This window comes from Legionella gratiana (assembly GCF_001467695.1).
Taxonomy (GTDB): domain Bacteria; phylum Pseudomonadota; class Gammaproteobacteria; order Legionellales; family Legionellaceae; genus Legionella; species Legionella gratiana.
This window is the reverse complement of record NZ_LNYE01000003.1, coordinates 1-57,671: the sequence shown is the minus strand read 5'-3', so window position 1 is coordinate 57,671 and position 57,671 is coordinate 1. Positions and strand designations below refer to the sequence as shown.

The following is a 57,671-nucleotide window of genomic DNA, read 5'->3' as shown; positions in this document are numbered from 1 at the left end:
TACCAGCGCTCTACAGTCGATTTACCCAGCTTTAAATCACGAGCCAAATCCTTTTGACTCACTCCTTTGCTATGGTAGTGAAACACCTGTTTACGCAAACTCTCGCTGGCTCTTTGATATTTACCTATCCCCGGAAATCGTTGATTAAAATAGCGACCGCACGCAGGACAATAATACTTATGAGCCTTGATACACAAGTAACTGCGACGCAATCCAATCGACTCATGGCGGATTCGCCTTATGAAACTGTCTTTTTTACGTAACTTCTTATTACCACAATGAACGCATCGAACAATACAACGATAAGTGACTTCGATATAAACCGGGTTCTCTCCACTCACCTTTTTAATAGAATATCCCGGCAAATTTAGGATACAATCTTTCTTAGGCATTTTAATCCTCCTTTTGACCGTCAAATCAAAGGGTTAGTCTAGACTAACTTGATTAAAATGCCCCCTTTGTTGGGGTAGAGCCGTTTAATGATCGACAGACACCTGAATGTTTGATAAAATTTTCCTGTACAAGAGGCGCATAACCCAGTGGTAGAGTGCTGTTCTTACTTTACAGAAGCCGCTCGGTTCGATTCCAGCTGCGCCCACCATAAACAAGCTTAGTTATTATCTACTAAAGTTATCTTGCTCTTCCCTGACATTGTAGAAAAATGAACCGCAATCGAACTAGTAGATAAAATAATAAGTATTATGGATACATCTAAGAGACTATCATTTCTTATTAATGTACCCAGATAACTACCCGCGGCAAAAAAACCTATCATTAGCAAGCTTCGGATTGAAGAGGCAGCACCTCTCTGCTCTTCATAGCATTGTAACGCTCTTGATGAGCTTGCTCCCCATAATAAAGCCGCACAAAAAAGATAAAATCCAAATGCCAATGAGGTAAGAATCGGGTTATAAATGCCCGTAAAATGAAATCCTAGTAATATTGCTCCACTAAAGGTTGATAATTTAGTGCCAATACTAAGAAGTCTATCAATTCCCAATTTATTCAGCAGACGAGACGCTAATGTTGTGCCCATAATGAAAAAAGATGCGCTTAACGCCATTAAAAAACCAACTTTATCAGCAGATAAATGCATTGTATTTTCATATAAAAATGGAGCCATAGTTAAGAAACACCATTGGCCGCATGCTAATAGAGCAAATAAAGAAACATAACTTACAAATAATTTATTCGTTAAAATCTTTGAATATTGTTTTATAGCATGTTTCGTTGAACCCATTTTTTTTGTCGTTAAGCGGCTCTGTGGTAGCGCGGATAGCCCTATCAAGATAATGCCAGTAATGAACGCAATAAAATAAAAATCGCCCTTCCAGTGAAAGTAATTTGTGATTTGTCCACCTAGTGCTGGAGCAATCATTGGTCCTAGAGCAATAATACTTCCTATCCAGGACATAATTCCGGCACTTTTATCTTTAGGGTACATGTCTTGAATCAAAGCCCATCCAACTACAGGAGCAACAACACCTCCAATACCTTGTATTATTCTACCCAATAAAAATGTATAAATATTAGTAGGTAAAATACAAATTATTGTGCCTGAAAAAAATAAATACATTCCCATTGAAAAAGATTTTTTTCTTCCAATGTTATCGGATAAGGGACCCCAAAAAAGTGTGGAAAGTATTTGTCCACCTAAAAACAATGATATTGAAAGCTGAGCCTTAGAGTTGTCTACAGCAAAATACTCCGCTATTTGCGGCATACTAGGCAAAAAAATATCACTCGTCATTAAGGTTATTAATGATGAGGATATGATTACAAAAAGAGAGAGCTTCTTATTCACAATATACTCCATGTACAATTCTGCAAAGAGAATTAGTTAATTGGTGCACCAGCGTTTCAGAACTGGATAAAGAGGTTCAATCTGGCGTTTCTTAACTAATTGTACTAATGCCCTAGTTTGTTCCTTAATAACAGGATGATCTGTAATTTTATCGATGATGCGAGTGATAATAATCAAAGTACTCTCGCAAATAAATTCGTCTCTGCTGAGTACTGCCATACAAAAATCAAACATAGAGTCTATTGAGTTTAATTTAGCAGTAAATACTAGCTCTAACTTTTGATTTTGCCCAATATCGAGATTATTACACAAATCTAATACATCCCTAATATGCATCTCTTTAGTAATAAAACTAATAATATTTCTATAAGAATTGAAATCAATCTGTTTACTTATAAACCATTTATGTATTTCATGCAATCTATTAATTTTTAATTCATTTTCTTCATTATTTAAATCGGTAGTTTTGCACCTGAAATGTTGTTTTAAAAAATACCAATAAAAAACATACGTCTTATTAATTGTAATTTTAATGAAATTTTCATAGTCAGAAATATTGTCATTTTCAGGATAAAATTGAGATAAATCACAGTCGATTCTTTTATTAGAAGTTAACGAAATTTCCTCACAAATTTTAACAACATCATCGGTACCCAAAAGAATTTTCAGCACTTTAAGCATGTTATGGCCCCCAGCAGCGAGCTCACAATATGATTTATTCCTGGGTGATAACTATTTAATTGAAGGATCCAATGTGTTTAATTCAGAGACAATTTGAGCCCATTGATTATGATTGTCTATTTTCTTAATATCTAAAATACTATTATTGTCTTTATAAAATTTAATGACTCTTGCATCTATATTAAGGTTCGTTTTTTCCAAATAGCTTGAATCCAGGATGAATTCGTCATTATTCTTGATTAATATGTTAATAAAATTCCTTAATGAACTTTCTCCACAATCTGAGAAAGTTATTGTTGTATCGCTGTTTGGAGTGCACGTTGTAGTGATACAAAGTGGAGGGAAAAAGCGGCCAAATACCTCACTATAAAATAAATCATGGGATAAAGAGCAAAATTTTTCATCAGATATTGTATGTTTAAAAACTCCTGGGCTGTGGTCTTTTAAAATCGAAATATACTGATAGACTCCCTCTGGAGTTCCACCTACTTTTAACCATAAGACACAAGGTCCGGTGGGACTAGCAAAAATCAAAGATTTTTGCCCGGAAAAATAAGAAGTTAAAATCTGAGAACACACCTCAAAAGCACTTATCGCTTGTAATCTGCAAGAAGTAATAAGAGACATGGTTCTGGCAACGAAGTCAGAACCATAATCCGAGCGAGTTCCAAAATATTTTTTTCGCCAAATAACAGCGGGCCTCAATAGGCCTTTTGGCTTAAACCACTCTGTTCCCAACCCTTTATATGATCTTGCCAAATTTTATGAGGTCGTGACTGTATTTTCATTGCTTTGCTCCCGTTGGTTCAATGGAAGCAATTATCTACAGCTTATTTGAGATGGTCTAGGTGGTGTTAATTAGGTGCTTACAAAATTTTCCATTCCTGCGCGATCTAACGCCCTTCTCCGTGTTTTAATATTACATTGCCGAATATGTATGTGGTCCAACGATTACTAGGAATCAATGAGAGGTTTTATCTCTTCGACAATGATTAATTACACTATCCCAATCAAGAACTAAAGATGAATATAGGTTTCACAGTTTAATTCCATATTTTTTAAAGTTTCAGGTAAATCTTTATCCTGTATTTTTATTGTTGAAGATGAATTTGCAAAATTCCTAGGGAAAATAGCTAAACATTTTTTTACTGAGGACATTTTGGAAGGATATAAAATTCCTTCTACTCCGGATGAATAAACTAATTGTCCAAAAATTTGTGAGTTAGCTGGTATGTCCACCTGTGCAGGTAAATTTCTCCACTCATTCAGTAAAATACTATTCTTTAATTCGTCGAATGATTTAACATGATAAAGAACTGGAATATTTAATCTTTGAGCTTCTTTTTCAAGTTCTTTAGATAACTTTATATCTTTTATTACTTGATAAAAGTCCAATAATGTATTTTCTTTGGTAAGATCTACGATTAATACTATTAAAGAGGGCGTTTTAACTTTTTTGAGTGCTTTTGTATCTTTTCCTAAATATTTAGCAAAAATTTTGTTATATAGGACATCAAATACACAAGCTAATGAGGTTGAGGAGTCAAACAGTGCAATTGATAATACAGAAAAAAAATTTCATCAATCTAGAGATGATTCGCATTTACCCAATGAGGTATACCTTTTAAATAAAAATTCATATAAGCTCGTCAATGATACTCTAGCCAACACAAAAATAGGATTTTCAAAATCTAAAGATGATTCGCACCTAGATTTATCGTTAATCAATTTAAAAAAATTAGAAAGTTGTAAAAATAAAACGGAAAAAAATTTGAAGCGGTCAGTTATAGGAGAAGAAATAAATGATCATTCTAAATTGAAAGAACAAAACTCCCTAAGTTTTTATAAAAACAATTTATTTTGATTTATGAATAATGCTGTTTTGTTTAATTGCACTTATCTCTTAAGGTTAATACATATTGATCCAGTGTTGAGGTAGTTTCCTTAATTTTTGGTAACATTCTTAATTGCGATTATAAATTTGGGCAGTTAAGATCGTAATCTTAAATTGGTAGCTATTAAATGAGAAGAGAATTTTCAAAAGAGTTTAATAAAGATAAAATCAAACATGATTTAGCTAGAAGTATAATGTATAAAGATCAAGTGAAAGTCTATTGGATACCCAAAGATTTTAAAAACAGAATGGAAGATGTGGAACAATTACTAAAAGATGAAACAATCTCCAGATACCAACACTAATCAATTCCAAATATTCCTATCTTTCCAGTCTAAAGGAAATCCCATTAAAACGGGATTTATTTTATGATCATTTATTAAAGTAATTAATCTTCTTTTGAAATGATTATTAGGGCTTATTAAATTCAGAATATAAAGCATTAACACCAAGGTATTGTATATATTTTACGAATAGAAGATGTGTCACTATTAAAATTGCTAACTAAATCAGCCGGCTTGGATTGCGGTATTTTCATCGTCTTGGTCATCTTTTTATTCCAAACACGACTATGATGCGCACATAAATTACGAGCATAAGATAAATGCTCAATGAAGCTAACAAGCACCTGATAATCAACATGGTATGTTTCTGCTATTTTATTACGTGGTTGCGTAGGTTTCATACATTTTAACCATCTTGATAATAATCCAAAGGACTGAACTTCACAGATAGCCCATATTGGAGGTGCAATATTATTTTTTTTAAAATGAGAAATAAAAAGTTCATCGCTACGCTTGATTTCCTTTTCTAAAGCAATTAAATTTTGAGTATGCCAAAACGAATTATTACTTAAATTACAATCCATATAGGCATATGCTCCATGATACTGAGATAAATGGTATGCCCACTGAGTCCTAACTGAAACCTCAATACGCTCAATGCCGTCCAAAAGTAATAAACGCAATTCACGATCAAAAATATATAGATTTAAAATATCAGAAAATTTTGTATCACTTTTAAAGTTGTTTGAAGAATCATCCTCATAAAATGGAAGCCAATAACCTGATAAACGATAATAATTTAAATGTTGGAGGTAGTGTTCCGCAGCATCATCAATAATTAAACCGCGATCAGACAGTAATTCTAATTGTTCTTGGATAGTAAGGAATGGCTGAGTAAATTCCATTTTTACCTTCTTATAAAAAAGTAACCCGTCGGTTTGAGGATACTCAATTGAGCATAGCCTTGACGGGTTTTCTTAGCACTATTATCGTTCATTTTTAAAAATTTCACAAGGCGTTTTTATCACGTAATTCCATTTTGCCTAGAATCTACATGTAGCAAAATTGTAACCAACTGTAGTATAACCATAGTTGTTCCAAGCAGTTTTAGGCAGCAGTTGCTAATTTTGTTACATCACAACACGCTGATTTTATTAAATAATTTTCTTGATCACGTGGCTACGAACCAGGGGGTCGGAGGTTCGAATCCTTCCGGGCGCGCCATTAAATCAAGGTCTATTCCGAATTTGCCGTTACAAATTATACCGGAGACATAGGTAACACTTTAGACCCAAAAGGATTAGGTAAATTTAATAATTTTATAAATTTTTCTATTTGGGTTTCATCGTCATTTAAATCTCTAATAGCTTGAGCAATGACGGGTTTTATTTGGTGATTTTCATAATGAGGCTATCTTTTTTTAGCATCAAGATAAAACTCATGAATGACTTCTCTAGCTCTAATTATTTCAGGGCTAGCCCATCTCTCATCAATTCTTAGTAAATAGCTTAATCGAGATTGTATGTGATACATTAACAGAGCAAGGTTTCCTTGATTCATCAGATGAGTCAAAGGAAGTGCTTGAATTTTAATAATTTGACTAGCTTATGTTTTGACTTCGAACTACTTGTAGTTCAAATTTGATCTGATCATAGTCGTTTTAGGGAGCAATGAACCACAGAAAATCGACGATTTCTCGCCGGCTTGAGAAACACTGAACAGGCTGTAAAAATGTGGGTGTTTACAGCTAAACCCCAGCTATTGTCATTCATGACATACTGTGATCTTTATTCTATGAAACTTCGATTTCTTTTTTCTCAAATTCTTGTTTAATCGCTTCTTGCAATCGATTTTTAACTGCATTTGCTTTATGAGTATGAGTCCAAAACTTTAAGCCTAAATCAATAGAAAAGTCGGAAAAGTCGCTTATAGTTACTTCAGGAGAAGGTTTTTCCATAATCTCTTTATCTTTATTTGCCAAATCCAGAAGAATTGTTTTGATAGATTTGATATCGACTGTATAGGAAACCGGAAACTTGATCTCCACTGCTCTTTCAAGTTCTTCAATATGATCTATATCGATCATCATGTTGAATTGCCAAATAATAATTTATATTGAAATCATTTTAATATCTTATTAATTATCTAAAAGTATTAGTTACATTCTTCAATTAAGAATAAGTAATTTTCATTTACAGATACCTTTACAGGAGCAATTTAAAAAAGTACTAAAGCAGCGTCTTGAAAATCCTCATGTCGCTTCAGCGAATCTTAGAGGAAACCTTAAAGAATGTTATAAAATAAAACTGCGCCAATCTGGATATCGATTGGTTTATCATGTTAATGATAATAAATTGAAATAATTTTTATAACCTCCCTTATAATAAAGGGCTAGAGACCTGAATGAGATGTGCTGACACTTTCTCAATGACGAATCTTTATTTACCTAATAATAGCGTTTACAAAAGGATTGCCGCGCCATCTCTATATCAAAATACCCCCCGCAATAACTACGCTACATTGATGCTACTTATTGCTACACATTGCACCTTAAAATAAAATGCTCGCACAAATTCGTTTTTTAATACTTTCCTATATTATATAAAATTATTATAAATAAGGAACTCTTTACAAAAAAAGACCAGCACATAACGATCATCAAAAATTCCCAACCATACTCATTTTCTGGCTCGAAGCACTAATGACTTATCGGCTTTTACAACTCAAACATATCGCCAGTGATTTTATCTTAAAAACAGTTCTTACCAGAAATTTGACCTGAAGAGGCTAGGATATTCATTTTGTATTGGAAGAGACTGTTCCTGTAATTAAACCCCAATATTGACTATAATTTAAATATTAAGAAAATGCGTGATATAGATGTGGGGATGAATGATGCAAGAACGTGAGCATAATTCTAGCACAAAAAATACAGATGAGAATAAAAATTCAGGGTTTCTTGCTAATATAGTGAAAAAGATCTTTGAGTTACTTTTATCAATTTTTGGCTTAAAAATGGGTGATGGGCCACCACCAACAAATAAAGAAGTAGCCGACCATATTAATAATCAAAAAAATTTGGGGGATCATTTAGAAAAAAACGCGAGCAAACTAAGCACTATCAATACCTTACTGGGTATACCAGGGGCAAGTTCTCTGGCAGAAAAACAAGCGAAAAGCGCGCTTAAGCCTTATTTAGATAGCCCTGAAGTGCGAGATGCACTGAATGATCAACTTAATGGTCCGCAAGGGGATAAGATTCGAAATGAATTGGCGAAATATCCGAATATTTGTAAATTGATAAATAATGTCGCACAAAATACAAAAAGTGAGGATCTGGCTCAAAAAGCCACACAGAATTTTGTAGCACAAGATAAAAATCAGGTTGCTAATGTAATGAGCTCACCTCCAGATAGCGCTATTTCTCCTCAGGACACAGGGAGTCAGAATATTCAAAAGATAAAAATGGAAAAACCCCCTGATAAGGACGATACAAAAATATCTGAGGAACAACAAGAACAACAACAAAGTATCCGTGGAATAAGTGGAGTTCATTAAATATGGCGTGTGTAATCGGGTCGAAAATTTTAAACAAAGTTCAGGTCAGCCGTATTGAGGTCGTAGTTATGCCCAACACATCTCATTCAGGTCTCTAGCCCTTTATTATAAGGGGGGTTATAAAAATTATTTCGCACTGTTTTGGATATTTTTCTATGAAAATGGCGATAAATTTAAGATACTTTTCATCTTAATTACTCATATCGTTGTACTAAAAAAATGAAGATCAAAAAGCACCTGAGTTGCAAACCGCTTGACCGATTATCTGTCAGCCCGACAAGAAGCATATACTTCCGTTAATGCCAGAAGTAATTAAAAATACAGATGGTACAGAGAATCAAGATTGTGAGATCAATGCGGCTTACCGCCTTCTCCCGTCAATAAGGTCACGACATCCTCGCATGTCCTTCATTTGGCTCGCAGACAGCCTTTATGCTACAGCTCCTTTTATTCAAAATATTTTGGATGCGGGCGAAGATTATCTATTTCGGGCATGGTTCAAATCCACGGAACACGTTCATCAATTTATTTCAATAAGTTAACCAAAAAGCCGTTCTACCGAAGATCTGGTTTTGTAGCAAATATGTAACATAAGATGATTTATACTTCAAAAATTGTAAACTTACTAGCCAACCTGAGCACTAATCAAGAACACAAAACTTTAATACATGCTATTTGCTAAAAATCGGTATGACTGCTAAGTTTAACCACACACTTACAAATAAATTAATTATAGATTGAATGGATTGCAATTAGAAAAATATCGTTTTGTTGTAGCTAAACTCGATGTCTCGAATTAACCATCAAGGAAGAGAGAAATGGAATTAAATATAAGACACGATAAACAAAATCAAAAATTCTACGTTAAGAAAAATAATGAAGAGAGCAATTTAAAATATAAAAAACTTGATGAGCAAACTTTGGATTATTATGCTACTTTTGTACCTGAAAATCTAAGAAATCAAGGGATTGCTGATAATATCACTGATTATGCTTTACAATATGCAAAAGATAACAATTATCAAGTGGTTCCCAGCTGTCCTTATGTTAGAAGTTATATTAAGAAGCATCCAAAGTATCAGAGTTTAGTAAAGGGAAAATTAGAAAATCAATCCAATCAACCATCATTAAAAAAATACTGGCCTTTAATTTCTTTGATTATCATTTCATTACTAGCAGCACTTAGCATAAATTGGCAAGTTGGTGGCGACATGCTTGTTTGGATGCATTATTTTATGGGTATTTTTCTTGTAATTTTCAGTGCTTTAAAACTATTTCATCCCCTAGATTTTGCCGATGGCTTCGAGATGTACGATATAATCGCCAAGCGCTCTCGAATTTATGCTTATTGCTATCCTTTGATTGAATTACTTTTGGGCCTCGCTTACTTCTCGTTTTTTTTACCAATACTAACCTACCTCATCACGATTATTATTTTAATCATTGGTGCCATTGGCGTGATCAAGGGATTGCAACAAGGGCTTGATATCAATTGTCCTTGTATGGGTACTGTTCTAGATGTGCCTTTATCTACAGTCACACTTACGGAAGATATAGGGATGGCTTTAATGGCTTTTATCCTTTTGATTATGAGTATATTTTAATAGGTATAGGCTGAGCAAATAACTGCTCTTGGAGAAGTTAAAAAATGATGACTCCATTCTCACAAAAGTATTTTTATTTTATTGCAAATATCCTACTTACAGGTTACATACTGGTTATCTCAGCTCCTTTATTTAACCCTTTACTCGCAGCGCTTATTTTAGCTTTGTCTTTAAAACCATTTGCGACATTTCTTGAAAAATTTAAGGTTCCTCGTCTTTTGGCTTCGCTTATTTCAGTGGTTACATTCGTCATTGTTTTAGCAGACCTTATTCTTTTTTTTTCAAGCTCAAATACGAAATATCGATTTTAAGCTAGGTCATAGTCAAAATATGGTCTCGATGCCAACCTATATCCAAAGCTCGATTAATAATTTTTTTGGCATTAGCCAAGAGCAGCAGACTTCCCTCCTGAACGAACTATTTATAATAATAATTAAAAACAGCACGGAAAAAAAACGAGAAAACATTAAAATATCACTCCCATTTAATATACCTGCTTTTGATATTAGGGTTATTTTTCTAATTTGACCGCTGCCTAATTTCACCATTATGGTTCTAATGATTAAATACATCATTAGAACCATATATGGCGATTCTCACAAGCCCCATTCTAATCGAGAGGCATAGTTACAAATAAGCAAAGGCTGCCTATAATTTAGTGCATTTATATCGCAAGAATAAAATCATCGAGTATTTTCTTCAAATCAGTCCGAAATATGCATACAATTATCGGACAAAATATTAGGATTTAACATGTCACTAAAAAACCGAATCCTTGAAAGAATACATAGTAAAGCTAAATCTCTTATGCACTTATTGTATACTGCAAAAATACCCCTGATCCTCATGTTGTTCTGAGAGTTCCATCTTCTCATCCTGTTCTGTTTTTTGTGTACTCTCAGAATCACATTCCGTATTTTGTACTGGCTTCTGTATCTCAACAGGTTTTGTACTTTTAAATAGACCATGAGTTGCTAGCTGTATACCAACAAGGGAAGGAGTAGACTCTGATTGCTCTTTTTTAATTGTTTCTAAATAGGGTGATGTTTGATTGTCTCGTATGAAATGAGTTAATCGTTGTAATTCTTGTGGGGCTAATTTTAATTTATCCATAATTAAATTCATTGCATCCTTATGATGAAGAAATGCAAAAATAAGAGGTATATTATCGAGCCCGCTCGGCAAATCGACCTCCCCTATTAATGCATCAACTAATACATCAGGGCGAAGAGCTGGTTTTCCATTTAAAACAACAGCAAGAAAAGAACCAATTTCGCCTGATAAATTTCGACCATCATTCAAATTCGTGATTGAGTTTAATTTTTTTTCCGACAATGCACATCGAGGACCAATGAGACTAAAATACAGGAAAGCACATGACGTTTCAGCTGAAGAAGACATTGTACTACGTATGCTATATGTATAGTAGTTATTACCATATTCAGCATCCAGTATTTTTGCAAGAATTGCTGGTGTAAACGGTTCGTCTAAATTTTGCTCTACAAAATTTATCACTTGCAGCATCGGAGTATATCCAGATATATCATATCCTCTATCTACATGCAGGAACTTTTCTTCTGCCTCATCTCTTGAATCATAGCGCTTTTGACATAATTGATTAATTATATAGTCAATGCTTCCAGGTTTGCCTTTAACTCTAGTTTTTAAACCTTCAATGATTGCTTTGTTATTAAATATATTTGTTAATAAAGATTGCTTTTTTTCATTAGAAAGAGCTGGAGTATCTGTTGTAAGCCCTATTACTGCAGATTCAGCCACCGTTCTTAAGTTATTTTCTATAGTTTCTTTCTTTTCAAGTTGAGAGGTATTCTCTTTGATGCTATCAATTTCCATCTTATCATGTTCATTAAATTTTGGATCAGATTGGCTTGATTCAACTGCATCAGTAAGGGATTTTGGTATTGTTGATTGATTCTTTTCTAATTGCTCAATCGAATCTGGACTAATATTAAAACTCGTAATGCTATCCCCACCCCGCTCCATCCTATATTTAACTACTTTAATGACTAACTCATTAAAATCTATGGTATTTCTAGGTATCGTTTTAGGCAAAATATCTTTACGTCGCTCTCTAAGTTCTGCTAACGACTCTTGGATATGCGCCAACTGTTCTGAATTGGGGTCTGCCTTCTTGAGTTTAGGGATCGCTATTTCCTCTAAATAACGTAAGCAATTTAAGCCCCACTTAATTGATTCTTCCAATGGTTTGCAATATCCTGCAAATACAGCAGTAGTCATATAGGTTAAGCTCTTTAAATGACCCTTTTCTGCGGCTTTTTGTAGAAAATGATATCTTGGTTCTTTATAACCGTTTGAATAAGTCGCAGCTAGTAAACTAAGTGCGTAGAGTTCATCCCCAGTTTGCGCTTGCTCTATTATTTTATTCACTAAATTTTGTTGTTTCTTTACAACAGTTTCAGGAACAACAGAAGTCCTATAAATTTTATTTAAATCCAGCGCTATTTGCTCCAAACTGTCAGGAATGTCTATTTCGTTTAAAGAGCTAGGCTTATTCAGTCTATCGAGTCGAAGAATTAATTTATCTAATGTGCTAGTATCCTCAGCAGGAGATTGAATCCTTTTAGATAATCTTTGACTTACCAACTGCTCACCAACCGGCGAAAGTATAGACTCTAATTGCTCTTTTTTATTATTTAATAATGAATCGAGTGTTTCCTTTTTTTGAAGCGGCTTGTCAGTCTCTAAGGACGAGCTAATTGCTAACGTTTCATTAAGCTTGCGACAAAATGTTTCAACTCGTGGATCACGACGATAAGAATCATCAAAAACCAATGTAAATTGACCGTTCTTATAACTAAGGTCAGCCAAGTTTGGACCACTATCGGACAACCGAAACTCAATCTTCTTGAATGGAAAACTGCTTAGATCATACTTAGTTACTTCTTTTTGTAAATCAGAGAATGTTGGCTGTTTATAATTTCCATTAGTAGTAGCACCAGTGGAACGAAGATTAAAGCGAAATGCGTAAAACCCTTCTTGTGTAAATAGACTTATTCGTAAGTTTCTATTTTCATTAGCAAAATCTACGATAGTATTAAGAGCTGCATTAAGTTTAAAATTGGCATCGGCTGTTTTCTCGATTATATTAAGGCCTGCTTTTTGTTCCCGTTTCTCTTTATCCTGAGATACAACTTCATCTAATTTACAAGAATTGAGGGCGTGTAATTCATTAGAGGACATCTGAATAACAGTTGGGAGTTTATCAGCACCAATCTGTTTTAATTTGATTAATTTGTTTTCTATTGCTGTAGCAATCTCTGCAGAAGACAATAATACAATGCGAGGATCGAGATCCAAACAAATACCCCATTTATTCTTCAGCAATAGCTGATTCAGGATACCTAAACTAAAGGTTCTTGTATTTCCATCCGGGAAAGGATGTAATAAAAGCATTGATTTAATAAAACTCGCAATATCGATCAAAGAAGGTTGGCTAATCTTATTGAATTCGGTAATTAAATTTTCAAATTTCGGTTGAATAGCATCATAATCTTGATAATTCTTAAACTGAGGTTTATATCGTTCTAGTTCTTTCGCCTGTTTTGCTGTAAGTTCGTTTAAATCAATAAAAGGATTGATGCTATCAAAGGGAGGGACATACCTTAGAGTTGGAGGATTTTCTTTTTTTAAATGGTTAAAGAGCTTTTTGGCCAACCTCTCATTCGATTCACATCCAAAAGAAGCGCTCATTTCTTGCACTGTCTTAAAATGCTTAGGACTACCATACTGATCTAGTAATTCAAATCTAGGACCATAACCTGTAGCATTTTTTTCAGCCCATACGAGTAGCTCCAACACTCCTTGCTCACTTACAACACTATTAGATGTATTAAATGCGACAGAATGTCTTCGAAGAGGAAATTTCATATTGGTACGTATTTCAGGGTTCATCGCATTAAAAACGTCAATGATGTGCTCTGCTGTAAGTTTTTTCTCAGCATTTAATAGCGCAATTTCCATTCCTGTATATAAATTTTGTTTTGCTTCTTCAGTGAAATCGTCAGAAACATAAGGCTTTTTTAAGCGTTCATTAAGATGACTTTTAATATATTCCAATCGTTCGTCCTTGTTGATTTCGACAGCAAACTCTAGAGATGCGGATTTTTTTTTTAACATTGTAATTCCTCGTAAATGTATTGATTAGATCGATAAATAAAAAGTAATTTATTATCAGCAAGACTCATTTTGTTGATAGTGATTACAGAAAGAAAAACAAAACTATGAATGAATACATAAGAGCTATTAAAACCGCTAACCCTATGTTTAATCAGTGTAAATATTAGTTTAAATTGATTAATGAATTCTTTTCTTTTCATAAAATTTAGGAAATCAACTTATTCCATTTTTTCATGAATAGGCGCATTGACTGCCTGAAATTTTTCTGGACTCGTAATAAAGTTTCGAATAACGTCTAAAAATAAATTTTTCTGTATGTCATACCAATTGGAAGATTAGTTATCCAGACGCATATATTCCAAATTGTCAAATCATATATGATTTTTGATTTGATGCTCTTGTCTGACTTGAAAACGATTAAAAAGGAGGTCTCTAATGGTCGCTTGAGCGAAAAAATAAAAATTTTTATGGAGGATGGGATAATTCTTTTTTAGAACATTTGCTCAGCTTGGTCAAAAATTGAAGTGCGTAGGCGGTGGCGAAACATATGGTTATTGCTTTACTTAAGAATAACTTAATATATTTATGTTAATATGAGCACAATTTAATCAAAGTTGAGTTGCTATTATGCCTACGACAATTGAAATTCTTGATAAGCTAAAACAAAATCCTAAAACACCACTCACTAATAAGATTGAAGAATCTTTAAAAGAAATTAAAAGAATTTGTGATTCTAAATATTCTAATCAATCTTTTTATGGAAATGCGGCACTTAATCGACTAATGCTATTAGATCCCCAAATAGCAATACTCCTAACCCCAGAAGTATTAAAGTTTATTTTTAGTAATGATCCAACACCTCAAACTAAAATAAGACGTAATACGTCTTCTGGCGGTGAAATTAATCTTAAAGATGCGATTTATTATGGTTTAAAAGAAGGCTTACATGTTATTCATAGAATGCCTAATAATGAATCTCAATATGGTCCAAGTGCTTATGAGGAACAACAACAAAAATTTTCTACAAACACAATGCAAATTGTTGTCAACATAAGTCAGGCAGCTGGTGTTGAGGAAATAGAATCTGAGCAGAAATTAAATCCAAATGGCCTCATAGAACAATATGAGCGCATTATTAAAGCAGTTAATTTATTAAAGGAACAAGCCCAATCAGATACTCTTTTATCAGTTCCCGGTTATACTCCACAAGATATGCGTGATCAGGTGGGATGGGGATTTCAAAGATTATGTCAGATTATTAAAACTCAAGATCTTGAAAAAGAAACATTAGATAGTTTTTGTGAAAAATTCTTAAATAGTCCTGAAGCAATGCTAAATGGCGGTGTTATTCATCTTTTTTATGACAGGGCTCATATTGATGCAGCCCTTGAGCAAGATACCGTACATATGATTGGCGGTAAGAATTATAAATTCCAGGACATTTTTAGAGCAATGATACAAAAAGTTGCAACCAATCCTGACAGTTACCCTCCTTGTGCCAAAGAACAATTTTGTTTACGTTTTGGGCTAGTTGAAAGTGATTTGCAGAATCGCTTTAAGGCAATTTATGAGCAAGTTATTACTAAAAAGGAAGATGTTGTGTCGACTCTAAACGTAACATTAACTCAAAGTTCTGACGAGATTCAAAAAAACATTGCTGATTTCGAGAACAAGAAAATGGAGATTCAAAGGCAATTTATAGTCAACTTAACAACCCTAGAGTCGAAACTCAAAAAACTTACTCATAATGATACCCCCTCTAAAGCAGAGGGAAAACGATTACATAGTACTTTATTTAAAAATCAAGAACAATTTTTCAAAGCATTGACTTCGAACGCAACTGCAAAGGAATTAAAAACCACAATTGCTGATTTTCGTAAATCGTGTAAAGAAAACATTGAAATTGCAGATAAGATTATGGGGCATGGTTGGCTATATCGCATCGCTGAGGTGTTAATTAAGGCTGTAGCTGGTTTATTTGCTGGTATTGGTATGGTTCTAGGCTCCTTAGTTGGTCAAGGTTTGGCTAAATCAGAGCATCGTCAAAAATTTGCAAATACGTTCTTTACTCTTAATCAAACTGATGAGTCTCGTGCTTTAGACCAATTTAAACAAGAAATCTTAGGTGATGAAAAAGAAGAATCTGGTTTACTCTCAGATTCAAAATTTAAATAGCTCAGTCCCTATAAATTTTCAATGAAAATTTATAGGGACGAATCATTAGTTAGATTGCCAATGTTAAGACTCTGTTAATAAATAAAAACTATAATGGCTATGTATTGATCATTACCTAGTTCAATAGGAGTATGTATGCTTGAGAAACAAAATCATGATATTCTTAAATACCAAAATGATGATGCTCTGCTCGACTTAAACACAACTCCTCCATCTAATATAAATACTCAAATCACTCAAGCATTAACAACTCTGATCAACAACCCTGCAAAAAGTTTAATAATCCAGGGTAGTGAAATGACCGCCCTTCAAGCACAAAAAATACTTGATTTCCTAAAAAACCACCCACAAATCACCCTAAATATTAATCTTCCAGAACATTTGGAAAACACCAAAATACAAATTGAATTAGATAATCTTATTTCCAATCATTGTTTGGAAAAGAACAAACAAAAGTTAGAAAACAATCTTCCACACGCAACTCAGTCTCCATCAAAAAAACCGGAAGGAAGAATACTTCCTAAAGGAAAAATAATACCTCGAATTGAAATTACTCTGCATGAAGAGCTGAGTACAGAAACTCAACCCGAATCCGTGGCCGATGTAGAAAACACATCTACTCTAAAACTCACGAATGATTTACCAAAGTTGGATCGATCACCAATTGCCACTCAGATTGTTACTGACATTTTGTCATTACCCTCTCAAAGAACAAATCTGTCCAAATGGAACGACCTTACGAATCGCAATGAAGCACGAAAATTTAAAAAAGATTTAGGCCTTCAATTTAATAAAGCAAACCATCCATTACCTGAACTCATAAAAAACAATAGAGAATTATCCCAAGCTTTGACAACATGGAGTACAAAACTTAAATTTGAGAAAGAACAATACAATGCGCTTCTTGATGTTTATGGCCAATATGGAGCACCTGGGCTAAACCAGTTATTTAGAACATGGGAAGAGTATACTAATGATCCTTACAAAGGCCCCGCGTTCCTAGACACGTATGCTTCATTATTGAAATACATGCCCTCTTTTTTACCCTTTATTGACAATAAAGAATTCCAAGAGACTCTTTCTAAAATTGCCAACCTAAGTAAGGAGCATCGTAGTTGGTGGATGGCTCTTATCCAAAACCATGGCCGTAAAATTGGCTATAGTGATTTATCGAGTTTATTCAGACAATTTACTGACACAGTCAATACCATAGAACAAATGGGCTTAACCTTTCACGAAATTAAGACTATTAAAGATGAAAAAGAATTCCCATCTACACTTGCTGGTTTCGTGGATCTTTTAAATAAATGTCGCCCACAAGATCAAGCAGTTCAATGGCAGTGTATCAATAACATCATCATTTCCAATCCTAATAATTTCCACTTTATTATTCCAGAAATGCAGGTGGAAACTAATTTAGGAGAGAGAGGAGAGCTTGAATGGATAAAAAGGCTATTAGTACAAAATAAAAACAGTAACCCAGAACTGGTTAAACCCGCTTTTTATCGTTATCTAGCTACTCAAGAGCAACATTTACCTCTGGAACAATATAGAAAAATTATTGATGAATTGTTTTCAAATCAAGAGATGAATAATGAAGCTAAAATACGCATGCTATATATTTTAGCTAAATCAACAAGCACGAATGCCAAAACAGGTTTTGACCCCAAAGCAGTACTTGAGGAATGGGAAAGCTTTCAAACTAGGATGATAAATCTTGATTCTCTGGAACGACTTAAAGCGAATCGTAGCGCCATGGGAAGAGCATTATTCTCAAAAGGTATCGATGCACAAGGAGGGACCCCAGCCGTACGTATTCAAACACTAAAACCTATTATGGACATGCCTGTTACTCCACCCATGAGTTATTTAAACAAGCTATTAAAACTTTCTGAATATAAATTCCTCGATCCAAAACTGAGTCTATTAGATTTACAATCGGTTCAAGCAGACATGATGAAAAAAATGGATAAAGCTGCTTCACTCTATAAAGATTATCCTGAGAGCATGATGCATGCAATTCGTCTGATTAAAACAGAAACTATAAAAGCAAACAAAGATGGCCAATATTTCCCTGAACCCCAAGATATAACTCTGCTAGAACAATTTATTAGTGCTTGTGAAGCATTGACCGATTCGAACATCAATACAGTGAATCCTCCTGAATTAAATCCACAAAAAGTCTTGTTGCCACTACTTACTACCTTTCATTTAGAATATGAAAATAAAACACGATTAGTCAATGATATCATCGAACCCTATAAAAGAAGACTCACTAATCCAAACAATGCTCAGTACCAAGAGAAAATTCAAAACTTATTACCCTATGGCTTATCTTTATTACAATTAATCCAAAATAGAGACCAGCCTAACAAGCTGAATCATACAACACTCAATAAAATCCAAAATGATTTAATGAGTCTGATTTGCCGCTCAAAACCAACGACTAAAAAAGAAATTCGGGAATGGATGCATGAAAACTATGGTAAGCATTTTAGTGGAACAACTTTACTCGATCTTAAAGACGCAGTTAATTTTAGTACACTTTTAAGAGAGCTCGAGTGTACCCAAAAAGAAACATGTTCATTTATTGAGGAACTAGTCAGTAACTTTGATAATGAAGAAGAAAAAGATCAGCACGAAGTTCTTGTAAGAAGTTTAGTAAGTCTCATAAAAATATTAACCCCCGCTCAAAAAATACGATTTTTTGAATACTGTCAAGAAGCATTTAAAACGAATGGGTTGCTGTCACGAAACCTACATCCTGGTCCACCCAGTTATTTAACTCAATTTAAGTCTCTTGTTGATGGCATTACAAAAAATAATTCCTTTGACGAGTTTGAACAGTATATGAATCTTGCCCAGGAGCACCGAGCAAATAAGGGTGATGTAACTAACTCCTTGGCAAAATGCAGCTATTTATTGGATATTCTGTATCCCCAACTCATGAAACAACAAGTCGTTCGTAAGGAGGCATTTAACTTTTCAGCGGAGCTAGTCTCTCTCAGTTTACCGAACGCACTCTATGAATGTCATGAGAAAGCAAAAATTCCTGAACCTATGGATTATCCGCACGAATTAAGCGAGTTAAGAAATTCCATTTCTGATTTGATATACAACACTGACTCTGGCATTAAAGCAATCGATAAATTAAAGAAAATTCAACAAGATATTGATGCAATTTTAATGCTTTCAGCGAATAACAAAGAATATTTTAAAGACTGCCAAGCAATCAGCACTCGCATTACTGAAATAATTAAAGCAGTAGAAGAGCGCGCTATCCAACAAAAAAGTAAAACCTTATTTCAAAATGTTTTAAACTATTTCTGGAATACCTCTTCTAACACGGATGATGCAACTGAGGAAGAACTAGATAGTTTAGAATCACTTGGCCTTCCAGAGCTGGTAGAGAAGGAATCAAATACATACAAAGAGCTCCAAGGAATTAGAAATAAAGAGAGCCACAGTTTCCAAAACGTTGTTCTCCATCTCCATGCGAAAAAAAGAGAATTAATTCAAAAATACAGTAATCTTGCAACCCGTGCAAATCACTTTATTAGCATGGCCCTTAAGGGGTCGTCACATGATGTAAGCAAAAATCATAATGATGTATGCCAGCTCATCGATAAGTTAGTTGCTCTTGATCATCAAAATCTTGTTTTAAGTCTGATGTATCACTATTCAGGGGGTCTTCCAGATCGTGATGTTAACGATCTAATCGAATTGTTTAACTCCAAAGAATACAATGAATTACCTCAAAATCTGCAAAAAGATTTTATTAATGCCGTAATCACTCAAATGAATAATTCAGTGAAATGCAGCAAAGCAGATGTACATACCTTTCTCAAATTTATCCATGAAAATAAAGAAAACACTTCGATCACTCAATACCTTCACGATTACTACCAACATGCTCCATTTCCCCCTTTATCTACCTTCATGGATTGGATTGATGCGGCGCGATCTGGAACAGGAATATCTGTAAGAAAAGTTGACGGAAAATACCAATACTTCGACAAACACCCTTGTGCTACAAACGAACATGATGGGCGCGAAAAAGACAATGGATTCAAGCTCGATCTCGCTAAAAAAACGCTGAAACAGATGCCTGAAGTCCAAAAAATATTTACACAAAAATATCTCAATGAAATAGAAAACGAAGAGGAAAAAGCAAAAAGCTTATCAACGCAACAAATATTGAATCAACTTAAAGAATTTAAAAATAGACCGCCTGCAAATCATATTAAAATGGTCATGTTGACCGCTGAATTATTACACCGTTGTAAAGGACGTCCTCCGGAATTTGTGGGTAAAGATCAAATACCCGGACGATCCTATGAACTGAATACCACACAAATTATAGCCATTCTTTCCCTTTTGGAAACAGGCAATAAAGTCACAGCTGAAATAGGAACCGGTGAAGGGAAAACTCGGATCATGATGATTTTGAATGCCTGCCAATTCCTTAAAGGTAAAACTGTTGATTTTTTGACCAGCAACTTGGCTCTTGCTGAACGGGATTACCTTGAGTCACTGCCTTTTTTCAATTCTTTGGGCGCTGAAGTTAATTTCATTACCTCTTCATCTAAAATTGAAGACTATAAAATGGGAGGGATCAATGTCTCTGATCCCGAAAATCTATGCTTGTTTCGTAATAAAGCTTTCAGCCAAAATAAATCGGACCAAGTACTCAATAAAGATCCTGAAAAACGAGCTTTATCACTGGATGAAGCGGATGTAACCTATTTTGATGTCGCAAATTTAAAATACAATTACTCTTCCACGATACCTAAGAAAAATATCGATTTGATACCACTTTTTCCATTACTAATGGATTTTTTTGCACAAAGCGATACTGAAAAAACATACTTAGAAAACAAACAACGTTGCAATGAACAACTACTCGCCTTTGTTGAGGCAAGAAATCCCAGTGTATTCCAAATCATTAAATCAATGCCTATCTTACAACTGGAAAAATGGCAAGACTCAGCTTATACTGCTCGACATCTGGAATATAATGTTGATTATACTGTTGTATCTGATGCAACCTCTCCAACCCCGCTTGGAGATAAAAAAGTAGCTGCTGCGATGTGCCTTATCGGTTCACGTATCAGCAAAAACTCTAATTTTGACGATGGGGTGCATCAATGCTTGCATGCCGAACTCAATCGCCTCATAAAAGCACAAAATCCTACTATAGAAGATCCCTATCTCAAAGAGGCACTTGAGCAATGTAAAAGCAAGAAGCGTGTTTTTAACATTGATCCTATAAGAAAGATTACCTTTAGTAGCTCTTCTAATACCTTACTTAAAGCCTATAGCCAAGGTAGTTTGCATGCAGTAACTGGAACTATTGGTTCCAAAATGGAACAAAGAGAAGCCCAATTTGAATTTGGAACGCAATTTATCTACGTACCAAGACATAAAGGAATACGTCGTTTTGATCGCCCTACTCGCATTACGCAAAATGAAACAAAACAATTAGATGCATTAGTAGAGCATATCTTAGAATCAAGAGCAAAAAATCAACCCATTCTTTTGATTTGTAAAAATGATAATGAATCTAAAATACTTCATGATAAATTGGAAGAACGATTAAAAGAAAAACGCAATAAAGAAGGCTTACCCAAGCTGACTCGTATCCATGCCGGAGTCGATTATGATGGATCTATTTCTGAGGCAAGCTACATTAAAAATGAAGCTGGAAAACCTGGCCAAGTCACTATTACCACCGAAATGGAAGGAAGAGGTGTTGATATTGAGCTAAAAGGAAAAGCTCATAAAGCTGGGCTTAAAGTTTTACTTACCTATCTTCCTCATGGAGAACGAGATTATGGTCAAATTATTGGCCGATCTGGGCGATATGGCGCTATTGGTGAAACTCAAATGGTTTTGAATCTCGATTCGCTTAGGGAAGATTTTGGTATCAACCAACTTAATACGGACTTCTATCTTAATCCTGAAGACTTTATTAGAAAATTGCAAATCTTTGCAACCCATACGAAAGAACTTCGCCGTCTATTTCATCGTGCTTACGATAACTATTTATCTTATTTTTCAGATCGTTATACAGCACTCCAAACTGAAGATAACGATTTAACAATGGCTTGGAGTGAATTTTTAGAGCAGTATAATCACAGCAAAGACCTCACTCTTCAAGTGATTGAAGCGCAACTGGAACATAAAAATCCAAACATCAACATCATTAATGAACAACTGAAACAACATAATCTAAAAGCTCAAGAGCTTTGGCGTACATTTACGGAGCAATTACCCAAAGACAAAAAAAATATAGAGCAAAGCATACCAATTAAAGACCTGAATACACCCAAGCTTTTGAAGCGTTGGCTAAAAGAATTGCAGCAAATAAAAGAAGAATCTGTAATTGTTCAAGACGTTCAAAAAGTTCGTGTCTTGGAACACTATGATCCTACTGCAGCTGGTAGCGTACAGATTGTAAAAAATCCTAGTTTGATCAGAGGGTTTCTTGCTGATATCCGTGCTGCATGGCGCGATGAAGGAATTTTATTTCCCAATCTTCGCGCTTGGTGGGCAGGACAACTTTCTTTTGCTAATTTTCTCAGCCAACTCCCTTTCTTTCGTTGGATCATTACTCCGAAAGAGGAAACCCATATTGTTGAAAAAGAAGTCCCAGCCTCTCATGCAATATTGTACGAAAAATTAAGAGATGAAAATGAAAATAATTCATCTGAAAAAAATAATAATGGGGTAGTAGCACTAGAACCGGTACATTCACTTCCGTTGTTTCAACAATCAACAACTACATTAATGAAACAAAATGAAAATCAACAGGAACAAATCCCCAACAGAACACCTTGATTTTTTGTCTCTAGATAGTGCTCTTCGCGAAAGCCTGATCTTAATCCGTACTTTCGCAGAGCAGATAGTTTTTTCTAAAATATCACAGCAATAAATTCTGATTTCTACTTAGAATAAAAGTCTTAATCGCTTTTAATCTACCTGAGGTAAAAAATATTTTAAATATCTACTTGATAAATTAAGGTATCAACATATTAAATGCGGTTGAATAACAAAAATTTTTTAATGAGTAAAAGGTGTACTTATGAGTAATCTAAAAAAAGGCATTAGTCAGTTTATTTTTATGGGAAGATGGTTGCAACTTCCATTATATTTAGGCCTTATTTTGATCTTGGCTGTTTATGTTTATCGCTTTGTATATGAATTATTTCATTTAATCATTCATCTCAACAGTTTTGATGATACACTCATCATGTTAGGAGTGTTAGATCTCATTGATGTAGTCATGATCGCTAATCTCCTGATTATGGTAGTCATGGGAGGATATGAAACATTTGTCTCTCACCTCGCATTAGAGTCACATCCCGATCAGCCTGAATGGCTTGATCATCTCGATGCCGGTGCTATGAAAATTAAACTGGCTCTTTCACTAATTGGTATCTCGTCTATTCATTTGTTAAGAACATTTATTGATCCCAATAAACTCAGCAATTACTCGGTAATGTGGCAGGTAATCATTCATTTAACCTTACTCATTTCTGCTTTAGCAATTGCTTTAACGAACAAAATGCTTGTCCAAAGTAAAACACATTAAAAATAAAATCCTTATCTCTAACTCATTATCCTAAGAGTTAGGAGTTTTTTGACCAGGTGATAGAGGACTTGGATCCTCTGTCTTTCCTGTTAATTCGCTCTTCATCTTTTTTTGAGTACTAGCCTCAAACACGGATGTTCCAATTCCTGTAGCTCCATAGGTTATTTTTACCGCATTGTTTGCACCGGAAGCAACTGTAGTAATAACGGGTAAAGTAGAGCCCAACATTGCATTAGCTCCACCGACTAACATTGAAGATGTGAGAAGTACCAATGTTATTTTTTCCTCGGTGGAAGGTGGGATATGAAATTTTAAATAATTCTCAGCTCCATTTATAATAGAAATGAATGAAGCGGCAAGACCGCAAGAAATAGCCCCACCAGTCAACATAAGAGCAACAGGTCCTGTGACTAAAGGACCTGTTGGATTTACAAAACTTGCAATTGCACAACCAGAAGCTAATACCCCGCAGCCTACGGTAGTTAATCCGAGACCTAATTGAGTAAGTTTACGTATCTTCTGCGTTTTTGTTTGACCAGCAGTAGGCAAGGCAAAATTAATATTATTTTTGTGTTCAAAACATCCTATTGCCGATTCCAGTTCGGTCTTTATTTTTTCAATATATCCACTCATTAAAAATTGATTTTTAGCAAGCTCATCAATATGTTCTTTTATCTCTTTATAGAGGTCAAAAACATTACTTCTTAATCTACCTGCATCTTTAGAAGTATGTTTATCTAATATCGCATTACTCGTCAGAAAATCGAGGGAATATCTTTTTAAAGCATCTTTTAACTGATTAACACAATGGATAGTCTGATCAAATAATATTTGAGCATCAGCATTTGCATCAGGATTACTATATATTTCTTTAAAATGTCGCTCAAATTTAGATAAATAGTTAAGAGCGCCCACTTCAGCGATAACCGATCTAACCTGAAGATTTAACAAATCAATATAACCCTCTAGTTGTTTTAACCTCTTATGATCTTTAGTAGCAACTTTTCTTGCTTCACTAAGTTTAGTTTTCAAAAAATCAAATAAACTCTCACTTTCCTCCGTTGGTATTATCTTCTCTTTAAAGCTAGCAGCTGAAACTTCATCTCGATTTGGTAAGCGTAAAGAAATATCCGGCGAACTGCGCCCTGTATCTGGAATGATATGTTTAAGTGACCAGTTATCTGGATTTATAATTTTATCTTTAGCAATTATGCTTCTTGGATTATTCTCTTTAATAATATCCGCTAAATGTTCCAGTTGTGTGATAAATTTTGCTTGATAATTCCGAATGTAGCTCTGATAATCCTGATCTAAATTTGAAAAATCAATAACAATATTTCTACCCATTTTACTCTCCAGTACAGCCTATTACCTTCATTATAGAATTTATTGTTAGATAAAACGTCAATTAGATCAAATATAAGATATATTTTATCTGAGGATTAACAAAAAATCAGAAATAGATCAAAATTGATTTTGAATAGGATGTATTATGGTTTTGCCAAATTCTCATCTTTAGTTCGACAATATGTTTCTTGAATAAAAAATAAAATTGCGAGTGCTAAAACGAGAGAAAGAGGTAATAAAATTAGAGATACATGGTATCCATATAGTGAAAATTGATGAATCCCATTCATTATTTTCCCATCCCAAGTCCAATCCAAAAATGCACCGACTAAAGGTTCATATAAGGCTTCACATAAAGAATCAAATGTGTTCATAAAGCCAAGCACCGTGGCCGCTAGAGTCAGTGAAAATAGTTCACGAATCATTGCAAAACTTGTAAAAAAGCCACTTGTACCAAATCCAAAAGAAAATAATAAAGCGATCAAAGAGAATGATTGAAGCGTTGTGCTGTAAATCACTATGGATAAACACATTAAAGCAAGAACAGTCCCAAAAAAAAGAATTGGTTTTCTTTGTCCTATAAAATCTGACAACCAACCCCAAATAGGTGCACCCACAGCAAATCCTATAAAAATAGTGGAGACTGCGAAAGCGGCATCTGTTCGTGACAAATGATAGGCCGTTTCTAAAAATGGAACTCCCCATAATCCTCCGAAAACGGATACCGGTGCGAAAGCAAGACCACTATATAAAGATAAAAACCACGTTTGCTTATTTCGTATAATAGTTGCGAATGAATAGCTTGATTCATCCTCATGCTTTATCGTTGATGCAGTCCTTATTGATTTATCTCTAACGATAATAAAATAAAGAATCCCTAAAAGAATTCCCGCGAAGCTGACTATAACAAGAGCCATCCTCCAACCTGCGTGTTGTACTAAAAGAGACAATGGCATTTGCCCCCCAACAGCCCCCAACATAGCAGCAGTCATAAACATTCCTGAAACTAATGCAAAGCGTTTTGAAGGAAACCATAATGAAGCCAGTTTAAAACAAGAAACCGCTGCAAAAGCAGCCCCAGCACCCATAAATGCTCTCGCGATACAAGCCAACCATAGTGTCGTTGTTTGTGCAAATATAAATGTACTTATACTGCACAAAAAAATAGCACCAGTAGTAAGTAACCGTGGACTATATTTGTCAAGCAAAATTCCTACTGGTATTTGCATCACTAAATAAGCATAGAAGTAAAACGCTGAAAGATTCCCAAGCCCAGCTCCATTCACCTCAAAAACTTTCATGAGATCAAAGGTCATGACACTTGGAGAAACTTGGATCAAATATTTATAAAAGAAAAAGCTCGCGGCAATTGTCCAAAGCACCCAAGGATAAATCATAGATGACCATTTATGGCAGCTTCTATTTCTACTCATTCTTCCCCCTAAATAATACACTGGGTAATTAACCTATTTAAAAAATGATACACGATTTGAGAGGATGGCATTATAACTGCACTGACTGTTATATCCTAGACCTGTTAAATAGAGTTTGATATAAAAGCTAAGCTAAAAGTGCAGTCCGTATGATTAATTCCATACCGATTATGATTAATTAATATTCACTTAATTTATTTTTGTTATTATTTGTCTCTTTTAATTTCATGGCGATCAAATATGTGGTATTTCAAGATAATGAGCGAATTATTGGAAAAACTTCCAGAAGAAAAAAGAAAAGAGGGAAAATTATTTTTAAATGAACTTTTTTTGTGCATTAAAGATGTAGATAACAAGCCTGAAATAGAGTTTTTTTTAGGTCTCATTGATAAATCTTTTCTAAAATTTGGGGATAAAGAACCTGGTTCAGTGAGTTTAACTGAGTTTTCAAGACATCTTTTGGGACTTACTCTGCTCTATATTAAATCTAGTAATGATTTAGCCATTTGGAATGCGGATTTTGTTCCAACTTTAGATAGAATTCTACGATTTTTAAATATAAATCAGCATGGAACTTCGAGAATTAAACTTCTCAATCAATTAGAAATGACTACTTTCGCAAGTTTAGATCATAGAGTTGATATTAACTTTAATCAATTAAGATCTATTTTAAAAAAGCACGGCACATTAGAAACTGCTCAATCTTTTATTAATTCGTGTAATAAAGTGGATAATATTGACGCTTCTTTTGGGTTTCACTTGTTAGTGCAAGATGCGAAAGAAACCTTAGCTGAGAATAAAAATAAGGATCTAGGTAGTTCTTTGCTCAATTTTTCTCTGTTAAACAACGGGACTAAATCTCATCGATTAAATATATTTAAATCGTTTACAGATTCTTATGTTTCATCATCCAACGAGGTCACTTCACCTCATCCTCAATAGTCATTCTTTATTTGTTGTCTTAAAATGCCTTTATTCATTTGAGTAAAGGCTGAATATTTAGGTCCAAATCTCTGGTTGATCATGATAGATAACACTAAGAAAATGCAAAGCATAATTGATAGCTTTCTTTTGTGCTGGAGTTAATCACTACTTTTAGTAATCAAAGCATCTAAAACAAAAAGTCCTGCACCAATACAAATGGCACTATCGGCTATATTAAATGTAGCAAAATGATGATGTTTGTAGTACAAATCAATAAAATCAATTACATAGCCATGAAGCGCTCTATCCAATAAATTACCAATAGCTCCACCCAAAATAAGACTAATGCCAGCTGAAAGTAAGCGTGTTTGATTTTCAGATCGATACAACCAAATGGCAAGAATAATGCTTACGATGAAACTAAAAGCTGCAAAAAACCACCTATGCCAATCTCCTGCACCACTTAAAAAACTAAACGCAGCACCAGTATTATAAGCCAAAGTAAGATTAAACATTGGGAACACTGGTAATGGGTGATAAGGAGTTAAAAATATACCCACTAAATATTTGCTTAGCTGATCACAAACGATCACAGCTAAGCTCAGCATAAACCAATGCCATTTTTTCATATAAATTGCCTCGTTTCTTCTTGGCCTTGAATGTTTCCTACACAGCGTAAACACAACTCTGGATGCTGCTCATTTTGGCCCACATCAGGACGCCTATGCCAACAGCGCGCGCATTTTTCATATTGACTTGCAGCAACTGCAATTGAAATACCGCATTCGGTAGTTGCTAATCCAATTGGAGCTAAATGCATAGGATGCACTTTTGCTTCTGAAGTAATTAATAAAAAGCGCAACTCCTCACCCAAACGAGTTAATTTGGGCAATGTTTTATTGTCTGCATATAAAGTAACCTCTGCAGCCAAAGCAGAACCAATCTCTCCTTTTTGTCGTGTTTCCTCTAAAGCTTTATTCACTTCATCACGAATTAAATGCAATTCATCCCAATCTTCCATATGTACTGAATCAACTCTTGGCCATGCATCATACCAAAGCTCAGTAAAAATCGATTCTTGTTTATAACCCGGTATATAACGTCCTATTTCTTCAGCAGTAAATGACAGTATCGGTGCCAACCAAAGAGTAAATGCTCGAATCATATGGTACATTGCTGTTTGACAAGAGCGCCTCGCCCTACTGTGTTTTGCGGAGGTATATTGCCTGTCTTTAATCAAATCAAGATAAAAGCTACCCATGTCTACCGCGCAAAAATTATGAATCTTCTGATAGATAACATGAAATTGATAATTGTCATAAGCTTCGATAATTTCTTCTTGAAGAAGCTGGCAACGTGTTAAAGCCCATTTATCAAGCTCCAAAAGATCGTTTGCTTCTACACAATCTACAGCAGGATCAAAATCGAATAAATTAGCTAATAAAAAACGAGCAGTATTACGAATACGTCGATAAGCATCCGCATTACGCTTGATAATTTCATCCGAAATACTCACTTCATGACGATAATCCGTAGATGCTACCCATAAACGTAAAATATCAGCCCCATACTGATTAACGAGCTGATCTAATGCAACATAATTTCCTTTAGATTTAGATAACTTTTTACCCTCAGCATCTACAGTATAACCATGCGTTAATACAGTTTTGTAGGGTGCTACATCATACATTGCCACCGAAGTAGTTAACGAAGAGTTAAACCAACCTCGATGTTGATCGGAGCCTTCAAAATAAATATCTGCAGGAAATGCCAAATCCTTATTTTGTTGTAATACACAGAAATGAGTGACTCCTGAGTCAAACCATACATCCAGAGTATCACTGATCTTGTCGTAAAATTCAGCATCGTTACCCAATAGCTCTTTTGCATCCGTTTCAAACCAAACATCGATCCCCGATTTTTCAATTAATAAAGCAATTTTTTCAATCAATTCAAGCGTATTGGGATGCAATTCACGTGTTTTATGATGTACAAATAAAGGCATAGGAGTTCCCCAAGCCCTTTGTCTTGAAACACACCAATCCGGCCTATTTTCAACCATATTATAGATGCGAGCTTTACCCCAATCAGGAACCCAGTTGACCTTCTCAATTTCCCTGATAATGTTTTGTCTTAATTGATTTTTATCCATAGAAATAAACCATTGCGGCGTAGCAAGAAAAATCATCGGAGATTTATGCCGCCAACAATGGGGATAACTGTGTTTTATATTCTCCTTAGCTAAAAGTACACCTTTTTCTGCTAAAGCAGTTAGAATGCTGTCGTTAGCCTTTAACACCGGTAACCCAGCAAATAGCGCAACGTCTTCGGCAAAACGGCCGTTTGTTTTAACAGGATTTACCAAGGGTAAATTGTACGCTTTACCCACTAAATAATCGTCTGGTCCATGGGCAGGTGCTGTATGCACACTTCCAGTACCTGATTCAGTAGTCACATGTTCTCCTAAAACTACAGGAACAATGCGTTCGTAAAGGGGATGGTTTAATTTTAAATGCTCAAAAACATTTCCTTTTGCAGAACCAAGAATCGAGTATTGGCTTATGCCATAACGTGCCATCGCTGATTCAACTAAATCTGTAGCAAGAATTAAATAAAACTCACCACTATCTACTAAAGAATAATCGATTACAGGATGTAAACACACGGCTTCATTAGCAGGTAAAGTCCAAGGAGTGGTTGTCCAAATAGGAAGACTAACGGGTTTAACTTCCAATTTTAATTGAAAAGAATGAATAAATTCTTCTGGTTTTACGGCAAAAAAAGCAACATCTATAGAGGGTGACACTTTTTCATCATAATCAACTTCTGCTTCAGCCAGCGCTGAACCACAATCAACACACCAATGTACTGGTTTGAAACCCTGTTGCAAATGACCATTTTTGATAATCAAACCTAACGCACGAACTATATTGGCTTCATAACGAAAATCCATAGTAACATATGGGTTATACCAGTCACCAAAAACACCAAGTCGTTGAAACTCATCACGTTGAATATCAATTTGACTCGCTGCATATTCACGGCATTTTGCTCGAAAATCTCGAGCCGATACTTTATCGCCAACCCGTCCTATTTTTTTTTCTACATTTAATTCTATGGGTAATCCATGACAGTCCCAGCCAGGAACAAACGATGCATCATATCCACTTAATGATTTGGATTTAACAATAATATCTTTAAGAATTTTATTTAACGCGTGGCCACAGTGCAAATGACCGTTCGCATAAGGAGGTCCATCATGTAAAATGAATTTTTTACCCCCTGCACGAGCTTTACGAATTTTTTCATATACTTTTTTTGCCTGCCAATCAGCTAAGACCTCTGGCTCTCGAGTTGCCAAACTAGCTTTCATTGGAAATGAAGTATTAGGAAGATTTAATGTATCTTTATATTCTGCCATAAGAGCTCACTCTGCGAAATCGTTAATTTACCTGGAATTATGGAGCAGCTGACCGCTCACTAAAATTTTGTGGTGAATTGCTATAAATCCTAAGATATGCTTTCGCCGCTTCAATATCCCTATGAATCTGCGCGAGCAAAGCATCCACTGAAATGAATTTAACCTCATCACGTAATTTGTGCAAGAAAAACACCTGCATTAACTCACCATAGATCGATTGATCAAAATCAAACAAATGCACTTCCAGAATGTTTTTACTACCATCTACTGTAGGACGACGTCCCACATTTGCTACTCCATATACTATTTTAGAAGCAACACGAACCTGAACAACAAACACTCCATGTAAAGGCAAAGAGTAACGATGAAGAGCAAGATTTGCTGTAGGAATACCCCACTGACGCCCACGTCCATCACCATGCAATATACGTCCACATATATTGTAAGTTCTGCCTAGAAATTTTGCTGCAGTATTCAAATCTCCCTGCTGTAAAGCAATTCTAATCTTTGTTGAACTAATTCGGTCTTCATTAATACAAAAATTAGAATAAACATGTACATCGCAGGCATATTCTTTACTGAGTTCTTTAAGTAAATAGATATCACCTTCTCTATTTTTTCCAAAGCGAAAATCCTCACCTACAAGAAGATGCTTCACATTTAACCTAGAAAACAAATAATGCCGAGCAAAATCTGTTGCAGATGTTTGAGCTAAGTTATTATTAAATTTAAAACAATAAATATAATCAATCTGACAACAGCGCAATACGTCTAGTTTCTCCCTTAAACTCGAGAGTCTTGCTGGTGCTTTCTCTTTCTGGAAATATTCCCTAGGTTGCGGTTCAAATAGAACAAGAACCAAAGGCAATTTTAAGTGATTTGCCTTAGATCTTAAAGTCTTAATAAGACTTTGATGACCTAAGTGCACTCCATCAAAATTACCTATAGTTGCTACCACACCTTTATTAAAAGCAGAAAAATGTTGAACGCCACGCAACAATTTCATAAGTAGATTCATAATATAAACCGGAATTAGATAGTATACCGGTTTTCTAGCCTCTTGAGAAATACAATGAAGTCAAACTCAATAGACTTCGTTCCAAACTCGCTGTAGTGAGGGAAGTGCGAGGAGAAACAGAGCACAGAACGGGAGTGTACACGCCAGTACATGAGGATTCGAACACCTTATCAACGTAGCAACTCTCCACTACAGTAGAGTTTGGAACGAAGTCTAATTAAGAAAAATCATAAACCTAGGAAACTAAGGCCCCTTTTCACCAAAGAAATCCTTAGCCTCTCTTTGCCAAGTGATAATATACTTATGTATGCTTTTCTGGGGGAACAGATCGAACAATCAACACATCACATTCAGCACCATGCAAAATGGAGTTTGCTGTCGAACCTAATAGTAAAGAAAGACCGTGTTTTCCATGACTCCCTGTAACTATTAAATCAATACTTCGTTCTTGTGCTACTCTTAATATTTCATTTTTGGTAGAACCAAATTCGATGAATCTATGTTTTGCATCCACCCCTAATTTTTCGCCTAAATCATTAAGCTCTTTTTCAGCTTGTTCTCGGATAGACATTTCAACTTCTGCAAATCCAGCAAAACCAGGGTAAGCATAAGCTGGAATAGGCTCTACGACATGCACAAGTATTAGATCAGCACCATTTTCATCGGCAATTTTTTTTGCCTTATGTGCTGCTATAATACCAACCTCATCAAAGTCAGTAGCAAACAATACCCTCTTATACATCATGTTCTCCTTAAAATTCTTATAATTATTTAAAGACTAGCAGATTTAAAATTAATTGCATTATAAATCGAGACTTAGCGAGAGTACATGGTTCAATTTTTATTTTCTTAAACTTGGGTCTATTTACTTAATCACTATTTTTATTTTTCAACCTAATATGCTCTTCTGCCTTAGCAATTGCCTTTTGAATTGACTGAGCTTCTTCTGATTGTGCAGGCACTATATTTAGCAAACGTTGCCAATAATCTATTGCATCTTCATAAGCATGACTGGTAAATGCATCCATGGCCAGCATAGACAATGCATCAGGTTGATTTGGATTGGCTTTCAAGATCCGACTTAAGATCTCTGTAGTCTGTACAGTAAATTGATAATTATTGAACACCCACAAACTATGAGCATAATTCACTGCATATTGTTCGTCCTCTGGATGAAACTGATACGCTTTTGCAAAAGCAGCAACCGCATTCTGCTTTTCATTCTGGCTACTGTACAAACGACCCAAAAGATACCAACCTTTAGCACTCTTTGGAGTATCATCCAGTTTTGCACGTAGTTTCTCAATTAACTCTTGTGGACTTTTAATGGTCTTTAACACGTCATTCGCTTTTTTTTGTGTATCGAGGAGATGAACATATTGTTGCCATGAACCAAAATCGCCCCAATAAAAATAACCTGTGAATGCTGTTACAAAAATAACAGGAATCAACACAAAGATGGCAATGAAACGACGTCTAAAAGGATAAACTATGAAGATACTCGCTAATACAGTTAACCCAACTAGTAAACTCAGTAACCCCCACTCATTCATAAATAACTCACTTTATAATAGCCTGGCTCAAGCGACGCACACATCCAATCACAAGCAGGTTACACTTGCTTATTTTCTCGAGTCGCAAGACAAGTTCGCCAAAAAATAACAAATCCCAGCAATAGAAATAAAAAAGGACCAAACCATAATAAAAGGGTAATCGATTTTACTGGTGGTTTAAATAAAATAAAATCACCATAACGTGCGGTCAGATAATCACTTATTTCACTATCACTTTTACCCTCTTTAACCATTTGATAAACTTGATCACGTAAATCTTTAGCTAACTCCGCATTGGAATCTGCTAAGTCTTGATTTTGACAAACTAAGCAACGTAAATCTTTTAGAAGATAATTAAATTGGACCTCTTTTTTTACTGAATCAAAAGGATAACTACTGTTTGCCCAAGTGAACGAACTTAAAAAAAGAAAAAAGCTCCAAAAAATAAGTTGGGTAAAGAGTTTACTCATCAAGCCTGCTCCAGTTGCTTCATTAAAGGAGCAATTTCTTTTAACCAAATTTCTTGGTTTATAATGCCTGCGTGGCGATAACGAATGACACCCTTTTTATCAATCACAAAAGTTTCGGGTGCTCCATAAACACCTAAATCGATAGCAACTTTTCCATTTCTATCTTGAAAAACCAGCTTATAGGGATTTCCCCATTGTGACAACCATTGCAATGCATTAGCGGATTTGTCTTTATAATTTAATCCATAAATGGGAATTCCTTGACGTGCTAATTGCAACATAAAAACCTGCTCATCCACACAAGCTGCACACCAACTAGCCCAAACATTTAACAAAACAACTTGGTCGCGAAGCTGACTGGAATTAAAGAAAAATTCCGGGTTTTGCAATTGAGGCAGGCGAAAATCAGGTAAGGATTTTCCGATCTGAGCGGAAGGTAACTCATGAGGATTAAGCGACAACCCTCGCCAAAGGAAAATACTGAGCAACAAAAAAAGAAGGATAGGAATTGCTTTCCAGAACACTTTTCTCATGCGTTAAGCTCCTCGGTGCCCACTACAACTGAACGTCGTCTTTGATAATATCGTTTATCAGTCAGGGCAAGAAAACCACCTCCCAAAATCATAAAACCACCAAACCAAATCCAGCGAATACACGGTTTATAATAGAGCCGTACCGACCAGGAATCATTAGTTAAAGGCTCTCCTAAAGCTACATAAATATCCCTAAAGGGCGTAACATCAATTGCCGATTCTGTCATAGCCATTTGACCTACAGTATATAGTCTTTTTTCAGGATAAATAAATCGCACTTTGTCGTTATAGCTTATTTTAAATTGAGCCCTAGTTCCTTTGTAATTAGGACCAGACAGCGGTTCTTGATGTAGAAATTCTATAGAATAGCCAAGCAAATCCACTTGTTTACCTGGCTCCATCTGCACATCATCTTGTACTCCATAAGCGGTAGAAACTGCGATGCCAATTACCGTAGCAGCAACACCCAAATGAGCCGAAATCATGCCCCAATAAGCTTGTCCTATATGAGATAAACCACGTTCATTGACTCGTTTATATGCTGCTTGAACAGTACTTAAAATCACCCAAAAAGCCAGACACAATCCCATAAACGCTGAAGAGTCAAATTTTTTAGTAACTATTAATAAGACCAATGGAAGTAATAAACTCAGCGCAGCCGTTCCCCAGAGCTTTTTTAATACTATTTGCCAATTATCTTTGTTCCATTTTAAATGTATGCCAATTCCCATTAATAACAACATAGGAACCATCAACGGAATAAATACAGAATTAAAATAAGGAGCACCTACTGATAATTTACCTAACCCTAAACCCTCGACAAGAAGTGGATAAACTGTACCCATTAAAACAGTCAGCATCATAACCACTAAAAAGACATTATTTAATAATAAAGCACTATCCCGAGAAAAAGGACTGGGATTATTGGCTGAATGTAGTGTTTGTGCTCTAAAAAGAAATAATATTAAGGAGCCTCCAATAACAAAGAGTAAAAATCCTAAAATATATAATCCTCGTTGGGGATCTACAGCGAATGCATGCACCGAAGTTAGAACACCCGAACGCACTAAAAAAGTACCAATAAGGCTTAAAGAAAAAGCAGTAATCGCCAGTAACATTGTCCATGCTTTAAATTGTTGTCGTTGTTCTGTTACCGCTAGAGAATGCAATAATGCTGTACCCACTAACCAAGGCATAAAAGAAGCATTTTCAACAGGATCCCAAAACCACCATCCACCCCAGCCTAACTCTCGATAAGCCCACCAACTCCCTAAAGTAATTCCAGCTGTTAAACAACACCATGCGGCTAATGTCCAAGGTCTTGTCCATTTTGACCAACCGGTTTCTACTTTGCCAGCCCAAAGTGCAGCAATTGCAAATGCAAATGCCACCGAAAAACCAACATATCCCATATACAACATAGGGGGATGAAACAAAAAACCAGGATCCTGTAATAATGGATTTAAATCACGCCCTTGTGTATTCAACACTTGAAATTGGCGTAAAAAAGGATTGGATGTGGTTAATAAAAAAAGAATAAATCCAATACTCAACCAACCTAAAACTACTAAAACGCGGGTGCGCATCTCCGGCTCAAGTCCCGAACTACAAAAGGCTACCAATAAAGTCCAAAAACTAAGGATTGCAACCCACAATAACATCGATCCTTCATGTCCACCCCATACAGCACAGAGTTTATAAAACCAAGGTAAGGAAATACTGGAATTACTTACCACATAGATCACCGAAAAATCATCCTGCAAAAAGCAAAGGGTAAGCAATAAATAAGCCAAAGCAATAAAGAAAAATTGACAAACTGCATATACCTGGGCGGCATTCATCCAATCATGACGATTCAATTGCACACCAACTAAAGGAATCACTGCTTGCATAACCGAAGCAATCAAAGCCAAAATCAAAGAAAACAATCCTAATTCTGCAATCATGAACGCACCTTTTGAGACAAAGCAGCTTTTACTTCAGGCGGCATATAATTGGCATCATGTTTCGCCAGAACTTGTGTGGCACGAAAATGTTGATTATCAATGAGTTGTCCCTCAGCCACTATACCCTGCCCTTCTCTAAATAAATCAGGCAAAATACCTGTATAAGTTATAGTAATGGTTTGATTAAAATCGGTTACCTTAAATTGTACCTCTAAACCTTGCTGCGCACGAGTAATCGAACCTTTCTCTACCATACCGCCTATGCGAATCGCATGGTGTTGTGGGGCTTCACCGGCGATAGCCTGAGTTGGTGTGTAAAATAGGCTGATATTTTGTCTTAGAGCATATAAAACCAAGGCTGCAGCTATAGATAAAATGCCTAGAGCAACGAGTAAAATTATTAACTTACGTCTGCGTGCTGAAACCATTTCTATCGCTTAAACCATTGTTGTAATTTTTGACGTGTTTGTTTTCTCTTCCATTTCATCCCTAATAAATTCATGACTAAAACAACACTCACTAAGCCATAAGCTGACCAAACATAAATGGAGTACCCGCCCATAGTAAGCCATTCTAAAAATTGATTCACTTAAATTCTCCCTCAAATTGAATCCTGACCCAAGACTGCCTTTTTTCGCGAAACAATAACTCTTGGCGTGCTCTCTCTAAAATAATCCACAAGCAATAGAGAAAAAATCCAACCAAGGTAAACAACAAAGGATATAACATACTGCCATCAATCTTAGGTTTTGCAAAAATGGATAAAGTAGATCCTTGATGCAAGGTATTCCACCAATAAACTGAGTAATGAATAATCGGTAAGTCAATAATGCCTACTAAGGTCAAGATGGCAATAATTTTATCACCATCCTCTTTATTTTTTGCCGCTTGATAAGTGGCCAAAATCGCAGCATAAAGCAAAAAAAGAACGAGTTCAGACGTCAAACGGGCATCCCAAACCCACCAAGCACCCCACATGGGTTTTCCCCAAATACTTCCTGTGGCCAAAGCTAGAAAAGCCATATAAAGACCTACTTGAGCGACAATATGAATTAGAAGACCTGCGATTTTAATACGCCAAACTAAAAGTAATACAGCTAAAAATCCCATCCACACATAAAGTGCCATAGATAAAAATGCACTGGGAACATGAACATAAATAATACGAAAAGCATCTCCTTGTTGGTAATCAGGTGGAGCAAATGCTAATCCCCAGACAGCACCTACGATGAGTATCACTATGGAACCCACAGCTAAACTTGGCGTGATCCGTCCAGAAAATGTATAAAAAAATTTTGGTGATGCTAGCTGGTATAAAAATTTCCACATAGGAATAATTGAAATCAAAAAAACCGGATTTTATCATGTATCGTGATTTTCTCAAAACACGATGGATAAATTATTCGACGTAACTAATACGCATTACCCCAGCAATTGCATAAGGTAAAAAACCAATGGCAATCACCGACATGGCTAATAACAAAGCCAAATAAGCACTAATAGGCATACCTTGCATCGCGATAGTTAACGTGCCACTTGCAAAAATCAATAAAGGTAAAGTGAGCGGCAATAAAATTAACGCCATTAAAATACCTTTTTGATTGCCAACGCCAAAAGCAGCAACCATAGCACAAAGAAACAATAAAGCTGGAGTCCCACAAATAATAGTCAATACTAATACCCAGGTTTCCCATACGCTTAAAGAAAACAATACAGCGACTACGGGACATAAAACAAGTAGCGGCAATAGATGAAATAACCAATGTGCAACTACTTTTGCACTAACGAGCAAGGGTAACGAACGACCTGAAACAAGCCATTGTTCAATAACACCGTGCTCATAATCCTGTTGAAATAAACGTTCCGCAGAAAGCAATGAAGATAAGAGGATTGCCATCCAGACTAAGCCAGGAGCTATAGTGCGTAATAACGCTATCTCTGGTTTTATAGTAAGCGGAAACATAAGAAGGAAAATTAAGAAAAACAAACACGAATTAACCAAGAAACGCGGCTGGCGTACTTGAATCAGTAATTCACGCTGACATTGTTTCAAAAACAAGGAGAAGGTAAAATTCACAAGCAATACTCCTGATAGTCAGAGCGATTGAGAGGTAATTGCTGATGTGACGTTAATAAAACAGCCCCACCTTTCTTTCGATGAACTTCTATTTTAGTCATAATCACATCAATTGCTCTATCATCCAAAGCAACTAAAGGTTCATCAAGAAGCCATAATTTGGCATCGGACATCCATAAACGCAGCAAACCTACTTGCCTGCGTTGTCCAGCTGATAATAGACCACATGGAAAATCAAGATAATGTTCTAGTTTAAAAATTGTGACTAATTCCTCAATTTCTTCAATTTTGCAGAACGACAACGCGATTGCATGAAGATCAAAATAACAATTTTCTCTTAAAGTTAGATTAGGATTAATGCCTGTTTTATGACCAACAAAACACAACTGATGTTGATAAGCCGGTCGATCGTTTTCTATATTTTGTCCAAAAAAATGAATTTCACCATTCAAAGGAGGATATAAACCCGCGATTAATTTTAATAAAGTCGTTTTTCCTGCTCCATTTGCCCCACGTAAGTGCAGCAATCCTCCAGATGGCAAGTGAAAAGAAACATTATTTAACAAAAGTTGATCTTGATAATCAAAATCAAGATTAATCACATTAAGCATAGATAAACGATACACTGTAGGTTTTGCCAATGATCTGCAAATTGCAATAAAAAGAAAATGGATCTATTGAGTTTTAATAAATCCTGAATCGCTTTACTGCATTCAGAGCTACAAATTTATCCAAGAATAGTACTAAATCTAAAAAACAAAACAAGTTTTTTAGTGCATATTAGATTTATAGATATATTTGTACGGCATAGAACATTTAATTATCTTCTATGCCGAATTCAATATGAAGGATTAATGTGTGGCGATTATAGTTTGATGTTCCTTGGTTATTGCCAGATCGTTCATCGCTTTGGATAAACCCGAGTGTCTTCCTTTAGCAAAAAGACCTATCCCGGTAGCCAAAACACCTACACCAACCCCTGCAGTAACAGCGCCTGCAACCAAACCTACCCCTGTCACAGCCAAGGCGATACCCGCAGCAACAGCGGCTAATCCTAACGCAATCATCAAACCACCGAGAATTTTCATCCCGGCAGAAGGCTTTCCTTGTACAGTTTTAGCTTCTGTTTGATAATCCTTGACTGACATTTCACCTTTCAGTAACGATTGAGTATCCTTTAAAACTTTGGTTAGATCGATAATTGATTCGTTACCTTCAGCTTTTAATGCTTCGATATGACTCATGACTTTCTGTGCATGTTCTTTAATTTGAGCGTTCAAATCATCTTGTTGTAACTGTTCTTTTAATTTTTGTAATGCTTTCTTATAGTGCACTAAAGGTGAGGTAGATGAAAAGAATTCTATCAACGGACTTAAGATGACTGTTTTAAGATTAGAAATATCAGTTTCTCTAGGAAATGTCGTTTTAATTCGAAGAGAATCAAAATGACTTGCAGCTAATTCAGGACATCGAACCATTTCATAAGCAAGAAATGCTTTCTCTAATGTTGAATTACGCATGAAGGTGTTCTCACCTCTGTCTGGCGCTCTTTGAATTATACGGCCAGTTAATGTATGCAAAACTGCTGGACTTAATTCTTCACCAATTGTTTCGACAAAATCTTTGATTGCATCCATTTGCGTATGGTTAGAATCAGTAATTGGTTTATTTGGATCAACGTAGGCTATTCCTGGAGATCGTTTAAAAGTGTCTGGATGAAGCAAATCATCCAACATTTGATCCGAAATTGTACCATCTGTTAGCGATTTACCATATTTTTTCATTAAGTTACGTGTTTGTTGCAAAGGCATACGATACTCCCAAAGCCTAAAAAATAAGTTCAAATTATATGCAGACTAGCTTAAGGAAATATTAACTATTAATAAATTGAAATTTTTTGTGAATTAGAAATAAATACGTTATTTTTGAACAGGTATTAGAAAATTGCAAAGTGATTTTTTAATGAAATAAAAAATAATGAACTTTTTTTAAAAAAAACAGTAATCAACACTTGACTCAGAACGCATCTCGGAGTCTAATAGCAACCCTCGGGGCCAGATAGCTCAGTCGGTAGAGCAGAGGACTGAAAATCCTCGTGTCGGCAGTTCGATTCTGCCTCTGGCCACCATTAGAATCAATAGGTTACGTAAAAATCCAAAAAATTCAAATTTTCCATGTAGACGCAATGTAGACAACTTATTATCGGGTCATTCTATTTCCTATGAATATTAAATTTACTGATTACAGGGAAAAAATCATACAAGAACTTAACAATAAAAAAGTTTTTTTGGGAATTAATGAGCCTGTAAGTTTAATAGATGGTTTTATAAACCAACCTATTCAGCAAGAATTGTCAGGAAATATAGTTATCGGGGGTCCTACTATCCCTATGGTAGCAGTTGTAGGAAATAATAGTGGAAGAATTTATTATTTTGCTCTAAAAGCTTTGCTTCCTAGCATAGGTATATAACTTATGTCATCAAATCCAGATCCTAACTTTAAAGTAGAATCAACTAAAACTGAGGTTATTTCTAGCTCCAAAGAGCTTCCACAGCTAATCAAAGAAATTGTAGAAAAAAAAGTGAATGAGGAAATAGCCCATGACAAAGCAACATTATTCGGCTCTTTCCCATTTAAGGGGGCAGTCTTTAATCACCCGCAGAGCACCCTAACACGAACTCTATAATTTTCAAAATTTCTAAAACCATAAGCCCTTCGCTGAATGAGTTTCATTTTGCGATGAAAGCCTTCAGTTATTCCATTAGATTTACTAAACCGCCACATTCTGGCGACCTCATCTTTCCAAGCACAGAGCGTTCTGCCTAATGAGGCTAACGCTTTAAATCCACTTTGCTTTAACTCAGAAAGCATATCTAAAAAAGTAGGTATTACTTTACGACACTCATGCTGCGTTAACGCCCTTTTCATTAATAGTGAGTGCAGTTGTTGCTGAAATTGATAAATGGATTCTATTGCCGGATTTTCAGTGAAAAATGTATCTCTTTTGACTTTCTTCTCATCACTTAAGTTATCAGGTCTCGTTCTCAATAAGGCTAAGATACCTCTATTGTTTTTAATTTCACTGGAGAGTTCTCGACAGGTCATCATACACTGGTGTTGAATTAAACGGATTACATGAAACCTATCAGCCACTATCATCGCATTTGGAAAGTACTTCTTTACTAAGGAACGGTACGTACTACTTAAGTCCATACAAATCACTTTAACACGCTCTTTTCCAGGTAATTGCTGGAGATATTCTTTTAATTCTTTCTCACGACGGCCACGAACCACATCAAATACCTTATGTTTTCTTAGGTCACAGAACGTTGTAGCAAAGCCTTCTTTTTTACTAAAGAAATGCTCATCAATACCGAGTACTATCGGGCATGGACGATTGAGTAATTCCCTATTTTGCTCTTCATAATGCCGTTGATACCAGCGTTCTATTGTCGCTTTCCCTTTCTTATAACGTTCCGACAGGTCTTTTTGTGATACTCCTCGACTATGCTCATGAAATACTGCTGACTGCGCACGCCATGTAGCACGTTGATGCTTATTAATGCCGGGAAACTGTTGATTCCCATATCGACCACAATCATGACAATATAACTTATAAGCTTTAAACCTTAAGATACTTCGCCTATGACCTATCAACTCATGATGTACTTCTCGCAGATACGATGATTTCTTGCGTACCTTCTTACTTTGACAATGACCACAACGCGCTAATCGATTATAAGAAACATCTAATAACAACGGCTGGTATCCACTCACTTTTACTATAGAAAATCCAGGTAAATTTAGGATAAGATTCTTCCTAGGCACTTTAATCTCCTTTTTGATCGCAAAATCAAGGATTTAGTCTAGACTAATTTGATTAAAGTGCCCCCTTAATTGGTGTAGAGCCCATTATTCACAGTTTTTGGTATATTTGCATCTATTGTTACATTTACATCTATTGAAATTCAAATATTAAAAAACACTTGCAGCTTTGAGAAAATAACAGGTCTAAGCTTAATAACTTTATCTTCTTTATTATTTTTCATTTTTATTTTGGATTATATTGGGCGATCCTGGCGAGAAGAAGTTTCTAAACAAATGAAATTTTTCCCTTGGCATCTATTCTTAATTACTAGTACCATTTTTTTAATGGGTATTGGTTTAAGTATTTCTGGTAACGAACAACTCTGTGTATATAACAATATATACGCTAGATACGAAAAAGATTTTAATGAAAAGCAGGCTTTATTTGAGCAAACTATTTTAGCTGATATAAAAAAACTTAGAAAAAAATTTGATGCAAATAATGTTCAAATTAAGGAATTACAACAAAAATTAATCAATCAAAAGCCACCCATATAATTAATATCCAAAAAATAAATACCTCTCGATTACTTTTTAATCAATCCCTTCCAGCTCATTAAATAAGATTTTGCTTTAATTTATCCCTTTAATTTATCCAACGATATTCTAAAACTAAGCTACATCTTGTTGAGCTAGTGTCCCGATTCGCTTACTTGTTTTTTTCTTCTATAATTAACTTAGGAATTTAGGAGAATAAATAATGTCTTCGTTTATAAGTAAAAATTTATCAAAGATTTTGCAAAATAAAGATGATACAGAGAAACTCTACGCAGATATTTTAGATAATACTTCAGATAAGACTCAGTTTAGTTTTAAGAATCATGAAAATAATGAGTTTATCATCTCATTCAAAGAATCATTAAATATTTCTGAAAAAGAAAAAGATGATAAATAGCACATTAACTATTATTTTATTATTAGCTCCTGGACTATGCTTTTCAACTTTTTACTTAAAAGGAATTAAAGAGTACTCTAAGGCAGAAGATTATAAGTTAATTTCATTACACACAGTCCTAGCGATAATTTATACAACTTTCCTTCTTCTTATTTTTTATGGTCTATCCATAGTACTAAATTCTACTTTACATCATGAATTTGAATACATAAGAGGTAATACAAATATTAATTTTTTAACTCTACTCATATACTTCTCTACATTCATTATTGCAATTCTTGCTGGCAAATGTCAATGCCGATTGAAAATTGATCCTTTTGCCAGATGAAAATTGATCCCTCCTGGTAAAAAAATTAATCAGTTATATTATTTTGCTCCTCCTTCTGATTTTGAATTAAACCGGCCTTAAATTTGTCTTTTAATCTATAACTGTCGCCTCTGCATTGAATGACATGAGCATGATGGAGCAACCTGTCGAGCATAGCTGCTGTTAATACTTTATCGCCGGCGAAAGTATTGTCCCATTGACCAAAAGCGAGATTGGAGGTGGCAATAATAGAACCTTTTTCATAGCGATTTGCAATAACTTGGAAGAAATGATTTGCCTGATCTCGGTTCATTGGTAAATATCCAATTTCATCAATAATGAGCAGTCGAGCATTATTAATAACCCGTCGCATAATATCTTTATATCGCCCTTGGCGATGAGCTGTTTCAAGCAATAACATCAAATCTGCTGCGCTAATAAATTTTGTTTTAATGTTTGCTTGAACTGCTAAATAACCCAGAGCAATCGCTAAATGAGTCTTGCCTAATCCACTAGGACCAAGTAATAAAATGTTTTCCTGTCGTTCAATGAAAGCCAAAGAAGTCAGTTCTCGGATTTTATTTTTTGGTACACCAGAAGCAAATTTAAAATCAAAATCATCTATTGTTTTAATCATTGGAAAACCAGCCATTTTAGTGAGCAGGGTTCGACTTCGATATTGTTTTTCCTGTAACTCCACAGTCAATACACTTTCTAAAAAATCACTATATCCTTGATTATGAATTGCTGCCTCTTGAGCTAGATAAGAGTAATTTGTCGCTATCGCTGATAAATTCAAGCGTTCACATAGTGATAAAATACGCTCATGTTGAATATTCATGCAGCCTCCTCTGTGCGCTCGAGTAGTTTCTGATAAATTGACAATTCATGTTGCATTGCAGTGTTGTCTAATAATTGAAAGGCAAAATAGTGAACCTCCTTATTTTCCAAATGAGAAAATAATTTACCAGAATAGGTAGATGACAATGGTTGTAGTTTTGCTTGTTCATCAAGAAGTCGTTCGAATGGAATTGCTCCTGTTGTAGCATGTACTCGTTGATTAGCAATTTCATTTAGCCATTTTAAAACATGCATATTGGCTGTCTCTTTATCTAAACTTAAGCCAAGTGCCTTCAATTGCCCAACTAAAGGAAAATAAAAACTGTATTTTAAATAATGAATAAAGCGTTCAACTTTGCCTTTTGTTTGTGCCCTATAAGGTTGACACACTTTAGGACGAAATCCAGTATGTTTTGCAAAATCCCAAAAACCAGCTTGAAATCGATGTTGGCTTGGGCCATATCCATTTCGTTCAATAATGACTGTTTTCATATTGTCATATAGGATCGTATAAGGAACTCCACCAAAATATTCGAATGCATTTTTATGGCATGCAATAAGCGTTTCCAAGGTTTCATCGCTGACAAACTCTACATAAGATGCTCTGGAATATCCCATGGTTGCAATAAAAGCACTTAATCTATCCTTTCCTCTTCGGAATTGAGCCCAATCCACCTGCATCTGCTGTCCAGGCTCTGTTTCAAACCGAACAATAACCTCTTCTTTTTTTGACCTTAAAGTATGCATATATGCTCTTAATTGAGAGCTGCATCCATCATAACCAAACAATTTAATCTCTCGATAAATCACAGTAGCTGGTACCCAATGAGGTGTTGCATCTTTTAATCTTTTTTGAATATATGCTTTATAGGGGTCAAGCTTTAATGGCTTTTTATCACGCCTTTTGTAATAAGGCTCTGAACCACTTTTAAGATATTTTCGAACAGTATTTATCGACATACCCAATTTTCTAGCAATCGCTTTTTTACTGTATCCCTGCTTGTACAAAATATGAATCATTTTTGACTCCTCTAATTGAATCATTCCCTCCTCCAGAATTCATTCTCCTGAAGAAAACTATAGTAGGGGGATCAATTTTCAGTCGGCAAAGGGGATCAGTTTATATTCAGCAACGACAGGCAAATACTTATCTGACAATGAAATTTTTTATGAATACTTAACTCCTGTTACATATTGGAATACATTATTTGCTGAGAGTAAGAAAGAGGATATAGACGCTATTATTACATTGACAATAGAAGTAGGTAAGGAAATTTATTTATATATAGGCACATTAGATAACTTTCAAACTAAACGAGATGAGCTTGATTATATTATTTTGAAACGACCCTATAGAAGGAAATTAAAAAATGATGAGGAAAAATTATACAAAGAATTTTCAGAAAGATTTTATAGAATAGATGTGGACAAATTAGTAATTGATTATTCTAAGATATCTAGTCTAGGCATAAAGATCATTAGCGTAAAAGAAAATAAATAATCCTCCTGATGATAATTAAAATGAATTTATTCAAAAAAACTACTTCTTCATCACAGGATGATATATTTCATAAACTAGTAATTCATGGGTACAATAGGTTTATAATTTTTCCTGCGTCACTGCCATTTTCCAGCAGTGACGCAGGAATATTCGACATCACTAACCCTCCAACACTATACCTTAAAACCCCATTTGTCCTGACGCACCAGATAAGATGGGACAAAATATTCCTTATAATGCTCTTGTCCCCAGATCTGCACTTTGCTATTTTCTAAATGAAGCATGACTGATGAATCGGTGGAAATCCGATGAAACGCTTGGGCGTCTTATGCTAAGCCACTCTCATTCCCTAACCTTGTGGCTGGACGTATAGTCGGGAACCCCTCAGGAACCTTTACCGTTCGGTAAAGGGAGTTCTTCGGAACTCTAAGTCATTTCAATTGACCATGGATTAGAGATAAAGCCCTGCTTTATCACTTGCATTTATTTATTTGATTAAGGAGAAAAACCACCAGAAAACCATAGCAGTACAGGCGAGATCGTTTGCCTTATAACGATTGATTTGCCCCCTTCTTCGAGCTTTACGGCTTTTGCCGGGTTTCAACAGAGAGTGAACCGCTCGACCAACACTAAACAATACACAGGGCAAATTCTTTTTTTCAATTAACTTTTGCGGATAGGAAGATGCGTACACAATCCTTAAGACAGTTCGCTAATCGACAAATCAAACAGGATAGGCAAGGCAAATACCTGTATCGTAAGCACCGTGCCTACGTCATCCATAAGATGATTGATGACTTGTTTGTTATCAGACAAGCACCTCCTTCATGGCAGGCTTTGCAATCTGAGCAGGTTCACAAGCTGGTACGCTACTGGAAAAAACAGAATATTAATCCAGTCACCATCATGCGATACATGACCATTATCCGCCGGTTTTTACAGATGAACGATTGCCCTGTTACTAACATCGATAACCAATCGCTTGAGCTCTCAAGACCTAAAACAAGAAAAAAGAGAAAGAAAACAATCCCACCTGATATTTTGAAGTCACTTCACGACCCAATAGCCCGAGTCATTATGGGATTACAAACAGAATTTGGACTCACTTTCAAAGAAGCGATTCTGATTAAACCACGTATTCAAGTCCGTGAATGTTCTATCGGGATAACCCGAGACATAGCTTTTAATTCCACCGACCGAAGCATACCGATACGAACTGAAAACCAGAAAGCGGTACTCAATCTTTTTAACTGGCTCACAAAACAATACGGTAATCTGCTTCAATTAAAATCTTATGAAGAAATCCGCATCATCTGGCGCAGTGCATTAGCCAAGCACCGTTTATCCAGTAGCAAAAGCTGGCGTTATTTGTATGCCAAACAAATGTACTCTCACCTTCTACCTGACTATGGAAATTACAAGGCTTGTTGGCTGATACGTGATGAGATGGGAATAAAATCGCGGAATACTCTGTGGTTATATCTCAAAAATTAGCGGGACATTTGGGACAAGCGGGACAGCGCATAAACACTGGGTTCGAGCCGTCCCAATTTGTCCCATCACTTAAAAATAATGGGACAAATTTCCAGGGTCTTATTCCCCTCCCCAGATTTTATTGGTAAACACATAGACCCTGGGTGTTCCTACTCCTTTGATTCTTGGCTTATGAGTAGGCATTCCATCTGTTGCCGGCTTTAACCAGCCTTCATTCAGTAACACACGAACTACTGTTCTAGACTCAAATCCCTGACACAGCTCTTTTTTAAAGACTTCCGTTAATACCATATACACACGAAAACCCGCGTCATCGGTATAAAAAAATCCGGCACGATTTTGAATCCGCTCATTGTTTGGCGTTCTGATATTATCAAAGCGGCTGGCACCATGAGATTCAAAAAAGGCCCTGACTTGAGCTAATATCGCCCTGTCCTCCTTGTTGCCCTCCATGCCAAAATGTTCGAGCCATGCTCTGTAACATTTGTACGCGGCATCGGTGGACTCTCCCTCATTCCATCCAGTCAATCCGTATTGGGTGGCTAATTCACCCGCGACAGCAACTAAAGCAAACCGCCGGGCTACACGGATAATTTGCCCTGTTGAATCCGGTAAGACAGCACTGTTCACAAATTCCTGCATTGCATCAGCAATGTCAATTGCAATACTTGGTTGGTTTGTCACCACCTGTTGCAGCCATGCCATACCCACAGCACCATAATACTTGCTGGAATATTCCTTTAAGGATAAGGCCATGGTCGCTGGGCTGAGTTGATTGTGAGTTTTCTCAAATAGTCCCATGTTAAATCCCGCATCGGCTTCAATATCCGCTAACCGTATTTCTTGTCCTGCATTGGTTTTTTGGCCTGCTCTCGCCATCAAAGACATTAAGGATTCCTCCCCAGCCGAGAGAAAGAATAAGGACCATCGAGAAGATGGCTTGGCTGTTCCATGACGCGAGGCTCGTGTTTTGCCTTGACCATTAGCCAGTAAATAAGCCGCCTCCCCTGCTTCTTTAGGCTCCATCTGACTTAACTCATCCAAAATCAGCAGGCCATCGTTATGCAAAGCAGCTAATCCTTCAAGCCCATTGGTGGTGCTACGCCATAATCGGCAATAAGCCTGCGGATTACCCCAAACCGAAGCCGCTACTTTTAAAGCGGTACTTTTACCACTAGAAGAAGCGCCTCTGAAGTGAAACCCACCTGAATCTTCACCAGCAATTTTTGCCAAAGCAGGAGCAAAAGCAGCGGATATGGCAAAAATCAACCGGGAATTGCCAGAAGCAAGGCGGCCTATTGATTCTTGCCAATCGTCTACAGTACCCGATACTGACATAGCAGATTCAATCGCATGGCTATTTTGAAAAACAATTTTCTCACAGGAATGTCCAATGATTTGTGAGGGAGTAACAAAGAGGTTTTCATGCCAACCCAATTTCTCGACACAACGAGCTCTGTCCTCTACTGGAAAGACCTGCAAATAAGTGGTCAGCAAATCCCGGGAAATTTTATGGGGTGAAATGGTTAAACCAAGACTAGCCAATTCTCTTCTAACTTCAGAGGCATCTCCTTGTAACAAGGCTAAAGGCATTGCCCATTGATGAATGACCCCATCGTCATCCTGCCATTCAAGTAACCGACCCCACTCCCCACTTTTGGCATCTCGCGTTTTAGCCACCACATACAAAGGGGAACAAATCCAGCGGGGTGCCATGGGATTACCGTCTTTGTCTTTTCCAAGGAAAGACACGCCCTGCTCATTTAATTTAAAATAACCACCAGCGTATTCACAAACAACAGGCTCTATTTTATTTTTTAACGTAATAATTTGTTTTTGCTGCATCACTTTTCTCCAGCAGAGTTCAGAAAGATAGAACCCCTATCTCTCTTTGAACAATCTATTTCTATCTGTTTTATTGGTTGGCTACTGAAAGGACTTGCCCTTCGTCACAGGTAGATCGATAGATTTTCTGTTGTTGGAGAAAAGACAATACGTCACTTTTGCGATACAAAACCTTACGGCCTATTTTAAGATAGGGAACACCCTTTCCTTCCCAGCGATTACGTTCCAAAAGTTGGGTAGAACAATCCAAAACAGCCGCCAAAGTCTGTTGATTAAACAATGCAGAATTGGGTGCAGATTCAAATTCATTAAGTAATTGTAAACGTGATATTTTTTTATTCATATGGAACCTCATCAAATGATTATTCATTCAGCTTAATGCCGACGGTTTGCGTCCTGCACGATGAATACCAGTTGACTGTCCGGCCGGTTCCCCTTGTTAGGGATAAAGTCTTGATATTTCATTTTCCTTTACTTTTACAGTACCGTAGACCCGTAAAAGCGCACAGCTCACGAGAAGTATTGCGTGTAATTTAAAAGGGTGTCAAGCGCTTTCAGGGCTTGTGATCTGATTGATATTAAATGAGATTGAATGATACTAAAAAAATTTTTATGGCAGGACTTGTCCCATGTGTCCCAATTGATTTTTTTGCATTGGGACATCTAAACCTAGCGTTTATGCGACTGTCCCACTTGTCCCTATTGTCCCACCTAATTTTTATAAAGTGCTTTAAATAAAATTTAATCTAAATTTTAAGCTCAACCATAAGAATTCATTTAAGAATATAATTTTAAATATCTCATATCCTATATGGATTTTTCGGAATATCATCGTGGATTTTTCGGAATATCATCGTGGATTTTTCGGAATATCATCGTGGATTTTTCGGGTTATTATCTTGGATAATTCGGGTTTTACTATTGGATTTCTCGGGTTATCTCTCTGGATTTCTCAGGTTATAGAAATCAAATCTCTCAGTAACTTACAAGAAATAAACAGTAGAGTTAAGTCTTAGCTGATTGTGAACTCCGGAAAACTGTTGTTGATTAACTTACCAAGTTTCAGGTTTATGTATTTCAGTTCCAGGAATTTTATCTGGAAGTTGTGAGTTTTTTAATACGTTTTTCCTGATAGGTTTTATAAAGTCAGCATATTTAGCTAATTCTCTTGATGGTCTTCTTTTATGATCAGTATTAGGAAACACAACACCTATCAATTTATTGGTTTGACTTTTGACTAACCGAAGAGATTCCGCTAAGTCACTGTCATTTGAAACAATCACAGCACAATCATAAGCATCTAACCATGCATCATTTAGGACATGTAATGCCAGATTAACATCCGAGCCTTTTTCCTCAGTTTTATAAATTTTAATGAAGTCTGGTGGTGGGTTAACAACTTTAGCACTTACTTCATGAGTTAGGTAATGGCCATAATAAATTTCGATTTCAGGTATATAACTTTCTAAAGCCTGAAGATAATATTTCTGACGAAATCGAGAGGCTTCATTCCCGTCTCTACTAGATATTGGAGCAGTATAATATTTAATTTTTTGAATATTATGAGATGATTCTAATAGATTTATAAAAAGAGCTTTTAAATCTAACCATTTATAAGAGGTTCTTTTTAAGCACCCGTAATAGAGATTAAAGCCATCAATGTATATGGTAGTGCGTTTATTATTCATTATTGTACACTAGAAAAAACAAGAGCCTCCGAAGAGGCTCTGTGCCCTAGGGGAAAAGTCCTAGGGGAAGTAGTACTATAATTGTACTAAGAATTATCATGTCCGTCAAATATAATATTCTCCTTCTTCAAAAGATTCATGAAGTTGGACATTTAATTTAACGCTACAATATTTTCTACACTACCGGCCATCTGCCTGATCAAAAAATCAGTAATCCTCTGCATCGGTTTTCGTAAGCGTTCCACATCTCGCATAATATAACCTGCAGTTACGTCATTATTCATTTTATGATTTAACAGTCGTTTTAAAGCATACGCTGGTAAATCCAGACTTTCTGCAGTCGTAGCAAAGGTTCGCCTTAAATCATGAACAGTAAAAGAGACGCCAGATAATTCGGCCACTTTGAGCATAGCTTTTCTGGGATCTATGACATGACCTGTTTTACTAGGTGACGGGAATACAAATTCATTCATCTTAAATTGTTTTCTTCGTAAGAATAATTCATAGAGAAAATCAGACATAGGCAAAGTATGAACCTCCCTATTTTTGGTATCCTGTACAGTGAAAGTCTTGTCTTTAAAATCAACATCCTTCCAACATAAGGATGCTGCTTCTGTTCTCCTTAAACCAGTGAAGAGAACCAGTAAGAAATAGTCTTTCCACATCATAGCCTGGGAATAATCTTCTTGTTCACCGAGTCTTGTTAAACCTTCATGCCATGCTGCCAGCTGGTGACTTTTGATCATGGTATTTTTACGATCTACTCTGTACCAACTTCGAGTATGAGACAAATATTCTACAGGGTTAATGGCAATGATGGGTTGACCATCTTCAAGCTGATATTCATGTGCTGCAAAGTTAAAAACAGCCCGCAATACACGCATGGCATAATTAGCTCGTGCTTTACTGTTTGTTTGACCATATTGTGCGTGACGTTTGGCAATCATTTCTCTTGTGATATTCATTAGAGGCTTATCAAACCAATCAGAAATCACTTGCTTTAGAATCGATTGATAATCTTTAATAGTCAGTATCTTCAAGTCTTTGCGGGCTTTAAGATAATCATGAAACGCTTCCTTCAAAGTTATCGATTTTATTTTGTTTATCTTTTTTTCAGCGATCGGATTATCCCCTTTCGCAATCTGACCCAATAAATGCTTCGCTTGCTTGCGTGCTTCCTCGGCAGTTATCTGGCCATATTTACCCAAGGTAATGCGTTTCACCTTATTAGCGACACGGGTTTCTACCACAAAGCTTTTTACTCCGCTTGAAGTCACCCGAAGTGCAAAGCCTTTTAACTGCTCATCTCGATAAAACGTTTGATCTTTTCCTTCCACTGGTTTGATTTTATCAACCACCGTTTTGGTGAGTTTGATAGCTTTGATATTTTCCATAAAACACCTTAGAAAAAATTACGTTTTAAATTCCATGTAGACACCATGTAGACACCATGTAGACAGATTATTTAAAACATAATAAAAGTTAAAAAATCTAAATATGCTCTAATGTACTTGATTTTAAAGGGATAATAAAGAAATTTAAAAATAGTTGAAAGGTGTTAAAAAGGTATTTTAAAGGACTGAAAATCCTCGTGTCGGCAGTTCGATTCTGCCTCTGGCCACCATGAGAACCCGAATTTAATCAATAAGTTCCAATCGTTTTACCAAAATTAGCAAAAATCATGTGCGTGACTTTTGCGTAACCTAGTAGAAGCTTTCAAAATTAAAGAACTATCAGTTTTCCTTTTTGAATACTTCTATCTATTTTATTATGACTTCCCTTTCGAATCAAAGTTAATACAACTCCACTTTGTTTCTTTGAGCAAACTTTATTTGCCGCCTCATACAAATTCTGCAACTCGGCTGAAGAATAGTGTGTTGTGATTCGCCCTGAACGATAGCCCAATAAATCCTGCCTATCTTCAAAACTTACACCTTCAGCACGTAACCTAACGTTCCAGGTATAATAAATACCAGTAAATGAGATAAGATGGTATCTTTACTTCCCAGTCCCAGCAGAGCGCTTTTAGATACTTTGCCCGAAGGAAGTATCTATACCATTCAAGTAGTATTTAGCCATGATGCCAATTTAGATGCACCTCTTTCTCAGCTTGAAAAAGGAATAGTCGGTACAAGTCTAAAACCCGAGGAAGTCCGAAATGATATTAAGATGGCTCGCAATAAGTTAAGTACAGGCAATACGTTATTTTGGGTTAATCAAGCTGTTTTTTACCATGCAAAAAGCGACTCAGATGCCCAAAATATCGTACATTTAGGATTCCCCCACCAATCAGAACGCTATAACCCTCTAAAAAACTAGGATCAAGTAAGCGAAGTAGCAACCCGCATCGCCGATGCCATAGCAGCAGAGGGTGAAGGAAAACAATTCGCAGCCTTTGCCTGGAAATACGTCAATATCGTAGCTATTTGTTTGGAAGAAATGAAACACCCCATATAACATACCAATCAATTGCTTTTTATATTAGCCGACTAGTTCAACTTCTGATGACCTATGCTTACCTAAGGGACAGGCGTTTATTTTAGTAAATGGTGGAGAGATTTATAAAATAAGAATTCCATTGCCACTAAACTCACCCCAAACAAAATAAAAAATCATTATTTTTACTCGATTCAGCTAAGAGTTCTCATTAGATCAAATAAGCATAGCTATTTTCATAACTTTAAGGATAAGTAATGATTACCATTTAGTCAGATCATTATGCCATCTGCTTAACACAAATTAGCCTCTTAGATAAATTAGTTACAGGGAATTTTTTAATTCTTTGAAAGAATTTTTAGCAACTCCAAAATATAAGTCCTCTGTATTTGCGCTAGACCTCACGTATTTCTTCTCTGTAAAGTCCAAATAAGATTTAATCGCCGTTATTGAATGCTTATCTTTTAAACTCTCATGCCATAATTTAGTTATACCAAAGAACATCCCATCCAAATCAGAGCGTTGATATTTTCTAAGCATTTCGATCACAGCAGGTATATAAATTTTCTCCAGTTCTAAGGATTTATAGGCAAGTTCAAGTTTTAAACCTAAAATGAGCCGTGGCTCAATCCCAACCATTTGCTGTTCAATCTGACTTCTTCTATTAATAATTTGTTGAGCAGAATGAAAATCAATATAACCCCTAATAATTTTATCAGCATCATTGCGCTCCAAATTCTGGTACAGCATCTTCGAATAAAACTCTCTTAATACTTCAGCATCATAGTTTTTATCTAAGGAATCACTATGATTTTGATAATAAATCATCAACCCTTGAATTAGTTTAGAACGAATTTCTGAACTCTTAGCCTCCTGATACATTTTTAAAAATCTGGGAATAACATTTTGTTCATTAGAAACAGCAAGCCTATCTATAAATATGCCCCTTTTAGTTTCATTTACTTGAATGTTGGCTGCAAATTCCCATTCCTTTGAAATATGAGTTGGAGTTTCGTCCTTCATAGGAATATCAGCGAGCTCCACAAACTTCTCATAAGGTAAATTATTTAGCTCATCAGCAGAAAGATCACTAAATTGTTTATCTTTAATATCAATAAGAGGTGGTTGAGTAATATTTTCCGAATTACTAGGGCTTAATGCATCACCATTAGCATAGGGAAAGGTATAAAAGACCTTAATGGGCAGCATTATTTTATTATCCATTATCTGCGAGAAGCCAGCACTGTAAAAATCCCATGCTATAAAGGTATCGCATCGCCACATACCGCATTTAGTTGGACGCCGATTTTGAAGATTTCCTTGACCAATTATATATGCCGTTGAAGAGCTATATGTAGGGCACCACCAACTCTGGTGGTAACCTTCTGCCAATGCTTTATAAGTTCCAGTAGAATAATCGCCTACCCCAGAACGACTACCCCAATATTTTGAGCGAGAAGTAAAGTTTGTGAAGGAATTAAATTGGATTACTCGATTTTCATTTAAAACTTCTATTATGATTTGAGTGGGATATCCCACATCATCGCCAGTACCTAGACCAACATGCCCAATCCATCCGGCACCCGGAATTAAAAGATCACGACCTAATACATCACCCGAAGCAAGAGGTTTTCTAGCCTCTACCTGATTGGCAAAAGAAATAGCAGCCAACATGAATAAAAGAATTTTTTTCATATCTTATATACCTTTTAAATAAAAGAAAGAATTAAGAATTAAGTCTTTTTCTTAGTTGGTACCCGAGGCAAATTAATAAATGGACAGTAAATAGGATAATGATAAAATAGATAAATAATTGATTTTGACTGAAATAAGTTAAATTAAAATAAGTGGGTAACAAACTTAGAACAACATATCCTAAAAAAAATGTAGTTGCAAATATACTTGTGTAGAACGAATGGTTTTTATCTAATAACAAGGCCAATAAAGAAAAAAGCAAGCCCCCTATTATTGCATATACCCCGCTCAAAATAATAATTAAGGGCCACCACCCCTTGGCATCAACATTATTCACTTGAAAAATTAAAGCAGTAATAAATGCTATTAAACAACTATAAGAGATGAGAAACATGTCTCGCTTAAATGAGGTTTGCTCTAAAAGAAGACGACTATCTTTCAAAGCATCAGTAATTCTCTCTGACCAAAACACAACGAATAAGATAATAGGTAAACTAACTAGCCCTTCAATAATGCTGCTTTGCGATCCAATTTGCATCACCACAAATGCGGCAATATACGTGATGATTAAGGTATTGGAATATTTGTTTAAGTGGTACATAACTTATATCCATTTTTAAGTTATTAAAAATAATAATAATTTTTGTTCGTCAAGGTAGCATGTTTATTTAGATAAATCAAAGTTCAATATGTGTATCTAGTTTCAGCATCACTCCATTATTGTGCGGAAACGCAGAAATTTTCCACCGAATCTCATATAGACGTAATGAAGACAGATTATTACTAATTGTTATAGAGCTCTTTACTTATTTTCTCACGAGTACATTTAATTTTTTCGTCTAATCTTATTGCGCCTTCTTTTTTAATATTACCAATATCAATAGACTGAAAATTATTTATTGTGTCCTCATAGCTTATGTTGAATAGTTCTAGTATTTTTTTCATTCTTTTTTTCTTAAATGCCTCAAATATTTTTGAGGGAGAAGTATAATCCTCTGATGAAAACTCCAATACAACTTCTGAAACAAATTAAACAATAAGACATGTCGCTCAACTAGGAAATAATTTTGTTGTATGTAGCTCCCTAGTATTTTGTGTGTCTCTCTTAAATAATCCTCTTTGTTAGATTCGGTCAATCTATTTACTTGCCTTCTCAATACTAGGATTTGGTCTTGTAAAAAAGCATAAAACCGATAACTATCTACTTCAAAATGACTTATTCAAGTAGGAAGAACATTCCTTTTAATTCCTGAATCTTGTAATAATGGTTTCTTTCTTGAAGTCTGTAGTAAAAAAATCCAATCCACTACGTGTTAACGTATTGTCAAATGTTGCTATTAATTCGGCTTTTATAGTTTCTAGCTCAACCTTTTGTTGGTTTAATATATTAATTGTTGAATTATATAAATTTTCAGTAAGTAACATGTTTTTGTGTGTTTGTGACCCCATTCCTTCAATTGATTTTGCTTGGCCTAGCAAAGTATCTTCAAAATATATTTTTTGAAGACGGAGTATTCTTTGTTCACTCTGATACTTGTGATTTGCAAACACAGCCGTGACTACAGCAGCCAATATAATAAAAACACCTCGAATAATTTCGGGCAGATATTCCAGAGGAATAGAGCATAAATTGCTCAAAATAAGAAATGCTAGCACAAGCAATAGATGACAAAGATATCGAAAGTGCAAAAGATTCACTGGAAACTCTAAGAAGCCGCCTTAATCTATAAATTGTTTAGTGGTGGCATTTTAGAACAAAGAGATATTGTCGGGTCAGAGAAAAAACATTGCGTCCATCGAGTTTATCTCTAAATGGAGAATAGGAAATTATTATCGCCCTGTCGACGAGAACAGTAATTGGTTTTTATTCATACTTGGTATGACTTTTCTCTTAATTGATCGAAGCATAATTCTATTGAATTCTTAAGCAAAAATCATAGAATTTGACTGGAAAATAAGAAGTTAAAAAACATAGTTCCTCAAAAGCAGTTATAGATAGTAATCTGAAAGAAGTAATAAAAGACGTGGGTTCTGGTAACAAGGTTGGAACCATAATTCGAGTAAGTTCCAAAATATTTTTGCTAAATAAAAGCAGGACTCAAGGATTGTTTAATATTATGAGACTTCTGTATATACCTCTCAATCGTGGCTAAAATAACCTCGCGTGATGGACATTTCAGAATCTTTCAATACAAAAACTAATGGCTGTTGCACATCCAGATAATAAAACTCTCACGCAAATAAAACAGGATCCAATTATTTCTTTTGCAGAAGGAAACGGTATTGAGAGCATCGTCACCCTCTGCGTAAGCAGGGGGTCTCGTAAGCGTATGACTGCAAGGTGAAGTTTAGTTTAGAGCAAAGATTGGTTACTTTTAGACCTTCCGCTTTTGCGGAAGGCGACGGTATTGAGAAGTCCCTCCCCCTCTGCGCAAGCAGCTGTCTCTTGATGAGATAGGATCAAGAGACAGCTTAATTGGTGTAGATCCCGAATTTCTGAATTCTTAGCCTCCTGATACATTTTTAAAAATCTGGGAATAACATCTTGTTCATTAGAAACAGCAAGCCTATCTATAAATATGCCCCTTTTAGTTTCATTTACTTGAATGTTGGCTGCAAATTCCCATTC

General features: G+C 35.6%; 49 protein-coding genes, 2 tRNA genes and 3 pseudogenes (1 of these 54 running past the window's edge). 18 read left to right on the top strand and 36 right to left on the bottom strand.

Annotation, left to right across the window (positions count from 1 at the left end; genetic code table 11):
- The 5 genes and pseudogenes from Lgra_RS01075 to Lgra_RS01050 form a co-directional block, all read right to left on the bottom strand.
- Positions 1 to 392 (bottom strand): annotated as a pseudogene (locus Lgra_RS01075) (ISL3 family transposase); its annotated part reaches 322 nt to the left of the window's first position; the annotation flags it as partial.
- Positions 393 to 610: 218 nt separating this feature from the next.
- Complete coding sequence (locus tag Lgra_RS01065) at positions 611 to 1,804, bottom strand: multidrug effflux MFS transporter (RefSeq protein ID WP_058497448.1); 1,194 nt, start codon at positions 1,802 to 1,804, stop codon at positions 611 to 613.
- 36 nt (positions 1,805 to 1,840) lie between these two features.
- Complete coding sequence (locus Lgra_RS01060) at positions 1,841 to 2,485, bottom strand: hypothetical protein (protein WP_058497447.1); 645 nt, start codon at positions 2,483 to 2,485, stop codon at positions 1,841 to 1,843.
- 51 nt (positions 2,486 to 2,536) lie between these two features.
- Complete coding sequence (locus Lgra_RS01055; RefSeq protein WP_058497446.1) at positions 2,537 to 3,244, bottom strand: hypothetical protein; 708 nt, start codon at positions 3,242 to 3,244, stop codon at positions 2,537 to 2,539.
- Between the two features lie 258 nt (positions 3,245 to 3,502).
- The gene (locus Lgra_RS01050) at positions 3,503 to 3,880 is read right to left on the bottom strand and encodes an RES family NAD+ phosphorylase (protein WP_058497445.1); all 378 of its coding nucleotides are present in this window, start codon (positions 3,878 to 3,880) and stop codon (positions 3,503 to 3,505) included.
- A gap of 13 nt (positions 3,881 to 3,893) precedes the next feature.
- Here Lgra_RS01050 and Lgra_RS01045 point away from each other — a divergent pair, with 13 nt between their 5' ends.
- Together Lgra_RS01045 and Lgra_RS17685 are read left to right on the top strand one after the other, a co-directional pair.
- Positions 3,894 to 4,349, top strand: coding sequence for a hypothetical protein (locus Lgra_RS01045; protein ID WP_058497444.1), 456 nt, complete (start codon positions 3,894 to 3,896; stop codon positions 4,347 to 4,349).
- Positions 4,350 to 4,507: 158 nt separating this feature from the next.
- Positions 4,508 to 4,684 (top strand): hypothetical protein, encoded by a 177-nt coding sequence (locus Lgra_RS17685; protein WP_157068241.1) that lies wholly within the window; start codon positions 4,508 to 4,510, stop codon positions 4,682 to 4,684.
- A gap of 137 nt (positions 4,685 to 4,821) precedes the next feature.
- On the opposite strand, the gene Lgra_RS01040 is transcribed toward Lgra_RS17685, so the two are convergent.
- Entirely contained in the window at positions 4,822 to 5,568 is a 747-nt protein-coding gene (locus Lgra_RS01040; protein ID WP_202967159.1) for an Abi family protein, read from the bottom strand.
- Positions 5,569 to 6,455: 887 nt separating this feature from the next.
- Complete coding sequence (locus tag Lgra_RS01035) at positions 6,456 to 6,752, bottom strand: mechanosensitive ion channel domain-containing protein (protein ID WP_058497443.1); 297 nt, start codon at positions 6,750 to 6,752, stop codon at positions 6,456 to 6,458.
- A gap of 64 nt (positions 6,753 to 6,816) precedes the next feature.
- On the opposite strand from Lgra_RS01035, the gene Lgra_RS17325 reads away from it, so the two are divergent.
- The 4 genes from Lgra_RS17325 to Lgra_RS01015 all read left to right on the top strand — a co-directional run bounded on the left by Lgra_RS17325 (position 6,817) and on the right by Lgra_RS01015 (position 10,136).
- Positions 6,817 to 7,026 carry a type II toxin-antitoxin system RelE/ParE family toxin gene (locus Lgra_RS17325; RefSeq protein WP_083502833.1) on the top strand — a complete coding sequence of 70 codons (210 nt, stop codon included), beginning with the start codon at positions 6,817 to 6,819 and terminating at the stop codon, positions 7,024 to 7,026.
- Positions 7,027 to 7,555: 529 nt separating this feature from the next.
- Entirely contained in the window at positions 7,556 to 8,221 is a 666-nt protein-coding gene (locus Lgra_RS01030; protein WP_131743528.1) for a hypothetical protein, read from the top strand.
- Between the two features lie 818 nt (positions 8,222 to 9,039).
- Entirely contained in the window at positions 9,040 to 9,825 is a 786-nt protein-coding gene (locus Lgra_RS01020) for a GNAT family N-acetyltransferase (protein ID WP_058497440.1), read from the top strand.
- A gap of 44 nt (positions 9,826 to 9,869) precedes the next feature.
- On the top strand, positions 9,870 to 10,136 hold the full coding sequence (locus Lgra_RS01015) for a hypothetical protein (RefSeq protein WP_058497439.1): 267 nt from the start codon (positions 9,870 to 9,872) through the stop codon (positions 10,134 to 10,136).
- Positions 10,137 to 10,638: 502 nt separating this feature from the next.
- Here the strand turns inward: Lgra_RS01015 and Lgra_RS01010 are convergent.
- Entirely contained in the window at positions 10,639 to 13,983 is a 3,345-nt protein-coding gene (locus Lgra_RS01010) for a Fic family protein (RefSeq protein WP_058497438.1), read from the bottom strand.
- 627 nt (positions 13,984 to 14,610) lie between these two features.
- Between Lgra_RS01010 and Lgra_RS01000 the strand changes: the two genes are divergently transcribed.
- From Lgra_RS01000 to Lgra_RS00990, 3 genes are all read left to right on the top strand, one after another.
- On the top strand, positions 14,611 to 16,158 hold the full coding sequence (locus tag Lgra_RS01000) for a hypothetical protein (RefSeq protein ID WP_058497436.1): 1,548 nt from the start codon (positions 14,611 to 14,613) through the stop codon (positions 16,156 to 16,158).
- Positions 16,159 to 16,293: 135 nt separating this feature from the next.
- A complete protein-coding gene (locus Lgra_RS00995) occupies positions 16,294 to 22,998 on the top strand; it encodes a preprotein translocase subunit SecA (protein ID WP_058497435.1) in 6,705 nt (2,234 codons plus the stop codon).
- A gap of 244 nt (positions 22,999 to 23,242) precedes the next feature.
- On the top strand, positions 23,243 to 23,752 hold the full coding sequence (locus tag Lgra_RS00990; RefSeq protein WP_058497434.1) for a TIGR00645 family protein: 510 nt from the start codon (positions 23,243 to 23,245) through the stop codon (positions 23,750 to 23,752).
- Between the two features lie 30 nt (positions 23,753 to 23,782).
- On the opposite strand, the gene Lgra_RS00985 is transcribed toward Lgra_RS00990, so the two are convergent.
- Together Lgra_RS00985 and Lgra_RS00980 are read right to left on the bottom strand one after the other, a co-directional pair.
- On the bottom strand, positions 23,783 to 25,099 hold the full coding sequence (locus Lgra_RS00985; protein WP_058497433.1) for a hypothetical protein: 1,317 nt from the start codon (positions 25,097 to 25,099) through the stop codon (positions 23,783 to 23,785).
- 143 nt (positions 25,100 to 25,242) lie between these two features.
- A complete protein-coding gene (locus Lgra_RS00980; protein ID WP_058497432.1) occupies positions 25,243 to 26,532 on the bottom strand; it encodes an MFS transporter in 1,290 nt (429 codons plus the stop codon).
- 240 nt (positions 26,533 to 26,772) lie between these two features.
- Here Lgra_RS00980 and Lgra_RS00975 point away from each other — a divergent pair, with 240 nt between their 5' ends.
- The gene (locus Lgra_RS00975; protein WP_058497431.1) at positions 26,773 to 27,474 is read left to right on the top strand and encodes a hypothetical protein; all 702 of its coding nucleotides are present in this window, start codon (positions 26,773 to 26,775) and stop codon (positions 27,472 to 27,474) included.
- Between the two features lie 140 nt (positions 27,475 to 27,614).
- Here the strand turns inward: Lgra_RS00975 and lspA are convergent, their stop codons facing one another.
- The 14 genes from lspA to Lgra_RS00905 form a co-directional block, all read right to left on the bottom strand.
- On the bottom strand, positions 27,615 to 28,085 hold the full coding sequence (lspA, locus tag Lgra_RS00970) for a signal peptidase II (RefSeq protein ID WP_058497430.1): 471 nt from the start codon (positions 28,083 to 28,085) through the stop codon (positions 27,615 to 27,617).
- A complete protein-coding gene (gene ileS / locus Lgra_RS00965) occupies positions 28,082 to 30,877 on the bottom strand; it encodes an isoleucine--tRNA ligase (protein ID WP_058497429.1) in 2,796 nt (931 codons plus the stop codon). The genes lspA and ileS overlap by 4 nt, the downstream gene beginning before the upstream one ends.
- 37 nt (positions 30,878 to 30,914) lie before the next feature.
- Complete coding sequence (gene ribF / locus Lgra_RS00960; RefSeq protein WP_058497428.1) at positions 30,915 to 31,883, bottom strand: bifunctional riboflavin kinase/FAD synthetase; 969 nt, start codon at positions 31,881 to 31,883, stop codon at positions 30,915 to 30,917.
- A 313-nt stretch (positions 31,884 to 32,196) separates the two neighbouring features.
- Complete coding sequence (locus Lgra_RS00955; RefSeq protein ID WP_058497427.1) at positions 32,197 to 32,637, bottom strand: universal stress protein; 441 nt, start codon at positions 32,635 to 32,637, stop codon at positions 32,197 to 32,199.
- A 127-nt stretch (positions 32,638 to 32,764) separates the two neighbouring features.
- Positions 32,765 to 33,448, bottom strand: a complete 684-nt coding sequence (locus Lgra_RS00950; RefSeq protein ID WP_058497426.1) for a tetratricopeptide repeat protein — start codon at positions 33,446 to 33,448, stop codon at positions 32,765 to 32,767.
- A gap of 59 nt (positions 33,449 to 33,507) precedes the next feature.
- Positions 33,508 to 33,918, bottom strand: coding sequence for a cytochrome c-type biogenesis protein (locus Lgra_RS00945; RefSeq protein WP_058497425.1), 411 nt, complete (start codon positions 33,916 to 33,918; stop codon positions 33,508 to 33,510).
- Positions 33,918 to 34,451 (bottom strand): DsbE family thiol:disulfide interchange protein, encoded by a 534-nt coding sequence (locus tag Lgra_RS00940; RefSeq protein ID WP_058497424.1) that lies wholly within the window; start codon positions 34,449 to 34,451, stop codon positions 33,918 to 33,920. The genes Lgra_RS00945 and Lgra_RS00940 overlap by 1 nt, the downstream gene beginning before the upstream one ends.
- Positions 34,448 to 36,397: a heme lyase CcmF/NrfE family subunit gene (locus Lgra_RS00935; RefSeq protein ID WP_058497423.1), complete on the bottom strand. Its 1,950-nt coding sequence runs from the start codon at positions 36,395 to 36,397 to the stop codon at positions 34,448 to 34,450. Before Lgra_RS00935 ends, Lgra_RS00940 begins: the two co-directional genes overlap by 4 nt.
- Complete coding sequence (gene ccmE / locus Lgra_RS00930; RefSeq protein WP_058497422.1) at positions 36,394 to 36,825, bottom strand: cytochrome c maturation protein CcmE; 432 nt, start codon at positions 36,823 to 36,825, stop codon at positions 36,394 to 36,396. The genes Lgra_RS00935 and ccmE overlap by 4 nt, the downstream gene beginning before the upstream one ends.
- Before the next feature lie 2 nt (positions 36,826 to 36,827).
- Entirely contained in the window at positions 36,828 to 36,986 is a 159-nt protein-coding gene (ccmD, locus tag Lgra_RS00925; protein WP_027272315.1) for a heme exporter protein CcmD, read from the bottom strand.
- Positions 36,983 to 37,726, bottom strand: coding sequence for a heme ABC transporter permease CcmC (gene ccmC, locus Lgra_RS00920; RefSeq protein WP_058497421.1), 744 nt, complete (start codon positions 37,724 to 37,726; stop codon positions 36,983 to 36,985). Before ccmC ends, ccmD begins: the two co-directional genes overlap by 4 nt.
- 70 nt (positions 37,727 to 37,796) lie before the next feature.
- Positions 37,797 to 38,474 (bottom strand): heme exporter protein CcmB, encoded by a 678-nt coding sequence (gene ccmB / locus Lgra_RS00915; RefSeq protein ID WP_058497420.1) that lies wholly within the window; start codon positions 38,472 to 38,474, stop codon positions 37,797 to 37,799.
- Complete coding sequence (ccmA, locus tag Lgra_RS00910) at positions 38,471 to 39,085, bottom strand: cytochrome c biogenesis heme-transporting ATPase CcmA (protein ID WP_058497571.1); 615 nt, start codon at positions 39,083 to 39,085, stop codon at positions 38,471 to 38,473. The genes ccmB and ccmA overlap by 4 nt, the downstream gene beginning before the upstream one ends.
- 240 nt (positions 39,086 to 39,325) lie before the next feature.
- Positions 39,326 to 40,285, bottom strand: a complete 960-nt coding sequence (locus tag Lgra_RS00905; protein ID WP_058497419.1) for a hypothetical protein — start codon at positions 40,283 to 40,285, stop codon at positions 39,326 to 39,328.
- A 241-nt stretch (positions 40,286 to 40,526) separates the two neighbouring features.
- On the opposite strand from Lgra_RS00905, the gene Lgra_RS00900 reads away from it, so the two are divergent.
- The 3 genes from Lgra_RS00900 to Lgra_RS17680 all read left to right on the top strand — a co-directional run bounded on the left by Lgra_RS00900 (position 40,527) and on the right by Lgra_RS17680 (position 41,160).
- A tRNA-Phe gene (locus tag Lgra_RS00900) sits at positions 40,527 to 40,602 on the top strand.
- A 93-nt stretch (positions 40,603 to 40,695) separates the two neighbouring features.
- Positions 40,696 to 40,944 (top strand): hypothetical protein, encoded by a 249-nt coding sequence (locus Lgra_RS00895; protein WP_013101584.1) that lies wholly within the window; start codon positions 40,696 to 40,698, stop codon positions 40,942 to 40,944.
- Between the two features lie 3 nt (positions 40,945 to 40,947).
- Complete coding sequence (locus Lgra_RS17680) at positions 40,948 to 41,160, top strand: hypothetical protein (RefSeq protein WP_042647011.1); 213 nt, start codon at positions 40,948 to 40,950, stop codon at positions 41,158 to 41,160.
- Here the strand turns inward: Lgra_RS17680 and Lgra_RS00890 are convergent.
- Entirely contained in the window at positions 41,127 to 42,302 is a 1,176-nt protein-coding gene (locus Lgra_RS00890; RefSeq protein ID WP_011946822.1) for an ISL3 family transposase, read from the bottom strand. The genes Lgra_RS17680 and Lgra_RS00890 overlap by 34 nt on opposite strands.
- Before the next feature lie 273 nt (positions 42,303 to 42,575).
- Here Lgra_RS00890 and Lgra_RS00885 point away from each other — a divergent pair, with 273 nt between their 5' ends.
- Positions 42,576 to 42,839: a hypothetical protein gene (locus tag Lgra_RS00885; RefSeq protein ID WP_011946823.1), complete on the top strand. Its 264-nt coding sequence runs from the start codon at positions 42,576 to 42,578 to the stop codon at positions 42,837 to 42,839.
- Positions 42,840 to 43,041: 202 nt separating this feature from the next.
- The gene (locus Lgra_RS00880; protein WP_011946824.1) at positions 43,042 to 43,236 is read left to right on the top strand and encodes a hypothetical protein; all 195 of its coding nucleotides are present in this window, start codon (positions 43,042 to 43,044) and stop codon (positions 43,234 to 43,236) included.
- Positions 43,237 to 43,589: 353 nt separating this feature from the next.
- Here Lgra_RS00880 and istB read toward each other — a convergent pair whose 3' ends face one another.
- Both istB and istA read right to left on the bottom strand, forming a co-directional pair.
- Positions 43,590 to 44,384, bottom strand: coding sequence for an IS21-like element ISLpn12 family helper ATPase IstB (gene istB / locus Lgra_RS00870; RefSeq protein WP_011946826.1), 795 nt, complete (start codon positions 44,382 to 44,384; stop codon positions 43,590 to 43,592).
- Complete coding sequence (gene istA, locus Lgra_RS00865; RefSeq protein WP_011946827.1) at positions 44,381 to 45,427, bottom strand: IS21-like element ISLpn12 family transposase; 1,047 nt, start codon at positions 45,425 to 45,427, stop codon at positions 44,381 to 44,383. Before istA ends, istB begins: the two co-directional genes overlap by 4 nt.
- Before the next feature lie 1,141 nt (positions 45,428 to 46,568).
- On the opposite strand from istA, the gene Lgra_RS00855 reads away from it, so the two are divergent.
- Complete coding sequence (locus Lgra_RS00855) at positions 46,569 to 47,378, top strand: integrase (RefSeq protein ID WP_011946829.1); 810 nt, start codon at positions 46,569 to 46,571, stop codon at positions 47,376 to 47,378.
- A 99-nt stretch (positions 47,379 to 47,477) separates the two neighbouring features.
- On the opposite strand, the gene Lgra_RS00850 is transcribed toward Lgra_RS00855, so the two are convergent.
- The 4 genes from Lgra_RS00850 to Lgra_RS00835 form a co-directional block, all read right to left on the bottom strand.
- Positions 47,478 to 49,223, bottom strand: a complete 1,746-nt coding sequence (locus Lgra_RS00850) for a DUF927 domain-containing protein (RefSeq protein ID WP_011946830.1) — start codon at positions 49,221 to 49,223, stop codon at positions 47,478 to 47,480.
- Between the two features lie 70 nt (positions 49,224 to 49,293).
- Complete coding sequence (locus Lgra_RS00845) at positions 49,294 to 49,566, bottom strand: helix-turn-helix domain-containing protein (protein ID WP_011946831.1); 273 nt, start codon at positions 49,564 to 49,566, stop codon at positions 49,294 to 49,296.
- 709 nt (positions 49,567 to 50,275) lie between these two features.
- Positions 50,276 to 50,911 (bottom strand): NYN domain-containing protein, encoded by a 636-nt coding sequence (locus Lgra_RS00840; RefSeq protein WP_011946832.1) that lies wholly within the window; start codon positions 50,909 to 50,911, stop codon positions 50,276 to 50,278.
- Positions 50,912 to 51,063: 152 nt separating this feature from the next.
- Positions 51,064 to 52,305: a tyrosine-type recombinase/integrase gene (locus Lgra_RS00835; RefSeq protein ID WP_011946833.1), complete on the bottom strand. Its 1,242-nt coding sequence runs from the start codon at positions 52,303 to 52,305 to the stop codon at positions 51,064 to 51,066.
- A 163-nt stretch (positions 52,306 to 52,468) separates the two neighbouring features.
- Between Lgra_RS00835 and Lgra_RS00830 the strand changes: the two genes are divergently transcribed.
- Positions 52,469 to 52,535 (top strand) — tRNA-Phe (locus Lgra_RS00830).
- Positions 52,536 to 52,633: 98 nt separating this feature from the next.
- Here Lgra_RS00830 and Lgra_RS18170 read toward each other — a convergent pair.
- A pseudogene (locus Lgra_RS18170) lies at positions 52,634 to 52,876 on the bottom strand (site-specific integrase); the annotation flags it as partial.
- Positions 52,877 to 52,915: 39 nt separating this feature from the next.
- Between Lgra_RS18170 and Lgra_RS18650 the strand changes: the two are divergent.
- A pseudogene (locus Lgra_RS18650) lies at positions 52,916 to 53,427 on the top strand (TraC family protein); the annotation flags it as partial.
- Between the two features lie 244 nt (positions 53,428 to 53,671).
- Here the strand turns inward: Lgra_RS18650 and Lgra_RS00820 are convergent.
- From Lgra_RS00820 to Lgra_RS18155, 4 genes are all read right to left on the bottom strand, one after another.
- On the bottom strand, positions 53,672 to 55,042 hold the full coding sequence (locus tag Lgra_RS00820; protein ID WP_058497417.1) for a hypothetical protein: 1,371 nt from the start codon (positions 55,040 to 55,042) through the stop codon (positions 53,672 to 53,674).
- Positions 55,043 to 55,073: 31 nt separating this feature from the next.
- The gene (locus tag Lgra_RS18160) at positions 55,074 to 55,643 is read right to left on the bottom strand and encodes a hypothetical protein (RefSeq protein WP_238584317.1); all 570 of its coding nucleotides are present in this window, start codon (positions 55,641 to 55,643) and stop codon (positions 55,074 to 55,076) included.
- Between the two features lie 641 nt (positions 55,644 to 56,284).
- The gene (locus tag Lgra_RS00810) at positions 56,285 to 56,614 is read right to left on the bottom strand and encodes a hypothetical protein (protein ID WP_131743542.1); all 330 of its coding nucleotides are present in this window, start codon (positions 56,612 to 56,614) and stop codon (positions 56,285 to 56,287) included.
- 781 nt (positions 56,615 to 57,395) lie between these two features.
- The coding region (locus Lgra_RS18155; RefSeq protein WP_058497415.1) for a hypothetical protein at positions 57,396 to 57,671 on the bottom strand (276 nt) is incomplete at its 5' end.

Coding starts and splice junctions, on each gene's coding strand:
- ileS (WP_058497429.1), bottom strand. CDS start 30,877: ATGGCAGAATATAAAGATACATTAAATCTTCCTAATACTTCATTTCCA.
- Lgra_RS00935 (WP_058497423.1), bottom strand. CDS start 36,397: ATGATTGCAGAATTAGGATTGTTTTCTTTGATTTTGGCTTTGATTGCT.
- Lgra_RS00880 (WP_011946824.1), top strand. CDS start 43,042: ATGTCTTCGTTTATAAGTAAAAATTTATCAAAGATTTTGCAAAATAAA.
- Lgra_RS00945 (WP_058497425.1), bottom strand. CDS start 33,918: ATGAGTAAACTCTTTACCCAACTTATTTTTTGGAGCTTTTTTCTTTTT.
- ccmC (WP_058497421.1), bottom strand. CDS start 37,726: ATGTGGAAATTTTTATACCAGCTAGCATCACCAAAATTTTTTTATACA.
- Lgra_RS01060 (WP_058497447.1), bottom strand. CDS start 2,485: ATGCTTAAAGTGCTGAAAATTCTTTTGGGTACCGATGATGTTGTTAAA.
- Lgra_RS00950 (WP_058497426.1), bottom strand. CDS start 33,448: ATGAATGAGTGGGGGTTACTGAGTTTACTAGTTGGGTTAACTGTATTA.
- Lgra_RS00975 (WP_058497431.1), top strand. CDS start 26,773: ATGTGGTATTTCAAGATAATGAGCGAATTATTGGAAAAACTTCCAGAA.
- Lgra_RS00850 (WP_011946830.1), bottom strand. CDS start 49,223: ATGCAGCAAAAACAAATTATTACGTTAAAAAATAAAATAGAGCCTGTT.
- Lgra_RS01000 (WP_058497436.1), top strand. CDS start 14,611: ATGCCTACGACAATTGAAATTCTTGATAAGCTAAAACAAAATCCTAAA.
- ccmE (WP_058497422.1), bottom strand. CDS start 36,825: ATGGTTTCAGCACGCAGACGTAAGTTAATAATTTTACTCGTTGCTCTA.
- Lgra_RS17680 (WP_042647011.1), top strand. CDS start 40,948: ATGTCATCAAATCCAGATCCTAACTTTAAAGTAGAATCAACTAAAACT.
- Lgra_RS00885 (WP_011946823.1), top strand. CDS start 42,576: ATGAAATTTTTCCCTTGGCATCTATTCTTAATTACTAGTACCATTTTT.
- Lgra_RS18160 (WP_238584317.1), bottom strand. CDS start 55,643: ATGTACCACTTAAACAAATATTCCAATACCTTAATCATCACGTATATT.
- Lgra_RS01035 (WP_058497443.1), bottom strand. CDS start 6,752: ATGATGATCGATATAGATCATATTGAAGAACTTGAAAGAGCAGTGGAG.
- Lgra_RS00845 (WP_011946831.1), bottom strand. CDS start 49,566: ATGAATAAAAAAATATCACGTTTACAATTACTTAATGAATTTGAATCT.
- istA (WP_011946827.1), bottom strand. CDS start 45,427: ATGATTCAATTAGAGGAGTCAAAAATGATTCATATTTTGTACAAGCAG.
- Lgra_RS00985 (WP_058497433.1), bottom strand. CDS start 25,099: ATGGGTAGAAATATTGTTATTGATTTTTCAAATTTAGATCAGGATTAT.
- Lgra_RS00855 (WP_011946829.1), top strand. CDS start 46,569: ATGCGTACACAATCCTTAAGACAGTTCGCTAATCGACAAATCAAACAG.
- Lgra_RS00995 (WP_058497435.1), top strand. CDS start 16,294: ATGCTTGAGAAACAAAATCATGATATTCTTAAATACCAAAATGATGAT.
- Lgra_RS00905 (WP_058497419.1), bottom strand. CDS start 40,285: ATGCCTTTGCAACAAACACGTAACTTAATGAAAAAATATGGTAAATCG.
- Lgra_RS00895 (WP_013101584.1), top strand. CDS start 40,696: ATGAATATTAAATTTACTGATTACAGGGAAAAAATCATACAAGAACTT.
- Lgra_RS00955 (WP_058497427.1), bottom strand. CDS start 32,637: ATGTATAAGAGGGTATTGTTTGCTACTGACTTTGATGAGGTTGGTATT.
- Lgra_RS00990 (WP_058497434.1), top strand. CDS start 23,243: ATGAGTAATCTAAAAAAAGGCATTAGTCAGTTTATTTTTATGGGAAGA.
- istB (WP_011946826.1), bottom strand. CDS start 44,384: ATGAATATTCAACATGAGCGTATTTTATCACTATGTGAACGCTTGAAT.
- Lgra_RS00980 (WP_058497432.1), bottom strand. CDS start 26,532: ATGAGTAGAAATAGAAGCTGCCATAAATGGTCATCTATGATTTATCCT.
- Lgra_RS00840 (WP_011946832.1), bottom strand. CDS start 50,911: ATGAATAATAAACGCACTACCATATACATTGATGGCTTTAATCTCTAT.
- Lgra_RS01015 (WP_058497439.1), top strand. CDS start 9,870: ATGATGACTCCATTCTCACAAAAGTATTTTTATTTTATTGCAAATATC.
- Lgra_RS00820 (WP_058497417.1), bottom strand. CDS start 55,042: ATGAAAAAAATTCTTTTATTCATGTTGGCTGCTATTTCTTTTGCCAAT.
- lspA (WP_058497430.1), bottom strand. CDS start 28,085: ATGAAAAAATGGCATTGGTTTATGCTGAGCTTAGCTGTGATCGTTTGT.
- ribF (WP_058497428.1), bottom strand. CDS start 31,883: ATGAAATTGTTGCGTGGCGTTCAACATTTTTCTGCTTTTAATAAAGGT.
- Lgra_RS01020 (WP_058497440.1), top strand. CDS start 9,040: ATGGAATTAAATATAAGACACGATAAACAAAATCAAAAATTCTACGTT.
- Lgra_RS00940 (WP_058497424.1), bottom strand. CDS start 34,451: ATGAGAAAAGTGTTCTGGAAAGCAATTCCTATCCTTCTTTTTTTGTTG.
- Lgra_RS00835 (WP_011946833.1), bottom strand. CDS start 52,305: ATGGAAAATATCAAAGCTATCAAACTCACCAAAACGGTGGTTGATAAA.
- Lgra_RS01040 (WP_202967159.1), bottom strand. CDS start 5,568: ATGGAATTTACTCAGCCATTCCTTACTATCCAAGAACAATTAGAATTA.
- Lgra_RS01030 (WP_131743528.1), top strand. CDS start 7,556: ATGATGCAAGAACGTGAGCATAATTCTAGCACAAAAAATACAGATGAG.
- Lgra_RS01010 (WP_058497438.1), bottom strand. CDS start 13,983: ATGTTAAAAAAAAAATCCGCATCTCTAGAGTTTGCTGTCGAAATCAAC.
- Lgra_RS17685 (WP_157068241.1), top strand. CDS start 4,508: ATGAGAAGAGAATTTTCAAAAGAGTTTAATAAAGATAAAATCAAACAT.
- ccmA (WP_058497571.1), bottom strand. CDS start 39,085: ATGCTTAATGTGATTAATCTTGATTTTGATTATCAAGATCAACTTTTG.